Source organism: Nitrospira sp. (assembly GCA_024760545.1).
In the GTDB taxonomy this organism is placed as follows: domain Bacteria; phylum Nitrospirota; class Nitrospiria; order Nitrospirales; family Nitrospiraceae; genus Nitrospira_D.
On record CP060501.1, the window covers coordinates 2,755,315 to 2,812,587 of the forward strand.

The following is a 57,273-nucleotide window of genomic DNA, read 5'->3' on the forward strand; positions in this document are numbered from 1 at the left end:
GCAACGCCGGCTGATCGCCGATACCAACGCGTCGCTGGCACGGCAAGCCCTCCGCGTATTGGGTGTCGCCCATCGTCCTCTTGACCGAACGGCGGGGGCGGAGGAGGAGGTCGAGCGCGATCTGATCTTTCTCGGTCTCTTCGCGATGAAGGATCCCTTGCGGCCCGAAGCGACGGAGGCGGTGCGCCTTTGCCGGGAAGCCGGTATCCGAACTGCCATGATCACGGGAGATCACAAGGACACCGCCATCGCGATCGCTCGCGAGTTGGGCCTGTATCGCGATGAGGCGGTGGGATTGTCCGGGATCGAGCTCGATGGCTTGACCGATGAACAATTGACGCAACGTGTCGAGCGCGTGAGCGTGTATGCCCGTGTCTCGGCCGAGCACAAGCTGCGCATCGTCGAAGCCTGGAAACGTCGCGGGGCAATCGTTGCGATGACGGGAGACGGCGTGAACGACGCGCCGGCGGTTAAAGCCGCGGATATCGGCGTGGCCATGGGTCTAGCTGGGACGGATGTGACGAAAGAAGCGGCCGATATGGTCATCACGGATGACAATTTCGCGTCGATTGCGGCCGCGGTGGAAGAAGGCCGCGGTGTCTTCGACAACATCAGAAAAACGGTCCACTTCCTCTTGTCGTGCAACGTCAGCGAAGTGCTCGTGATGTTGTTCGCCGCACTCGTCGGCTTACCGCTTCCGCTTCTGCCGATTCAGATCCTCTGGATGAATCTTGTGACCGACGGGTTCCCGGCCTTGGCGCTTGCAGCTGATCCGAAAGCTCCGGATCTCATGAGTCAGCCACCCCGAAGGCCGGAGACGAAGCTGCTTGATAGAGGACGACTGTTGGCAATTGGTGCAGAAGGGGTGATGCTGGCGGTCATCGCCGTGAGCGTATTTGCCTACAGTTTATTTGTCTGGGAACAGCCGATTGATCAGGCTCGCACCGTGACGTTCACCGTGATGGTCATCACGCAACTGGTGCATGCCTTCAATTGCCGGAGTGATCGCTGGTCGCTTTTTCGGCTTGGGCTCGCCACCAATCATTCCCTCGTGCTCGCGTTCCTCGTATCGCTAGGCGCTCAACTGGCCATCCTCACCATCCCGGCTGCCACGCCGATTTTCAAAATCGCTCCTGTACCCCTCGAAGCCTGGGAACTGATGGTCTCCATGGGGCTGCTCACCGTGGTCGTGATTGAAGCAGTTAAGTGGTGGAAACGGCGTGTGAAATAGCCCCTCCATCAACTGGTTGATGACGATGAGCAGGTGCTTCTGCCGAGTTCAACCCTTCCGATCTACCTAGTCTCTTCCAAACAGACTGTAGGGAAGTGAAAACGGTTCTTCGGCGGCCACTCGGTCAGGCTGCCGCGGATTCACTAACAAACATTGGGTTTATGAATCTCCACGGCGGGTGGCCTGGATGGTGCAGGAATTTACGACGTCGGATGAGGGGGGGTGAGTGGTGCCGGTTCTAAGCCAGACACCAGCCATCCATCGGCAAACGAAGGGGATTGAATAAACCTGAAATAATGGATTACTGTTAAGGCGAGATGTTTATCTGAAAGTCGGCAAACAATGATTACTTACCAAGACTTCGGCGTTCAGAACAACGGACAAAACTAGCGAGCGAGAGAGAACATTTGTCCAGTGTCCTCCCGATGTCGGTCGAGGCACAATACGCGAGACGAGAATGCATAATACGCTCAGTAAGGGCCAAGCGATGGCTGATCGTACGGCAACGGTGAGCCGCCTAGAAGAGGTGGTATCGACGTCGGATGAGTTCGATCAGGTCGTTTCACAAGCGTTACCGAGTTTGTTAGATCGAGCGACGAGTTATACGAAGCGGTTCTTGCGGGAAACCGGCCAGTGGAATGACGACATCGAGCATGAAAAATTCGCGTTGCGTTGGGGTTCGGAATACCTTGAACGCTTTCTCGTCTGTGGACGCAGCGAAGTTCCATGCCGGCCGTTGTTTCTGTTCGACTCGTTAGTGGCCAAGCAGCACAGCAAACCGGAACCGTTTTGTTATCACCCGGACCTACTGAGGCCGCTCGGCCGGTTTCTCGACGGGCTGGTCGCGCGGGCAGTTATCAGCCGTGACGCCCTCATCGCATTGTATCGCCACTGTTACGGATGGGGTGCGGGAGAAGTGATCTCGGTCACCGGACTTAATGGGTTGGAAAGCCAACGTATCTATAAGAACTTCCGGCGCTGGCGTGAGAGCGGCTGGCAGCGCACGATGAACGAGGTAGGCCTGACCAAGGCAGAGTTATCGGAGTTGAGTAACCAGCAGCAGCGCCATCGTCAACGATTCAACAGTGAGGCTGAACGGCTCATCCGGGTTGCGCAGGCACATTACCGAAAAAGTGAGCCGGATCATTATCCCTGCCTCTCGCGGTCTCAATGGGGAGAGATGTTCAGTCAAGGGTATGGGTGTGATTACCGGATTTGGCATCTCGCGCTTTGTCTGGATTGTATGCAAACGGCCTGGGGGCTTGGGGTCAACGGATCGTTGAGCGGAGAAAAGCCGCGCCTGGAATTGCAAGTTCGGCCGTAAGGAGGTTCTATGGGTCACGAAGAGGAATTAGAAGGCTATCGATCACAACTCCTTGAGTCGCTGAGCAGCCGACCCAGCCTCTCTAGCCGGGACATATCGGATCCAATCCAAGTGTATGTCAACGAACGGCGCGTCGGGGTACTTGAAGGAGCGACAATCAGCGCGACGCTGCACGTGCAGAGTCTTGATCGTATCGATACGGTGCAGCTTCGCACCGAAGAAGGATGTCTGTTAGGCGGACTTGCCGCACCTGAATATGGGTTCAGAACGAATCGTATTCGGCTTTCTTCCGATATCGTCGAACTGTGTGTGCACAATACGGCCCAAGGGGGATCCCTCAGCGCGGTGTTCGTTCCCGCGCCAAGTTTCTGGAGTCAAGCTTGGAAGGGCTTCGCTGCTGTTGTCGATACGTTGGCGGTCCGCCGTTCGAATACGGCAGTCGCGCCGGGTATGCGAAATCTTGCCTTCGCACAAGTGGTCCTCGTGATCCTCATCGGCGGGTTAGTCACAGACCGAATGACAGGGTGGATGACTCCGGAGCAAGTCTCAACGCCGGTTGCCCAAGAGGAGGTCTCACCACCTGCTTCACTCGCTCAAGTGGCAAAACTCGAACAGCAATTGGATGAGCTTGCGCGAATGCAAGCAAAAGTCGGAGAAGCCCTTGGCTCCCACCAGAAGGGCATGGCGCAACTGCAGCAAGCCATGGTCAAACTATCGTCGACGCAGGAATCCGTCGAGTCCAGCGTGCTGACCGTTAGGCAGGAGTTGGAAAAGCAGCAGGCAACAAGCCGGGAAATCGAGCGCGTGGTGCACCAGCCCTCGAACAAGGCACAAATGCGGCACGGACAGATCGAAGCAGCCATCCGTAGCCTCACCGTCGACAACGACCGGCTATCCAAGGAAGTCGCCGGGCTGGAACAGTACAATCAAGACCTGAAAAATAAGTTGCTTGCAGCTGGCCTAGGTGCTTCGAAAGGCTCCGATGTGAATCCGGACAAGCTATTGGCTCGGCAAGCTGAGGTGATGCAACCGGCCCAACAGGCGATACAGAATGGTCAACCGCAACCGTTTCTCTTCTGGGTCACCTTCAGCGAGGGAACCAGTCAGGAAAGCATCGACCAATGGTTGAATGAAATGAAGGGCCATAAGGGAGCAGTGAACGAAGGTTGGCAGGAAGTACGGATCGTTCCACCGGCAGTCCCACCCGATCGGTTCTTGGAGCAGATCAGAGGGGAAAAAATCGTAAAGGCCGCGCGGATCACCCAGTAGTTGTATGCTCCGCGAGGGGAAGTGCACCCGTATCAGCGCATCGAACTTGATGCGCTGCGAAAGACGTGGAGTGGTCGTGTATCGTATGTCCTGTCGGCAAGTCAAGCGTGCTTGAACGGACATATTCCGGTTTGCTGGTGGAGATTTTGTCCGTTGAGTCGGAGTCAGGCGGTCGGTAGCATAAACCATAACGGTCATGAACCGAGGAGTAGGAAGTATCACGAACAGTCATGGACAGTTGGACGGTAAGACCGCAATGTTCGACTTCCAGCCGATCTAGAGTGGGCACGATCCAAAAATAGCCCGTATAACGGACCAAGCAAGCTGACGACTCACGGAAGCAGTCGATCACGAGGAGAAAGGAATATCATGAGAATCGCACAAGTCGCCCCGCTATGGGAGAGTGTTCCGCCCAAGCTCTATGGGGGCACCGAACGTATCGTTTCGTACATCACGGAAGAGTTGGTTGCCATGGGGCATGACGTCACATTGTTTGCCAGCGGTGACTCAGAAACAGCCGCACGCCTCGAAGCGATTTGCCCGCAAGCGCTCCGCTTGAATACCGGAATCTTCAACCGAGACGCTCCGTTGATGATGCTGCAGGAACGGGCCCTTGGAGCGACCGTCGACTTCGACATTATCCATTCACATCTTGATTTCATCGGATTTCCGTTAGCCCGGAGAAATACCGTTCCGGTCGTGACGACGTTGCATGGTCGCCTGGACCTTCCCGAGTTGGTCCCGGTTTTCCGTGAGTTTTCAGAAATGCCGTTGGTGTCCATATCCGATGCTCAGCGCCGTCCGCTTCCCTGGGCAAACTGGGCTGGAACCGTTCATCATGGCCTCCCACGAAACCTGTACACGTTTCATCCACAAGCCCAAGGGTATTTAGCGTTTCTGGGGCGGATCTCTCCTGAGAAACGTCCGGACCAGGCGATCGAAATCGCCAAACGCGCGGGCCTTCCATTGCGCATCGCGGCAAAAGTAGATCCCGCCGACCAGAACTACTTCGAAGCTGAAATTGAACCGTTGCTCAATCATCCCTTGATCGAGTTTATCGGGGAGATTTCCGATGCGGAGAAGGATGAGTTCATCGGCAATGCCATGGCGCTGGTGTGTCCCTACGATTGGCCGGAACCCTTTGGGTTGGTATTGATCGAAGCCCTCGCCTGCGGAACCCCGGTGCTAGCTTATCGGCGTGGGTCGATCCCGGAAATCATCAATCATGGGGTCACCGGCTTTATTTGTGAGACCGTGTCGGAGATGGTGGATGCGGTCGGTCAGATTGCCCTCATTGACCGGGGGCAGTGCCGGGCGGCATTTGACGAACGGTTTGCGGCGGATCGGATGGCGCGTGACTATGTGGCCCTGTATGAGCGCCTTCTCGAAGACGGAAATGTTCAAACTGCGCACGTCTTCGCGTCCGGGCAGCTGAATAATGGAAGTTTCAAGACAGAACAGCATCAAATTCTTGGGCGAGGGTGACATGTCTGACGTAGCAGTTGCAGCGCCGGCGACTTCCTCCACTCCGAGCCGAGCTCGAGGCTGGGAGTTAGTCAAAACCAGAGATTTCGGCTTTTTGTTCGCGGGCCAGACGATCTCGCAGATCGGCGACAGTCTCAACAAGGTAGCGCTGCTGTGGTTTGTGTACGAGATGACCGGATCGGCCCTCAAGATGGTGGTGGTGGGACTCCTTCAAACCCTGCCCCCGTTGCTGTTTGGGCCTTTGATCGGTGTCTATCTGGATCGCGTCCGAAAGAAGCCGGTTATGATCTGGGTAGATCTTCTTCGAACCCTGATGGTGCTCCTGATCCCTGTGCTCTATGCAATGGACGCCTTAACTCTCGATCGGCTCTACGTCCTTGTGTTTGCAACGGCAATTTTTTCCACCGTCTTTGGGCCGGCCTTAACCTCTGCAGTACCCCTCATTGTACCCAAGGATCGACTTATCGCCGCCAACGCGCTCATGCAAACGACGACCAACGTAGGGCTTCTTGTAGGTCCTGCCGTCAGCGGTCTCGGGATTGCGCTCATAGGAGCGCAAAATGTGCTCTATGCCGACGCAGCAACGTTTTTCATCTCTGCGCTGTGCTTGTTCCCTGTCCGCATGCATGAAACGCTCGACCACCTGCGTGTGGCAAGCAAAGGATTGACCGAAGGCATCACGAGCGATCTGCTGGCGGGTTTCCGCTTCGTGTTCGTCGAACAGAAGACCGTCACGCTCCTCATGTTGACGGCGACCCTCTATAGCGTCGGCATCAGTGCGTTCATTTTCCTACTGCCGGTCTTTGCGAAGGATGTGCTTGGAGTGGGTCCGATCCAACTTGGATGGCTGTGGTCGGCGCTCGGCGTCGGAATGTTGCTCGCTTCCCTCGGTCTCACATCGATCACGCAGGGTGACGTACCATGGCGTCTGCGATTCATGTCCGGCGCGTTGGCGGTCGGTGGCCTTGCCGTGGCTGCGCTTGGTTTTCTTGAAGCCCCTGTCGTTGCCGGAGCCCTGATCGCGGTGATAGGTGGCAGTACCGCCATGTTTACACCGTTGGTTTGGACGATGCTTCAAGAATTGACACCCTCACATCTCCTCGGTCGAGTCTTCACAAGCTTCGCAACGGGAGGAATGGCGTCATCAATGGCCGGAATGGCTGGATTTGGATGGGCTGCCGATACGATCGGTCCTGCCGCCAGCTTAGGAGGAATCAGCCTCATTCTGCTCATGACGGCTGCCACCGCATGGTTGTTCAGCTTCTACAAGTCGCATGCACGAGTTTTGGCAGCTTCCCCGTCCGGCACCTTTGCCTCCTAACCAAACGCCGCGCAATCGCAAACACCTGCTTAACGGCCTGTTCGAAAAACACTTCTGAACCTCCAGTAACATCGGAGGCAAGGAATTTCGAGCAGGCCTCTGATCCCTGGGACACTCTCGTGCCGTGCGAGGATGACAGAAGATGGATGGCGAGTTACAATGCCTGAGTGAACTCTGAGGAACGAGGTTCGTAAGGAGGATCCGTGCGATGATCAAGTCGTCACGAGCGGTGATTATTCTGAGCCTGTTCTTGATTGGACCGATGGGTGCGTGCCCCGCGTTCTCTGAATCTCAGGAAAAGGAGGGTGCGCCGGATAAACCCGCTTCGCGTCCGCCACAGGCTCCGGCGGCTTCCGACAATCAACCTGTTCCTCCCAAACCATCCACGGAACCCAAAGCGCAATCTCAGCCTGCCCTTCCGAAAGGTGATTCGTCGGCGGATCACAAAGAGGCGACGCCGGACAAACCTGCCTCGCGTCCGTCACAGGCTCCGGCGGCTTCCGACAATCAGCCCGTTCCTCCTAAACTATCCACGGAACCCAAGGCGCAATCTCAACCTAGTTCTCCGAAAGGTGATTCGTCGACGGATCACAAAGAAGTCACACCGGAAAAACCCGCTTCACGTTCGGCACATCCCCCCGCCGCTGCCGACGGGCAAGCCGCTCCGCACAAACCTACTGAAGCGAAGCCACAGACCCAACCTGCTCCTGCCGTAAAGGCCGATCCACTCCCTGACAAGGAAAAAGATCTCACTGAGACGAAGGAAAAAGAACCCGTCGTCAAGAAGCCGCTGGGGTCACTGATCCTGTCCGTCAAGCTGGCTCTGATGGGCGATTCACGGCTGTTCCGTTATGAGATCGAAGTGGAAGACGATCAGCAAACGATTACCCTGACAGGACGTATCTGTAGCGAAGAGGAGAAAGCCGTTGCGACGGAGGTTGCACAGACGGTTCACGGCGTCAAGGCTGTCGTCAACAAGCTTTCTTTGGAGAAGGACCTGGCGAAAACGTTGGTGAAGAAGCAGGATGAAATCCTCACCTCCATGGTCAAAGAACGCTTCGCCAAAAGCGCCACGTTGAAAGCCGCAAACTTCGAGGTGAAGACGGAGGAGGGCGTCGTTCAGCTCAATGGGACGGTGCGCTTCCAAGTTATTGCGCTTGAGGCGGCGGAGGCTGCTCGACAGGTTCCGGGAGTTCGAGCGGTCAACACCGACAAGATTCGGCTGGAGGGTGAGAGCTGATGCAGGGCCGCTCCGGCCCCTTGTCCTGCTCTCCCACGACAGCGGAGAAATCAGAGCACACCTCGGTCGAATATCGTCCGTTGCTTCTGACTCGTGATTTCGGACTTGTCTGGTCCGGACAACTCATCTCTCAAGTCGGCGACGGCATCTCCAAACTGGCCCTTTTGTGGTTCGTCTACGCAGTTACCGGGTCACCGCTCAAGACTTCAATCATCGGTCTTTTGCAGACGATTCCTCCGATCGTTCTGGGCCCGATTATCGGGGTGTACGTCGATCGACTTCCGAAAAAGCTCCTGCTGATCAGCAGCGACTTGCTGCGCGCATTGCTGATCGGGTTGATTCCTTGCCTCATTCCTGTTGAATCCTTTACGGTCTCGGTACTCTATGTGCTGGTTCTGCTGCATGCGATTGCGACGGCGGTGTTCGGTCCGGCCCTCACCGCGGCGGTGCCGGCGTTCGTCCCAAAGAGGCAATTCACGGCAGCCAATGCCCTGCTCCAGGGCACCACGAGTCTCGGCATTGTGTTTGGTCCTGCGTTGAGCGGGCTGGGTATTGCCGCGTATGGGTCCCAAGAGGTCTTATGCATCAACGCCGCGACCTACATCATTTCGGCGGCGTGCCTTGCGCTGGTTCGTTTCGGCACCCCTGTCACAAGTACGCCTTCTCTTGCGTCGAAGCCGACAATGCTGCAGGATCTGGTCGAGGGGTTTCGCTACAGTGTGGTCACCCAGCCAAAGCTGTTGCTATTAACCGGCACCGCAGCTCTCTACACGTTTGGCACCAGTGCGCTGACCGCGCTGTTCCCTGTATTTGCGCGAAAAATGCTCGGGCTGGGTCCGATCGAGGTCGGATATCTCTGGTCGGCGCTCGGTGTCGGATTGTTGCTCACGTCGATCGGACTGCTCTGGGTGACCGACTGGAGAGTCAAGGATCGCATGCGGCTGATTATGGGCACGAGTGTCTTGAGCGGCGCCGCCCTCTGCGCCTTGACCTTGACGCTCGATCCCTATGTCGCCGGCTTTCTCATGGGACTGATCGGCTGTGGAATGGGCGCCTTTACCCCGATTGCTTGGGGCATCATCCAGGAGCTGACGCCGGGTCAGATGGTCGGGCGAGTCTTGGGACTTTATGGAACCGGCGCCATGACCGCCGCTATCGGCGGGATCTCCGCGTTCGGATGGATCATGGAACAACAAGGCCCTGAAACCGGTGTGCTTGGGATCGGCCTTGTTCTGATGGTGACGGCGCTGGTTGCCACGCGAATGAGTCGAGCGAGCGCCGGATAGTAAAGGGAACCATTCATGAACGATGTTATTCGATGGAACGATCAATATTACATCCTCGCTTCATCCTCGTTTGCGGAGGGCCGCACGGAAGTCTTGAAACAGGGCGAGACCTTCGCGGTGTTTGATCGCTACGGCGATATTCACCAAGTGCTCCCCGGTCCGCAGGGACTCTATCATGAAGGGACACGCTTCCTATCCCGATTTGAGCTCTCGATGGGGACGCAGCGCCCGATGCTGCTCAGCGCGACCGTGAAGGAGGACAATGCACTCTTTCGGGTCGATCTCACCAATCCGGATCTCATGATAGAGGGGCAGAAGCCTCTGCCGCGCGGCACGCTCCATCTGTGCCGCACCCGGTTTCTCTGGCAAGGGACCTGTCATGAGCGCATCCATGTTCATAACTACGGGGTCACAAGAATTCCCCTTTTACTCACGATCACCATGGATGCGGATTTCGCCGATCTCTTCGAGGCGAGAGGCCGGCAGCGGCTCCGTCGCGGAGAGAAGCTCAACACCGTTCGATCGAAGACCGGACTGGTATTTGGGTACAAAGGACTCGATGCGGTCATCCGTCGAACCCATGTCCGGTGTTCTCCCGCGCCGAAACGGGTGACATCCGATGGATTCAGTATTGAGTCGCGCGTTCCTCCGCACGCCGGCATGACATGGGACATCGCCATTTCCTGCGAAATCAAGCAACGCCGGAGCCGGGTTTCTCTTTCCTACAACAGAGCATGCAATGACACAGAGCATGCTCTGCAGGATGCGAAGGCCTGCGATGCTCATGTTTATACGGCGAACGAGCAATTCAATCACTGGTTGAACCGGTCGCTTGCCGATCTTCATATGTTGATCTCGAAGACGCCACAGGGGCTCTATCCCTATGCCGGAGTGCCTTGGTTCAGCGTCCCGTTCGGCCGGGACGGTATTATCACGGCGTTGCAGATGCTCTGGGTGAATCCGGCCGTCGCGCGAGGGGTGCTGGGGTTTCTGGCGGAGACACAGGCCACGGAGGTTCGGCCGGAACAGGATGCCGAGGTCGGGAAAATATTGCATGAGACGCGTCGAGGAGAGATGGCGGCGCTGGGAGAAATTCCCTTCGGCCGATACTACGGCAGCGTCGATGCCACGCCGTTGTTCATTGTCCTGGCGGGCGCGTACTACGAGCGAAGCGGCGATCGCGGGTTCCTCACGAAGCTCTGGCCGCATATTCAGCGGGCGCTCCAGTGGATCGATCGCCACGGCGACTCGACCGGTATGGGCTTTACCACCTATGCGCGGCGGTCCGCCGATGGACTGGTGCACCAAGGATGGAAAGACTCCCATGACGCCATCTTTCACGCGGACGGAACGCCTGCGGACGGGCCGATCGCGTTGTGCGAAGTCCAGGCCTATGTGTATCAAGCGAAGCGAACGGCGGCGGACTTGGCCTGGCTTCTGGGCGATATCGATCAAGCCGATCGTCTGCTGAAGGAAGCCGAATCACTTCGAGAACGGTTCGAGCGAGCGTTCTGGTGTGAGGAGATCAATTCCTACGCGCTTGCCTTGGACGGAAAAGGACGTCCCTGTCGTGTGCGCTCCTCGAACGCGGGGCATTGTCTGTATGGCGGCATAGCCGGGCAGGAACGAGGGCTGCGGACCGCGCGCACGCTATTGAGCGAGGACTTTTTCAGTGGATGGGGCATCCGGACGATTGCGACTTCGGAGGCTCGGTATAACCCCATGTCCTACCATAACGGATCGGTATGGCCTCACGACAACGCCATCGTTGCAGCCGGTATGGCGAACTACGGCTATAAGCAAGGGGCCATGCAAGTCTTGGCAGGGCTCTTCGACAGCAGTCTGTTTCTTGAGCTCTATCGGCTGCCTGAATTGTTTTGCGGATTCTCCCGGCGCCCCGGAGAAAGTCCGACACTCTATCCGACGGCCTGCGCCCCACAGGCCTGGGCGGCTGGTTCCGGCTTCCTGTTGCTTCAAGCATGTCTGGGTTTACGGATCGATGCGCCTCGCCGCCTCGTGAGTTTCGTCCGTCCCGCGCTTCCGCCGTTCCTTGAGCGAGTCGAGATTCGGAACCTCTCGGTCGGAGCCGCGCGTCTCGACCTCGTGCTCGATCGTCATGAAAACGAAGTGGCATTGAGGGTCGCCCGCCGAGTCGGCGAGGTAGAGGTCGTCCTCACCATGTAGACGAGACGTTGTCCTGTACGTGACTTGCCTCAGAACGAATCTCAGACCCCGAATAAAAGCGCCGCTTCACCAACTCAGCGGTCAGGATATAGCTGACGAGGATCGCTGCCAAGAGTAGAAGAAAGGACAGCGGCATCGGCGTCAGTCCGAGTGGTGCGGCGATCGGCGCATAGGGAAGGAGCAGCGTTGTGCCGACGACCGCGAGAGTGGCCAGCACGAGATACTTCCCCGGCCTGCTGGTGAGAAAGGGTCGTCTCGTACGAATCACCAGCACGATGGCCGATGCCGAGATGACCGACTCCACGAACCATCCGGTCCTGAATTGCTCCTGGGACGCGTGCAGAACGAACAGCAGCGCTCCAAATGTCAGATAGTCGAAAATTGAGCTGACGAACCCGAACGTCAGCATGAATTTTCGAATGAAGCCGATGTCCCAGCGTTTCGGCTGATCGATCAGTTCATGGTCGACGCTATCGGTGGCGATAGTCATCTCAGGAATGTCAGTCAGCAAATTGGTCAAGAGAATCTGTTTCGGCAGCAGGGGGAGAAACGGCAGGAACAGTGAGGCGCCGGCCATACTGAACATATTGCCGAAGTTGGCGCTTGTCGCCATGAAGACATACTTGAGCGTGTTCGCGAAGGTCGTCCGTCCTTCACGGACTCCTTGTACCAACACGGCCAGGTTTTTTTCCAACAAGACAATGTCCGCGGCCTCCTTCGCCACATCGACGGCGCTCTCGACGGAGATGCCGACATCCGCCGCATGCAAAGCCGGCGCGTCGTTGATGCCGTCGCCGATATAGCCCACCACGTTGCCCGCCCGTTTCAGTGCGAGAATGATGCGATCTTTCTGATTCGGTTCCACTTCTGCAAATACATCGATCTCGTTGACCCGCTGGAGCAGTGCTTGGTCCGTCATCAGGCGAAGATCCGGTCCGGTCAAGAGCCGCTGATGGTCCATCCCAACCTGTTGGCTGACATGAGACGCGATAAGTCGGTGATCACCCGTGATGACTTTCAGTGCGACGCCCAGCTGTCGTAAGGCTGTGATCGTTTCCGCCATGTCCGCCCTGACCGGATCAGCGAAGACCAAGAGCCCAAGGAACCTCATGTCCGCTTCATGCGTCTTGTCGATACGAGACGTCTCGCCCATGTCTCGATACGCCAGGCCCAATGTTCGAAGACCTTGTCGGTTCAGGTCCTGAAACTGCTGTCGGATCCTCTCGCTGCGTCCCTCCATGGGAACCGTCGTTCCGTCCGGTAATTCTGCCCTGGTGCAGACGGTCAGCATCGGCTCCACCGCGCCTTTGGTAATCAGGAGGTGGGTTGTGGGTGTGGCCACGAGAATGGACAGTCGTTTACGGAGAAAGTCGTACGGTACCTCGTCCAGTTTCCGGTATCCCGATAGGTCCGCAACGCACTGTGTCCGAAGTGCTTCGTCGAGCGGATTGATGAACCCGGTCTCATAGGTTGCGTTGAGAGAGGCATGGAAGAGGACGCGCTCGCTGGAGAGACCTCCCAAATCGAGCGCCGCATGTAGTCGCATCGTGCCTTCGGTGAGCGTGCCGGTCTTGTCCGAACAGAGCACGTTCATGCTCCCGAAGTTTTCGATGGACGCGAGGCGTTTGACGATCACCTTCCGCTGGGCCATGCGTTTCGCTCCATGAGAAAGATTCACGCTGATGATGGCCGGCAGGAGTTGCGGGGTGAGGCCCACCGCGAGAGCCATGGAAAACAGAAACGAGTCTAGCGTCGGCCGGTGGAGGTACACGTTGATGGCGAAGATGGCGAACACGAGGAGAAGCGTCACTTCGAGCAACAAATATCCAAAGTGTCGCACACCACGTTCGAACTCCGTCTCCGGGGGTCGAAGCATCACGTGAGCAGTAATGCGACCGAATTCCGTATCCTTGCCCGCGTGCACGACGATGGCCTTCGCATGTCCGCTGACCACGTGTGTGCCCATGAACACGCTATTTGTCCGTCGGCTGAGAGGGGCTGCGGCATCAACGACCGATACAGATTTCTCGGCCGGATACGTCTCGCCGGTCAACAGCGCTTCATCGACGAAGAGGTCCTTCGATTCAATTACCAGCCCGTCCCCGGGAATGCTGGATCCAGCTGAGAGATTGATGATATCGCCGGGGACGATCTCTTCAATCGGCACTTCGATGAGTTGCCCATCCCGGCTAACCTCGGTCTTGACCTGAACGAGCGAGAGCAATGCGGCGACTGCTTTTGCGGCGCCGTGCTCCTGCCAAAACCCGAGCAGTGCGCTGATCAGAATAATGGTCAGGATGATGAGCGCATCGGTGCGATCCGCCAACACTAGCGACACGGTGGCTGCAAATAAGAGGATCAGGATAATTGGACTGCGAAATTGTGAGAGCAGGGCAAACAAGGGGCGGATGTCTTGGTGTGGCTTGAGCCGGCCAGAGGCGTACCGTGTTTGGCGTTCTTGTGCCTCCTCTGTACGAAGGCCCTCAAGCCTCGATTGAAGTCGGGCGAGGAGTTCATCCGCAGGCATACTCCAGAAGGCCGGTTCTCGATTATTCATAGTGCAGCGCTTCGATCGGGTTCATTCTCGAGGCTTTGTTCGCTGGATAGAGGCCGAAGAACAGGCCGACAACCAGTGAGAACAGAAATGAGACTACTATCGCTTCTGTGTTGATGATGGTTGGCCAGCCGATGATGACCGTGAGCAGGCGGGCGATCCCGATTCCCATTCCTACCCCGAGCATTCCCCCGATCGCGGTCATGATGATCGCTTCAATGAGAAACTGTAATAGAATATGGGCCCGTTTTGCGCCGACAGCCATTCGCAATCCGATCTCCCTCGTCCGTTCCGTCACTGAGACGAGCAGGATATTCATGATGCCGATCCCGCCGACGATCAGCGAAATCGAGGCAATGCTCATCAACATGAGCATCATGGTCCGACTCGCGCCGGCGATGGTCTTCGCGATATCCTCCATGGTGCGAATCGTAAAGTCGTCTTCTTCTGATTGGTGCAGTCGATGCTTCACGCGCAACAAATCCTTGAGGTCATCCACAACAGCAGGGATTTCGTGTCTGGTGTGAATCGCCACGAGGATGATCCCGACGGTTCCTAGAAACTTCGTCCCCAAGACCTTGCGTTCAGCCGTAGAGAACGGGAGCACGACGAAATCATCTTGGTCCTGGCCCGTGATGGATTGGCCTTTCGGCTCCAGGACCCCGATGATTCTGAGGGGAACATTTCTGATACGAATCTCACTCCCGACGACTTCTTCTCCAGGTTCGAACAGATTCTGCACGACGGTTTTTCCCAAGACGGCAACTTTGCCGGCTGAATCGAGGTCCGACTGGGTGAAAAACTGTCCTTGGGCGATGGGCCAATTCCGAATATCGGGAAAGACCGGCGTGGTCCCGAAGACGATCGTGCTCCAGTTCTTATTCTCCCGGATGACTTGAAGAACTGATCGCGTGCCGTACATAACCGTCGTGACACCGACGACTTTTTTCTCTATGTCCTCCGCATCGTCGACCGTCAGCGTCGAAATGGAGCCGAGCCCCCCACGGACGCCGCCGACAGTGGTTGCTCCCGGGACAATAATCAGCACATTAGTGCCCAGGCTCGAGATTTCAGCCTGCACGGAGGCCGTGGCGCCCTGTCCCAGGCTGACCATGGCAACGACGGCGCCGATACCGATGATGATGCCGAGCATCGTCAGGCCTGCTCGCAAGGGATTGCGGCGGAGAATGCGAAGGGCGGAAATGAGGGTGAGCCAGAGAAAGGACATAGGGTATAGCTTTCAGCAGTCAGCCTTTAGCTCCGACCATGCATTTGATCGCAGACGGCCTCATCGGTTCGTCATCTCATCCCCCGACCCGGCTCGAAGCCCGGCGGTAATTTTCTCTGGGCCTGCTCTTCTTCTGTCTCAATGCCCACGATCACGCGGTCTCCTTGGTGCAGCACACCGTCCGTAATCTCAGTGGAGAGTGAGTCGGCAATGCCGGTTGTGACGTCCACCTGGCGAGGCTGGTTATCCCCGTCGAGCGCCCACACCCGGGTGGCCTTCTTGTCGATCGGGACGTTCGGCATCCTGAACCGTAGCGCACTTGTCGGAACACGGAGGGGGTTCTCTTTCTGGGCTGTCACGATCGTGACGTTTGCCGTCATGCCGGGCTTGAGTTTCAGCTCGGGATTGGCCACCGTGATCACGACATCGTATGTGACCACGTTTTGAACGCTGATGGGCGCATTTCTCACTTGCGTGACGATTCCATCGAAAAACCGTTTGGGATATGCGTCCACTCGGAAGTTGGCCGGCTTGCCTTCAGTCACGCCACCGATGTCCGATTCACTGACGCTCGCATTCACCTGCATCTGGGTCAGGTCTTGGGCGATCACGAAGAGGATCGGTGTCTGAAACGCGGCAGCTAAGGTTTGGCCCACGTCCACGTTGCGCGACACCACAATGCCGTTCACCGGCGAATAGATGGTGGTATAGCCGAGGTCCAGCTCCGCCGAGGCTAATGCCGCCTGAACCTGATCGAGCTGGGCCTGCAAGACGTCGACGTTGGCCGCCGCGTCCCGGTAGTTGGTTTCAGCGAGATCCACGTCCGCTTGGGAGACGAACGCCTGCGGACGCAGCGCTGCCATGCGATCGAATTCCCGCTTGCGCTGTGTCGCCGCCACGTTGGCTTTGGCGAGGTTGCCCCTAGCGCTTTTCACCGCGGCGCGCGCTTGACTCAGGCGGGCCTTGAACGGCTTCTGATCGATCTGCGCCAGGATCTGTCCTTTCGAGACCTGAGAGTTGAAATCAGCCAAAAGTTGCGACACTTTGCCGGAAACTTGACTACCGACCTGCACGGAAACGACCGGGTTGATCGTACCGGTCGCGGTCACAATCGCAGTAATCGGTCCTCGATCGACCAAGGCTGTCTTGTACTGGATCGGAGGAGTTCCCCATGTCCACCAGAACCACATTCCCCCTCCGCCAATGAGCATGATCAACATGATGCCGATCAGCCAGGGCAGACGAGATCGCTTCGACCGCGCGGAGAACGGAGTAATTGCGGCCGGTAGTCTCTGCTCAGGCAATGCCTCGGAACGCCGATGTGTTGATGGAGGAGAGGTGTGGGGAGAAACGACTTCATTGACAGGAACCTGGCGAGTGGGTTCTTGGGGATCAGCGGTCATGATGGGCTCGTGCCTGGGTCATTCCGGTTCTCATTCGCGATGGTGCCGGCTCACAATGATTTTTCGGCCCTCTTCAGCGAGCAGGAGTACGAGAGCCCCGAGTGCGAGTGGCCCGAAGATCCAGACAGGCACGGGGCTGGTTCCGAAGATCGCGTTGCCCCAGGGGCTATAGACGATGAATACCAGGACGACGAGTTCGATCGCGATTCCCCAGAGGAGCAATGGATTGGTGAACCAGCCGAGTCGAGCGAGCGACACTCGTTCTGAGCGGCAGGCGAACACGTTTGCCACCTGGGCGACGACGATGGCGGCGAAGGTGGTGGCGGTTGCCTGTTTGTAGAGCGGATCGGACCAATCGAGCGGCATGCCCCAGGTCCATCCCTGTGTCAGGAGCAATAAGAAGAATGAACCCATGGCGATCCCTGCTTCGATCAGGCCCAAAAAGACATAGGCGCGCAGGAGGAGCGGAAGATTCATCAACCGTTCCGTGCGCGGGCGCGGCGGTCTTACCATCATGTCGGCGTCGGGATGTTCGGCACCCAGGGCCAAGGCTGGAACCATGTCGGTCCCTAGATCCACTGCGAGGATTTGCGGGACCGTGAGGGCGAGTGGAATCCCGAACAAGCCGAACGCCAGATAAGGGACGACTTCAGGCACGTTGCTCGCCAGCACGTACGTGGAAAATTTGCGGATGTTGGCGTAGACGGCGCGCCCTTCTTCAATGGCGTTGACAATGGTTGCAAAGTTGTCGTCGAGTAATATCATGTCCGCCGTTTCTTTCGCCACGTCGCTTCCGGCGATGCCCATCGCAATACCGATATCGGCTTTCTTGATGGCCGGCGCGTCGTTGACACCGTCGCCGGTGACTGCGACCACTTCGCCCATCTCTTTGAGTGTGGATACGATCCGCATCTTGTGCCGGGGTGCCATGCGCGCAAAGACCGGCTCTGGCTCACCGGGATTGGTGGGTGTGAGAAGCCGACGTAGCGCTTCGTCGCTCATTGTTTCGACTTGGTGCCCTTCGATGACGGGACAGTATCCGTCCAGCTCGTTGGGGGTCTCTTTCGGCGCCAGCCCGATCTGGCGAGCGATGGCCAAGGCCGTGAGCGGATGGTCGCCGGTGATCATGATGGCGCGGACGCCGGCTTGGCGGCAGCGCGCGATGGCTCCCGCTACCTCGTGGCGCGGAGGGTCTATCATGGCTACCAGCCCGAGGAAGGTCAGGTTCTGTTCCACCTGCTCGATGTCCAGCTTCTCGATACCCTGCTCAATGTCACGCATGGCCACAGCGAGGACTCGATAGGCTTGGTGTGCAAAAGTACGGCTTTGCGCCATAATTCGCTGGCGGTCTTCTTGACTCATCGGCGAGCGAACACCCTGGTGGCGTATCTGATGGCAAAGGGGCATCAGCGATTCCGGTGCTCCCTTCACGAAAGCCACGAGTTGGCCCTCACGCCAATGGAGGGTGGTCATGCGCTTGCGGTCCGCGTCAAACGGGAGCTCGCCCATCCGGGGCAACGGGTCATGGTGGAGAAGTCCGTGACCCAGTGCAAATTCGACCAGGGCCACTTCCGTCGGATCCCCTGTAACGAGGGGACGGCCGCCGGTTATCCGCACGCGCTTGGCATTGTGGCAGTGGATGATCGCGTCGAAAAGCGGCGCATACTCCTCGGCCTCAATTGCACTGGTCACGCGTCCGGCAATCACCAAACAGCTTTCCTGCACCTCGATTTCGAGATGGTCCATATAGAAACGAGCCACGCGCATCCGGTTCTCAGTCAACGTTCCCGTCTTATCCGTACAGATAACGGTAGTGCAGCCCAAGGTTTCCACGGATGTCAGCTGCTTAACGAGGGCGTGGCGTTTGGCCATGCGTTGGCTGCCCAGGGCCAAGGCCAGCGTCACCGTGGGGAGCAGTCCTTCCGGCACGTTTGCCACAATGATGCCGATCCCAAAGATTGCGCTGATCCAGAAACCCAAGCCCATGGAGATGCCGATGGCGAAAAAGGTTCCACCCATCGCGAGCGACAGCAGCGCGACCACGTGGGTGACCTTCACGATTTCATTTTGCAGAGGGCTGAGGCCTGTCTCCACTCCCGTGGAGAGGCGGGCGATCTTGCCGAATTCCGTCTGCATGCCCGTGGCGAACACCACCGCCCGACCTCTTCCGGAGAGCACAGGAGTACCGGCGAAGACGAGATTGGGAATGTCCAGGAGATGTCCATCGGCCATCGGCTCCGCTGTTCGCCGTTTCGGTCGGGATTCACCCGTGAGAGAGGAAACGTCGACCCGCATGTCGATCGCTTCGATGAGCCGGGCGTCGGCAGGGATTTGTTCTCCCTCCTCAATCAGAAGCACGTCACCCGGTACGATCTCGCCCCGTGACACGTCATTTGGTTGGTTGCTTCGCAGCACCCACGCTCTGGCAGGGAGGAGGCGATGGAGGGCATGTACCGCACGTTCCGCTTTGTATTCCTGAAAGAAGGCAAAGATGGCGTTGATGACGATCACACCGAGGATCGCCCAGCCGAGCGTGGCCATCCCTTCGCCGGGCTTCATGAATTCTGCCGTGAACGCGAGGGCAGCGGCGATCCAGAGTAAAATGGCCAGGAAGTGGGTGAACTGGTGGAGGAATCCCCGAATCAATGAATAGTGTCCGGGCTCGACAAGAACATTCGGTCCGTAGTGAGCGAGACGCCGTTGAGCTTCAGCGGAGGATAGCCCGCCTCTGCCGACCTCCAGCCTCTTCAGCACCTCATCGATCGGAAGCCGGTGAATGTCGTGGTGGCTTACGTCAGGCACCCACACCTCGTACGATGAGGACCGAACAGGGGGCATGTCTGAGCAGGCTTTCGGACACGCTGCCGAGATGCAGCCGTTCACTCCTGGTCAAGTTGCGAGCCCCGATCACCAGTATTTCATCACGCTTGGCTTGGACGTGTGTGACGATGGTCTCGATGACGTGGTTCATCCGGACCTGCGTTTCCACCCCAAAGCCGTCTTTGATGAAGTCGTCCCGCATGCTGTTGACGAAAGCGGTTGCCCGGTCCATGACCGGTTTGGTCAACTCGGCCAATTGCGACTCGGATAAGTACTCTGCTGCGAAGTCCGTGACGGGACTTTCAACTGACGTCAGGATCGTGACGATGGCGGATTGGGGAAGAATGCGGGACCGAAGAAACTTGGCCGCTGCCCGCGAGGGTTTGGAGTCATCGACCGCGAGGGCAACACGGAGCAGTGTGGATAGAGGCTGTTTCACGACGAGAACTGAACAAGCAGCAGCCGATGCCACTTGCCGGGAGACGCTCCCCAGCAAGAATCCTTGAATGTCGCTCAGGCCGCGCGATCCCATGATGATCAGACCCACCTTCAAGCGTCGCGCTTGTCTGACGATCGTGGTTGCGAGAGGGCCATGGGCCAAGAGGGTCTGGAGTTCGGTGCGGGAGGCCGTTTTGGCCTGGCCAAGAGCCAACCGGGCTGATTGTTCTGCTTGCCGAAGAAGCATGCCACCGGCCTTTTCCATGGCGGCCAGTGCACGGCGCTCGCCGAGAGCATTCCGGCCGGTGAGCGCGTGAAGTGCGGGTTTGTCGACGACATGAAGTAACGTGACCTGTTCAGGCGCACAGCTGGCAAAGGCCTCGAGCGCTTGGATCCCCCATTGTGAGTGCTCAGACCCATCGACCGCACATAAGATCCGCATGTGGGTTCCTTTTCTCGATGATGGCCATCGTGGAGAAAAATCGTTTCGGGTATTAGACCTGCATTGGATGTGCCTGTGGAATACGGAGAGGCGGAAGAAGAGTCGTTCATCTTCCGAGGAGTTATAAATGAAATCGGTGCTGTCATGCTGCGAGAAGTTGTAGCGTTTTGCGGCAGAGTAGGTTCTGGGCTGTGGTGAATCGCGTCACTCTAAACGGATTCGGATACTAAGGTACGTTCAGAGCCTGGTGAGCTGGCGGATCGATAGGGTCATCAAGCAGGTCAGGTGCAGCAGCTCAAAGAGTCAAGGTTGAGTCCGGTAAGCAGAAAGTCGTCTATTTCCGCTGGAAAGAGGATCCGAGTTCCGTTGTTCAGTTTGTCGGCGACTAGTGCTCGTGAAACATGCCGGCGACTGCTGAGAGGAGGGGCAGATGAGAAAGAGCAAGAAGGCCGGAGTGGCCAAGGTCAAAGGCTTTGATTCCATGACCGTCAGCCAAGTGATGGAGAACGAAGTACAATGTGTTCATCCGAGGACAAAGGGCGACGTGATTGCTTCCCTTATGATCGAAGGGTTTGGGGCTGTCCCTGTCGTGGAGAATGGTCGCAAATTGGCCGGCATTGTCAGCGAACACGATTTGCTCGCAGCCGTCGACGACGGGTATCAGCTCGGTGCCGTCGCGGCAAAAGATGTCATGACGGCCAACCCTTATTCTGTCAGGCCTGAAACGACGCTTGGAACGTTGGTTCACGTGCTGCGCGCAAGCGATCTGGTCCGCGTCCCCGTGGTGGACGCCAAAGATAAATTGATCGGCATTATCGCGAGACGCGATGTCTTGCGAACCTATCTCGCAACCGGCGGCAAACGAGGTTAGTGAGGAACCTATGAGACAAACCGAATTCTTCATGAAAGGCTGTGATCCGAGGACCTTGACCGTCGAACAATTGATGCAGGATGCCGTCACCCGATGCACGACGCGCACCGATGCGTCGACCGTCGCTTACCTGATGACGCACCGAAATTTCGGAAGTCTTCCGGTCGTGGAGGAAGACGGCACGTTGGTCGGGATCGTGACTGAATACGATCTGTTGCAGACCTTGATCGACGGGCGTGATCTTCGGAAAATTCTGGTCACTGAAATCATGTCGGCTCGGCCCGTGACCGTGACCGAAGATCAAACACTCGCCCAAGTGGCTGATCTGTTCCAGGATCGTTATTTGACTCGCGTGCCGGTCGTGCGGAATAACAAGCTGGTGGGGATTCTTGCCCGACGAGATTTGTTGTTCGGCTATATGAAGGCGTCGCAATATTGGTCGTAACAGATTGTTGAAAAAGTCCGCCACCGGCGCGCTCGAGTCGTCCAGAGCCTGCATCTACCACGGGGAAGACCCTGCGGCCTTGCCGGAGGAACGTTTTGAACAGTCCGTGGGAGTTCTTGTTATTGGTCGCACGCGCTTTCGTTATGTCCACTGCGGTGCCGTGGTTGGTGAGAGATATCCTGCTTGTCATTCTCGTTCTCGTTCCCACTATTTCTCGCTCGCAGGCGATGACAAAACCGCCTGGCCTCTGCGGTATCAACTATCCCAGCGATAGGACTGTGCAGTGGGAATGTCGGAAGCTCCGCACCGGCGAATCGCTGGAAAAGCTGTTCGGCGAACTGTGGATCGGCGTGGCTCGCTTTAATCGAATCGACCGGCGCCATGTGCATGCGGGGGTGTCCATCAAAGTTCCGAAGAACATGAAAGACCTCGTGGACTTTCAGCCGATGCCATTCTTCTATCCGCCTGCGGAACCGGAGGAACAGTTCATACTGATCGATCTGTCCGAGCAGTTTCTCGGCGCCTATGAATATGGTGCGCTTCGTTTTGCCGTCCCGATTGCCTCCGGGGAAGCACGAAAGCCGACGCCGGTTGGAGAGTTTCGCCTGACGGCGGCTCATCGTTCGCATCAATCCTGCCTCTATACGATCGAGGGCACCGACAGACCCTATCCCATGAACTACGCCCTCCGGTTTTTTGTCAATCGCGAAGGCGTCTCTTACTGGATTCACGGTCGAGACCTGCCGGGCTATCCCGCATCCCACGGCTGTATCGGCCTCTATGACGAACCGATGCAAAAAGCGCATTACGGCATTCCCGAGGATCCTGAGCTGAACGACGCGAAACGACTGTTCGAGTGGGTTCTTGACAAGGAGATACCCGACAATCGCGTGACCTCTCTTCCCCGCGGCCCGAGGGTCCACATCATCGGCCAGGCGCCGCATACGATAAAGATAAACTAGAGTCTAGAACGCGATTCGCCTCCCACTACATAAGTTGTTTTTTACTCCACTCCGCTCGTAGATGAGAAACGCGTAGCCACCGTATGAAGTGGATTTCTCTTTCCATCCATATGTCATCCCTATGGAAGAGTGTCGATCACAGTCTCGGGCGGATAGAAGAACGGTAATTTGCCGGCCGTTACGGAAGAGGTGGAGCTAAGACGTCATGATCGAGCAAAGCGGGAGGGGGAACTTCAAATGATAATTTCACAAGGTTGAAGAAAGACTTTCAACGGGATTTCGCGTTCCTGATGCCCTTGGACATGTTGGGCACGAATCGCCTTGAGAGCTGGCAATAGCTTTGGCAGAAACGCGGATTCATGGCCGAGCGCGAGCATGAACAGCGTATTGGTGCCGTGAATGGTGTCGGAGCTAAGCACGGTGCCGGTCACGCCGCTCCCTCCCACGCCTGAGATCATTGTGAATCCCTTAAGCCCCAGTTCCTTAAATGGGGTGACGATCTCTTCTTCCAATTTCTTTCCACAGACGATGAGAAGCATCTTCATGATGATCCGCTTGGACGTTGTTCTGTTGTCGGGGCAATCGCTACTTCAGGCTCCCACAGCCTTTGCAATCCATAAAGAAACGCGAGGTTGTGCTCCGAACATATCCAGACGGGGTATGACCGCAGAGACTATGGGTTAAATTCCCTGAATCGCGAACCGATTACCGCCGGCATTATATTGAGCGTTACAAAGCCTACTCGGAGACTCGCTGAATCGTCGAGGCATATCCATCCTCGGAAACATAAACTTTAACCTGGTCTCCGATCGCCACGCGGTCCATCTTGGTTTGATCGTCTACGCGGACACGTGTGGTTTCGCCGCCGCTGTCCTTGATGGACACATACTTCGCCCCGATGTCATGGACTCTGCCGGTGACCGAATCCTGTTTGATTCGTTCTCCCAATGTCGGTGACGCTGCGCGCCGCTCGGACGCCGTCTGGCTGCACCCGAGTGCCCCGGCAGAGAACGCCACCGTCGCCACGATCGCAATGTGTAACAGCGTGATGCCCATAATGCACCTCCTCCAATGTTCTTCACTGATTCTAGTTGGGTGGAGGATAGTTCCATGCTGGGAATCACCCTAGCCGCAGCCCGACCTAAACGTGCGCGAAGCGCTGTACCTTCCGAGGCGCATGCCCCTTCGGCTTTGGTAGGAGCAATGTCCGAATAAGAAATCGCAGCGCCGAGCGAAACTGCTTTCGCGCGCTCCAAGAATCAGGCCGTGAGCACCAATACGGCATACGAGGAGATCCTCATATCCAGTCTGCTTCACGCACAACGATAAAAACAACTTATCGTATCGTCATGCACTATCAATTGGACTGATTCCTTTGCGGAAGTTATCTTGCACTCAAGCAAGCGGAATGATCCGCGACAGAGAAGCAACCACAAGGAGGATATCATGAGCATCAAGAGCATATTGACAGTGGGACTTATGTCGATGATGATCGCAACCGGTGTCATAACCGTGTCCGACAGTTTCGCCTCCGATGCGTATCGGGTGGATGTCATCGATGCACTTCATGCGACGGTCGCGCAGGAAGACAGCGTCAAGGCCGGAGTGGAGTGGACGAGGGTGGACGTGATCGAGAGGATCGGATCTCAAGGTGTTGCCTACCCCTACAGCCGACCGATGAGCCACTGATGCTTTGTCGAGACGACTGACCGAGGATGGACTCCGTCCTTCCTCGGTCACTTCGAAATCGAGGCGGAGCGTTACTGCAAAGCGGAGAGAAGAAGGAACCTCATGCGAACAGATCTATATCTAAAACAAGAGGAGACGCTATGAACGATGAGAAGAAACTGACTACTGCCGCCGGATGTCCGGTCACCGACAACCAGAATGTGGTGACCGCCGGGCCACGCGGCCCACAACTATTGCAGGATGTGTGGTTCCTGGAAAAACTCGCGCATTTCGATCGTGAAGTGATCCCCGAGCGCCGCATGCATGCGAAGGGCTCCGGCGCCTATGGCACGTTTACGGTGACACAGGACATCACCCAGTACACACGTGCGAAGATCTTTAGTCAGGTCGGAAAGAAGACCGAGCTGTTCGCCCGCTTCACCACGGTCGCGGGTGAGCGCGGCGCCGCCGACGCCGAGCGCGATATCCGAGGCTTTGCCCTAAAATTCTACACCGAGGAAGGCAACTGGGATCTGGTCGGCAACAACACGCCCGTGTTCTTCCTGCGCGATCCTCTCAAATTTCCCGACCTCAATCACGCGGTCAAGCGAGACCCGCGCACCAACCTCCGTAGCGCGAAGAACAACTGGGATTTCTGGACCTCGCTGCCTGAAGCCCTGCATCAGATTACGATCGTCATGAGCGATCGCGGCATCCCGGCGACTTACCGTCATATGCACGGCTTCGGGAGCCATACCTTCAGTTTCATCAACGCCAAGCGCGAACGCCACTGGGTCAAGTTCCACTTCAAGTGCCAACAGGGCATCAAAAACTTGACCGATACTGAGGCCGCGACGTTGATCGGCAAGGACCGCGAAAGCCACCAACGTGACCTCTACGAGAGTATTGAGAAAGGCGACTATCCCAAGTGGACGCTCCAGGTGCAGATCATGCCGGAAGCCGACGCTTCAAAGGTGCCCTATCATCCCTTCGATCTGACCAAAGTGTGGCCGCACAGGGATTATCCCCTCATTGAGGTCGGCGTGATGGAACTCAACCGCAACCCCGAAAACTTCTTCGCCGAGGTCGAACAGTCCGCGTTCAACCCGGCGAATGTCGTGCCGGGCATCGGCTTCTCACCCGACAAGATGTTGCAGGGTCGTCTCTTCAGCTATGGCGACGCGCAGCGCTACCGACTCGGTGTGAATCACCATTTGATCCCGGTGAACGCTCCACGGTGTCCGGCTCACAGCTACCACCGAGACGGCGCGATGCGTGTAGACGGTAATCATGGGGGCACCCTCGGTTATGAGCCGAACAGCTCCGGTGAATGGAAAGAGCAACCGGATTTCCGCGAGCCAGCGCTCGGCTTGGAGGGCAGCGCAGACCATTGGAACCACCGAGAAGACACAGACTACTTCTCGCAGCCCGGCGCGCTGTTCCGGTTAATGACGACCGCCCAGCAGCAACTGCTGTTTGAAAACACGGCTCGTTCCATCGGTGCGGCGCCTCGAGACATCCAGATACGCCATATCCGCCACTGCCTCAAGGCCGATCCGGCGTATGGCAAAGGCATTGCCGATGCCTTGGGTATTGCGTTGACGGAAGTGTCCGCTTAGGACAATTGCCGCGTAGAACCGGGAGGCGGGGGATCGAATTGTCCCCCCGCCGCTGTCAATCCAGGGACTTCTGGAAGCGGGTCACGCTAATCGCCAACATGGCCGTGCCTAGGAGGCTCATGGCGACCATCTGCGGCCAGAGCACGTCCAAGCCCACGCCTTTTAGATAGATGCCCCGCAGCACTTCCAGAAAATAGCGCAACGGATTCAGATAGGTGAGTGTTTGCATCCAATCCGGCATACTGCTAATGGGTGTGCCGAAGCCGGAGAACATAATGGCCGGCATGTTGAAGAAAAATCCCGATACCATCGCTTGCTGCTGGGTCTTAGAAATAGTGGAGATGAAGAGTCCGATCCCCAACATGCATAGGATGAACAATACGGCGCCGATCGCGAGGACGCCAATGCTTCCACGGAATGGCACACCGAACCAGAGGGTACCCACCAGCGAGATCAGAGTGGTGTCGAGCAGTCCGATCAGAAAGAAGGGGACGGTCTTGCCGAGAATGAACTCCATGCGGCCGATGGGTGTGACCATAATCTGTTCGAGCGTGCCGATTTCCCGCTCGCGGACCACGGCAAACGCTGTCAGGCTCACGACCATGACCAAAATCAAATTGCCGATCACACCGGGCACGAAAAACCACTGACTGTCGAAATTCACGTTGTACAACGGACGCCGCTCGAGAACGATCGAAGGAATTTGCGATGAAGCATAGGGCGATGTGCGGAGAAGATGTGCCTGTTGAAACTCTTGAGCGAATCGGGCCGCGATTTGGTTGATATAGCCGACGGCAATGAGAGCCGTATTCGAATTACTGCTGTCCACGATCACTTGAAGCCGCGCCGTCTGCCCTTTCCCGAGGTCTTGAGCAAAGCCTGCGTTGATCTGGAGGGCCACCGTGACCTCTCCGCGATCGATCCAATCTCGAATCTGCTGACGATCGTTCAGGTATGCCCGAACATCGAAGTAGGGACTTGCGGTAAAACGGGACACGAGATCGCGGCTCACTTGGCTATGATCGTAATCCAACACCGCGGTGGGAATGTGGTGGACGTCCAAGGTTGCGGCGTAGCCGAAGATGAGCATCTGAATAATGGGAGGCGCGAACAAAAGCGTGCGGGTGCGTTTGTCCCGAAAGACTTGGATGAACTCTTTGATCAACATGCCACGAAGGCGTCCCAACATGTGCATCCTAGGCCAGCTTTTTGTGAAACGCCCGCGTGGCCAAGAGTGTCAAGAGTGCGGCAAAGAGGGCCAAGGCGAGCAGATCATCCAGAAGATATACGAGCGGCGATCCCTTGAGAAAGACATCGCGAATGACTGACATGAAATAGCGCGCAGGGATCACATGCGTGATGACCCGGATCACGGTCGGCATTTGATCGATAGGATAGAGAAACCCCGACAACAGAAAGGCCGGCAGGAACGTGGCAATCAAGGCCGCTTGACTGGCAGCCAGTTGAGACTTGGCCACGACCGACACGGCGTATCCCAGAGCGAGGACGACGAGTAAAAACAGAGTGCAGCTCAGGACAAACACGCCCCATTGCCCGCGAAACGGCACCTCGAACCACCAGATCGCCAAACCGGCGCAGAGCATGGTATCGATGAGCCCGATCGCAAAATACGGCACGAGCTTGCCGACCATCAGTTCGATAGGCGTGACCGGTGTCGACACCAGCTGTTCCATGGTGCCGCGCTCCCATTCCCGAGCGATGGTCAACGAAGTGAGAAATGAGCCGATCACGGCCATGATGATAGCAACGACTCCAGGGACGATATTGGCGGTGCTTTCAAGGTTTTCGTTGAACCAGGTTCTCGTGTCGATCCTCAAAGGAGGTGGCATGACGTCCTGCCCGTGGCGTTGAACCCAGTCCAAACGGAGTCGCTGGTTATACGCCTGAACGATGGATTCGCTGTAGCTGAGACTGATATTGGCGGTGTTGTTGTCGGTGGCATCGACCAGGGCTTGGATGCCTACGGATCCGCCGGTATTCAATCGCTCAGAGAAATCCGTGGGTATGACGATGGCAAGCCGGCAGGCTCCGGCGTCGAGCGCGTCGATCAGCGCCGGATAACTGTCCACGGCCTTGATGACGGAGAAATACTCCGAGGCTTGAAAATGCTTCAGAAAGTCCTGACTTTGCTGACTTCCCTCACGGTCGTACACATAGACCGGAATGTGTTGGACGTCGAAACGTACGCCATAGCCGAACGCCAGCATCAGCAGCAGCGGCATGGCCACCGTGATCAGCAGACTGGGAAGATCGCGCCGAATCTGGAGCGTTTCCTTACGCATGATGGCGAGGAGTCGATGGCAGCGCATTAGCTCCTGTGCGCGCTCAATTGCGCGGTCAATGAAACGAACACGTCTTCCAAGCTTGGACGAATCGGCTCGATCCTTGATACAGCGACGCCTTGTCCGGACAAAACAGCGCGAAGATGGGGGATCGCAGTCTGGGCGTGCTGAACCACAACGTGCAAGGCGTTGCCGAACACAGCCAGGTCCCGAATATCCGGAACGTGCTGGAGCGCATCGAGCGCCCGGCCCAGCGGATCGCATTCGATCAGCAGCAGTTCGCCGGTCATGGTCTGTTGTTTCAACTCGCTCGGCGATCCGGAAGCCACGATCCTACCGTGAAAAATCAGAATGAGCCGGTTGCAGTACTCAGCCTCGTCCATGTAATGCGTAGTGACGAGTACGGTCACTCCGTCGGCCGCCATGGCATGGATCAGTTCCCAGAATTGACGGCGTGAGATCGGATCGACCCCGGATGTCGGCTCGTCCAAGAAAAGAATCGGCGGGCGATGGAGCACGGCGCAGCCCAAGGCGAGCCGCTGTTTCCATCCACTGGGTAAGGTGCCGGTCACCGTCGATTCCCGTCCGACCAACCCGGCCATCTCCAGTACCCACGCCTCCCGCTCCTTGAACATCGCCGCGGGCACATCGTACATGCTGCCGAAAAAGCGAATGTTTTCGATGACCCGCAGATCGTTGTAGAGCGAAAACTTTTGCGACATGTACCCGATGTGGCGACGCACCTGTTCCGCCTCCCGTGCCACATCGTAACCAGCCACCAAGGCCTGTCCTGCGGTTGGACGAAGCAGGCCGCACAGCATACGGATCGTCGTGGATTTTCCGGCGCCGTTTGGACCCAAGAAGCCCACCACCTCTCCCGCACGTGCCTCCAGATTGATGTGGTCCACCGCCACGAAGTCCCCGAAGCGTTTGACGAGATCGCGGACACTTACCGCGGTCGTATGGAGATCCGTCATGGGGTCTCTCCGCTGCTTGTCGATGTAACAGCAACGAACAAGTCTTCGATGGTGGGTTTCACGACTTCCAGCCGGTCGAACGACAGATGTGCGGCCCGAAGTGCCGCTCGAAGCTCGGGAATTCGGCGTGTGGCGTCATCCACTACAAGACGGACGCCGTCGCCGACAAGCCATGCATGAAGGACACCGTCTGCACCGACAAGGGCGGTCCGAATGCGGCGGGCGTCATCTGATACAACCGACAGCATGGTCCCGCGCAGGTGGGTCTTCAATTCCGCAGGCGTTTCGCAATACAGCATGTGCCCTTGGTGCAGCAACGCCACGCGATGGCATCGTTCGGCTTCATCGAGGTAGGAGGTCGACATCACAATGGCAATCCCTTCGGCAAGCAGCGAATACAGGATACGCCAGAAATCTCGACGCGAAACCGGGTCGACACCGTTGGTCGGTTCGTCGAGCAGGATCACCTGCGGGCGGTGGATGAGGGCACAGACGAGTCCGAGCTTTTGTTTCATGCCCCCTGAAAGCTTACCTGCCAAGCGGTTCGTAAAAGGACACATGCCGGCGGCGTCGAGCAAGCGTTGAGAACGCTCGACCCGTTCCGGGCGAGACACGCCGAAGACGTCTGCGTAGAAGCGAATATTTTCCTTGACGGTCAAGTCCTCATAAAGCCCGAAGCGCTGTGGCATGTAACTGAGGCGGGCTTTTGCCGCTTCCGGATCATGGATAATGTCGGCTCCGGCGACAGTGGCCGATCCGCCGTCCGGTGTGAGGACACCGGCTAACATTCGTAACGCCGTGGTCTTCCCGGCTCCGTCGGGGCCGACCAGCCCGAAGATCTCACCGGCCTGCACCTCGAACGTGAGACGGTCTACAGCCGTGATACCCGAAAAGCGTTTCGTCAAATCTGTGACGGCGACGGTCGGAGGCATACGTCATTATTTCGGTGGAGCGTCGATGGTCGCTTCAGCCGGCATTCCGGGCTTGAGCTCACGGTTCTGGTTGTCCAGGTTGATCTTGATGCGATAGACGAGGGTGACTCGTTCTTTGTAGGTCTCGACGCTTTTCGGCGTGAATTCAGCTTGGGATGCAATAAACGAGATGCGGCCGTGGTACTTCTTGTCGGGATAGGTGTCCGTGCGAACGGTGGCCGGTTGATCCCACTGAATTCGACCCAGATCCGTCTCGTTGATATAGCCTCGCATCCAGAGGCGGTCGACATCGGCGATCGAGACGACCGGCGTTCCACGAGAGACAACTTCGCCGAGCTCTGCCTGCCGCACGAGGACCACTCCGGAGATCGGCGCCGAGAGCACGGTATAAGACAAGTTCACGCCGGCCATCTCCAAGTATTCCTGGGCCAGCTGGAGATTGGCTTGTCGCACAGCAATTTCCTCCTTGCGCGTGCCCTCGACAATCTCGTCCTGATTTTCCTTGAGGCGTCGATATGTCGCTTCTGCCCGCTTCATCAGCGTTTCCGCGCTGTCGACATCTTCTTGCGACACGGCTTGCTCATCGAGCAGGGCTCGGCGTCGGCGGAATTCTGCACGTTTGAGTTCGAGATCCGATTGCGCGTCGATCACAGATTGTTTCACCGCTTGGATCTGCTGCTTCCGGTTTCCGGCCAAGGCCAACTTCAGCTCAGCTTCTCGCGTTCGTACGGTCGCCTCGTCCACGCTCACTTGCTGGCGGTAATCTTCGTCATCGAGGCGCGCCAGCAGGTCTCCCTTGTTGACATGCTGGCCCTCTTGAACGGGCAACTCTACGATACGACCCGGCACCTTGAAGCTGACCACGCTCTCATGCGCCTCAATATTGCCTGCAACTCTGAGGGTATGGTCTGCCTCGCGTTCGGACAAGGAGCGCACATAGAGATACCCCCCGGTGATCACCGTTCCTGCCGCAAGAAGTATGATCAGGATTCGTTTCATCATCCAATTGTCGAGTCAGATTGTTCGCAGCGGTCTGGCTTTCTCCGTGGTCAAGCCTTCGAGGACTACCCGCATGATGGCGGTAAAGATGGTTTTGGGGGTGGAACCCAGCTCTTCTATTTTTGATGGATTCATCACGGCCTGCACCGCACCGAGCAGAATGTCGATCGCCAGCTTGGGCGGAATGTCCTGACGGATGATCCCCGCGCGACGACCTTCCAGGAACACTTTTCCGAAATGACGCTGAATCAGGTCCCGCCTCCGGCTTTCCACCACCGCAAACAAATCCGGCATCTCGCGGCGAATGTCGCGCAAGAACGGCGGTCGGATCTCCTCCATGTGTCCTTGCACACATTCGAGCAGACGACGGAGTGCCCTGAGGCAATCTGAGGAGGACGTGAGTGTGATACGACTCAGATCGGCATCAACGTCCCTGAACTTTTCAAGGATCACGGCTTCCACAAGAGCCGTCTTGCTCGGAAAGCCGGCGTAGAGCGTCTTTTTGCTGATGGCCATCTCGTGGGCAAGATCATCCATGGTGACGCCCCGAAACCCATGAGCCAAGAAATGCCGACGGGATTCCAGAATGATGCGTTGACGGAAGGCCATTTTAGTGGACGACGGCCTAAAACGCGGCATGAAGGATTGCTTAGGCATACACCAAGGAAACTGTAACAGTATTCTGAGTTTCCAATCAATGCGAATAACCCTGAGACGGCGTGAGAATAGACGAGGTCAGCAAATGACCATTCAAACACAGTGAACTAAGATACTCACGAGTTTCAGGGACAGGGGTTATGGTCTGCTATTCGTTGATCAGACTATGGTTTTCCGATGATCATCGGCTTGCCTGGATTCTCCTCCCCTTCACTCCACTCCGCCACCGCCTGCGCCATTTCTTCCAATCGCTGCGCAGCGCGACCGAAGACGCTGTCGAACGGGTAAGAGCCATCAAGCCCCCGTTCCCCCGCAGCGCTGCCGGTGAGCAGCTCTAGGGCTTCTTCCATCGTATTTACGGCATATACGGTGAAGTGGGCTGATTCCACGGCCTCCACGACCTCGTGCCGAAGCGCCAGGTGTTTCGTGTTTCGAGAGGGGATGATCACGCCCTGCTTTCCCGTCAAGCCCTTGCGTGAGCAGGACTCAAAGAATCCTTCGATCTTTTCGTTTACGCCGCCGATCGGCTGGATTTCACCCAATTGGTTGACGGAACCGGTGACGGCGAGCCATTGATGGATCGGCAGATCGGCGAGGCTGGAGAGAATGGCGGCGAGCTCGGCCACAGCGGCGCTGTCGCCCTCCACTTCCGAGTAGGTCTGCTCGAATGTCAACGAAGCACTGACCGCGAAAGGGTGAGTGCCGGCAAATTTCCCGGCAAGGTAGCCGGCCAATGTCAGGACACCCTTGCTGTGGATCATTCCGGCAAGTTCCGCCTCTCGCTGGATATCGATGACGCCCTTTGTCCCGACATAGGTTCGGGCCGTGATGCGCGTGGGACGGCCGAACGCATAGTCTCCGAGCTGATGGACTGAGAGACCGTTGACCTGGCCGACGACGTCGCCGTCCAAATCGACCATCAACGTGCCTTCTTTGATCTCATCCTGAATCCAGTGTTCCGCCAGATTCGAGCGATATCGCTTGTGGGTGACGGCGGCATCGACGTCGGCCCGAGTGACGAACGAATGTCCTTCTTTCCTTGCCCAGTAGCCGGCTTCGCGGATCAGATCACTTACCAGGCTGAACCGCAACGACAGCCGGTCGTGTCGATCTGCAAAACGGAGCCCTTGCCGGATGATTTCGGCCACGGCATCGGCTCCGAAATGCGGCAGTCCCTCTTCACGGCAGAGTTTGGCGATGAATCTGGCATATTGACGGTCCTGCCGCTCGCTTCTCACCACTTCGGTGTCGAAGTCCACTTTCACCTTGAACAGTTTGCCGAAATCTTCCTCATAGGCCTGGAGCAAGTGGTACAGGATGGGCGGCCCGACCATGATGACCTTGACATTCACCGGGACAGGTTGCGGCCTAAGCCCCGCCGTCGAGAATCCGTAGAATTCACTGGGGTCCTCAATTTTCACCTCGCCGGTCTTGATCACGCGCTTTAACGCATCCCACGAGAAAGGTTGGCGCAGCATGTCCAAGGCGTTCACGATCAAGTAGCCACCGTTGGCCAGCAGGACGGCGCCCGCACGGATCTCCGTGAAGTCGGTGTACATTACGCCCATGTGAGCCCGCCGTTCGATCTTCCCGATGAGATTTGTATAGGTCGGGTGTGATTCGTCGATAACGGGGGCGCCTTCCGTCGGGTCGTGCTGCACGATGAGATTGACGAGGAAGCGCGACATGTCGGGTCGTTTGAATTCCACTCCGGGTATGGCAATAGTGGGGCCTTCGCGCGGCAGAAAATCTTTGTAGTGGTGGACGATGTCGTTACGAACATGCTCTAAGAATGTCGAGACCTCCGTCATCTCTTGGTAGGCCTGTCGCATGATTTCATAACGGCCTTCCAAGACATTCATGACCAATTGGCGGTCCAGGTGGTGCCGCTGGTGTTCGGCGTCTTTCTCGAGGCCGTGGATGCGGATGTGGAATTCGCGGATCTCACCTTCTAGGGCCTTACGCCGTTCATTCAAGTCCCGTTGGTCCTCCTCGGTCATGGCCGTCATGTCGGCGTCTGTCATGGGGTGGCCGGCCTTGAGCGGGACAATCCCGAAACCCACCGAGGTTTCCTCAAAGCCGAACCCACGAGTACGGGTGAGTTCCTCCAATTCATGGAAGAGCGCTTTTTTCTTCGCGTCGATCTCGTCGTGTACCTTGGCTTTGGAATCGAGATAGTTCTTACTTTCAAATGCCAAGGGAATGTCGCGCCGCAATCCTTCGATGAATCCCGCCATCTCTTGCTTGAACGAGGCACCCTGTCCCGCCGGAAGAGCGAGACAGGTCGGTCGAGAAGGATCTTGGAAAGTATTCACGTAGCACCAGTCTGGTGGTGCAGGAGCGCCCAGAGCCATCCGCTTGACCATCTGCCGAACGAGCGTGCCCTTTCCCGTGCCGACAGGACCCGATACGTAGAGATTGAACCCTGGGCTCTTCATGTGCAGCCCGAATTCCAGCGCCTCAACAGCCCGTTCCTGCCCGATGATTTCAGTGAGGGGCTCCAGTTCGCCCGTATCCTCGAACCCGAGTTGTCCCGAGTCGATCACGGGGGCGAGCATCGACGTTGGCACTTTGAACTTCTCCATCGTCATGAGGACACTCTTGTCGTCATGGGAGGCGGGAGGGTCACGACGGTCGCCTGTAGGCCCTTCTTTCCTTGCTCTTCGCAGAAGAGGACCTCGATGCCATCCTCCAGTTGGCCGAAGGCGACCCTCTGCAGCGCATTCGCATGAAAATAGACCTCGCCGCCTCCTTCTTTCAGGATGAAGCCGTATTGCTCCTTGGGAAAGAGCTTGCAGATCACACCGCGATGAGGCGGCACCGGTGACAGTCGAATCTCGGTCTTCGCACGTTTTTCTCGATACTTGCGGAGTTCGATGCTCACGGCATGAAACGCAGAGCGCATGGCCTCCTCGAAAGTCTTGTCTTCCTTTCGGGCCGTCATGGTATGACGTCCGGGCAGGGTGACCACGACCAGTGCCTCCGCCACGTTCGCAAGTTTCTTGTGATGCCGATTCTTAGTCAACGTCACTCGGCCGTGAATCAAATCCTCGTGCCCCCGTTGGAGGTCTTCCATACGGGCTTCAATCTCGGTCTTCCAGCGGGGGGTCATTGCGACATTGCGGCTTTCAATCTCAAGTTTCATAGCGCCTCCACATCCAGACAATTCCGTCCCTTTCATCAAGCGGAGTCAGCAAACGATGTGCCGACTTGAGACGGGTTGGACGGTATGGGCAAATCAGCGGGCGCAGATATTTCCTGATCCCCGAGCTTTCCCAGCGGCTCCAACATGGTGCATTTTTCCACAGTGACCTGTTCATCGGTGGAGCCCAACGCGCCAGTATGCCTGCATTCAGCGACCTTCTCGAGGGTTCGAAAGAGCTATGTCGGGAACGTGAATTGCGATGGCTCTCAGCATGCCGGTGTTGAGGAAGTCAGCCTTGGAACGTTACCTACAGGCCCGCTTTGGCCCAAAGGTCAGCTTGCTGTCCTATGGAGTGATCGGCAAAGAGAGCTCCAAGGGAGAACAGAAGCGTTATGGGTACGGTACACCGGTCAAATTGACGTTCCAAATCGGACGTCGGGTCCAGTCCGCCGTACTTGAAACCATGAAGCCCGGCCCGTTTGGGCACGAACATATGGCTGATCGCGGACAAGCCATGTTGTGGGACTACGATTCGTATGGACGCCTGCCGCGCCATGTGAAGGCCCTGGATGTGGGCGCATTCGATGCCAAACAGGCGCTCTTTTCCATCGCCGAGGCGCGTGAAGTTTTTGTGTTGAACGAATGGACCGACGGCGTGAGTTATCATGGGGATCTTGCGCGGCTGGCGACAGGCAAAAGGCTGCGTAAGTTGGATCGCCAACGCACCGTCGCGTTGGCACGTTACTTGGCCCGCATCCATGCAAAGAAACGGCGTGACGCGGATCTATATAAGCGTCGGCTGCGTGAATTGATCGGTCACGGCGAATGCATCATGGGACTGACCGACAGCTATCCGGCGCGCTGTGGCTTTATCACGGGCGATCTGCTGCGAACGGTGGAGGACGCGTGCAATCGTTGGCGTTGGCGCCTTCGCGAAAACACCAATCGACTTTCTCAGGTTCACGGGGATTTCCATCCGTACAATGTGCTGTTCCGCGCGGGGACGGATTTTGCTGTGTTGGATCGCTCACGGGGAGAATGGGGCGAACCGGCCGACGACATCACTGCGATGACGATCAATTATCTGCTGAACTCACTGATCAGCTGGGGCAAGCTCCGGGGACCGTTCGAAGTTCTCTTCCGGTTGTTCTGGGACACCTACATGGAAGCCAGCGGCGACGAGGAGATCACTGAAACGGCGGCGCCGTTCTTCGCCTTTCGCGGCCTGGTCGTGGCCAGCCCGCTCTGGTATCCCAATTTGTCGATGGACGTCAGACGAAGCCTCTTTCGCTTCATTGAAAATGTTCTCGATGTACCGCGATTTGAGCCGGAACGGGTGAATGAGTACTGCCAGGGATGATGAGGTCTCGGCCAATAGCCCACGGAATTAACACGCGAAGACGGGCCGACGGCTGATTGTCGATCGCGGGGTCATGTGTATGAATAGAATGCCAGGCGTTGCCATCTGGCTCACCGGCCTGCCCGCGTCCGGAAAGAGCACCATTGCGGCCGCACTGAAGCCGAGGCTGGAAGAAATCCGTTCCGTCGAAGTATTCGAATCGGATGCCGTCCGGCGAATCTTGACACCTCATCCAACCTACAGTGGCGGAGAACGAGATCTGTTCTATCGTGCACTCGCGTTCATGGGTGCGAAACTGGTCTCGCATGGTGTGACGGTGATCTTCGATGCGACAGCCAACCGGCGGGCCTATCGGGATTTTGCCAGGAGTCTGATCCCGAGGTTCATCGAGGTGGCCGTGGAATGTCCGTTGGAACTGGCGAGGCAGCGTGACTACAAGGGAACCTATCGGCGCGGGCAGCGAGGCGAATCGGCGACCGTTCCAGGATTACAGGATCCCTACGAGGCACCACTGAGTCCGGAAGTGCACATTGATACGACGAAGGTCTCAGCGACAGAAGCAGCGGAGAGAATTATGGAGGTTGTCAGGAACACCGTGCTCTCATAAACCAATAGCCTCAGCAGGGCTCCTCAAACGAGGTACCGTACAAACCACCTTCCTGCATGTTCCGCCACCTGTTCCAAGGTCCCAGGCTCCTCGAACAGGTGTGTTGCCCCGGGGATGATGACCAATTTCTTTTCACAGGTCAGCCAATCATACGCTGCCTGGTTCATGTCAATGACCGGTTCATCGTGGCCTCCGACGATCAACAAGGTCGGAGCGGCGACCGACGGCAGATAAGATTTAGCCAGGTCCGGTCGTCCCCCTCGTGACACGACGGCCCTGATGTTCGACGGATTTCGCGCTGCGGCTTGCAGGGCTGCTCCGGCGCCGGTGCTGGCTCCAAAATAGCCGATTCCCGTGTTCTTCGTCCGTGGTTCCTCGACCAGCCAGCCTTTCGCCAGCAGGAGTCTGTCTGCCAGCAGATTGATATCAAACACCTTGCGCCGATCGTCCGCTTCCTCTTCAGTCAACAAATCGAGCAGGAGCGTGCCGAGTCCATCTTGCTGCAGTCGTCGGGCGACGAAGTTGTTGCGAGGGCTGAACCGCCCGCTCCCGCTCCCGTGTGCAAAGATGACCACCCCGCGTGCGACGGTCGGCAGGCCGAGGATACCCTCCAGAACAAGTTTCCCTTTCGTGACCTGTACATTGTGTTCATGTGGGGCCGTCATGGCTTAGTCCGCTTCTTTGCAGCATTGCAGGGAGCCGGACGGCTGAGCGCCGGCGGCAGTTTGGTCTGGTCATCGACGCAGGCGGCATTGAGTTGTGACTGTGTGAGACCGATGACCGAGGAGAGGTTAGCGCCCCTGAAGTTCGCGTGACGCAAGTCCGCGGAGTCCAGCCGAGCCTCGCTCAAATCGGCTCCGGCGAGGACGGCATCGTGAAGGTTCACGTCTTGGAGATTCGCGTGAGCCAAATTTGCATCGGTGAAGCTCGCTCTGCTCAGATCTGCTCCGACGAAATTGGCCGATTCCAGGTTGGCCCTGTTGAACTGAGCGTGACGGAGGGAAGATTTTGGAGCGTAGATCTCGCTCAAATCGCCGTTCGTGAAGTTGACGCTCAATCCCTTGGCTCCGATAAAGACCGCGCGGTTGATGTGGGCGTCGCGGAAATCGGCTTCATCGAGGGTGGCGTGATACAGAATGGCCATCCGGAGTTTTGCGGAGCTCACGCGCGCCCTGACCAGATTGGCTTCTTCCATGTTGGCGCCCTCTAGGTCGGTATTATGCAGGTCTGCGTCATACAAACTGGCGTATCGCAGGTCGGCACCGCGAAGAATGGCATCCTTCAGGTTGGCCTCGCGCAAGTTTGCCTCGTCCAGGTAGGCGCTTTCTAAGTCGGCTTCGATGAGATGGGTCCGATCGAGTTGCGTATGGTCCAGCAGCGCACCCTGAAGGCTGGCCCGATAGAGATTGGCGTTGGTCAGGACAGCACGACGCAGGTCGGCGCCCGATAGATCAGCATTCACCAGGACGGCGTCTTTCAGCGTCGCTCCGTAAAAATGGGCTTCGACGAAGTTGCTGTCGGTCAAGTCGGCAGCCGTGAGATCGGCCCCCTCCAGCTGAGCCCGCTCGAATGTCGACTCGTGCATCGTCGCGCCGATGAAGACGGCGTCAAAGAGAGCGGCTTCATCGCCGATGGCGCGAAAGAGATTCGCGCCCGCGAGTCGGGCACGACGCAGATCGGCTCCGGAGAGGTTACTGTCCTCAAGGATGGCTTTGGTGAGGTCGGCCCCCTCAAGACTCGCCTGAATCAGAGTGGCCTGAGACAGGTTCGCTTGACGTAAGATGGTGCCTTCAAGGTCCGCCCGTTCGAGATTCGCCCCCGCGAGTAATGCTCGGCTGAGGTCGGCTTGGCAGAGCTCGGCGCGTTTGGCATTCGCGTTGCCTCGATATTCCACCCATCGTTCGTGCGAACGCACGAGGGCATGCAGCGTCTTCGCTGGAATGGATTTCTTCTTGTAGAGACTCTTGCAAGGAGGACCCACGAACGATTTGGTGCTGGAAGCCGATGGGCCGGCCGCTCCCGCCCAGGTGGCGGCAAATCCGATGAGTATGATGATTCCCATAAAGACGGTCGGTATAGCGGGGCGCGTCATCTTGTGCTCCTTCGGTGTTAAATATTGCGGTCAACTGCCTGGGCCAGGCTCTGCAACGCCGAAGAGATCCGAACGTCATAGGCCGACACCATCTCAAGGGCTCGTAACGATTCAGGAAGTTGCTCCAGCTGCGTTGCTGCATGGCGGCGCACCTCGGCCAAGCCTGGTGATGCGGCAAGAGGGCGGCCCTCCTTCATGACCGGTTGGAGGAGCGGTTCGCCGGACAGTTGATCATCGTGTGTCGTGAGGAAGTCGTGGGTCAAACGCCCATTGCCCGAATAGTACCGGTAGACTTGTTTGCGGCCGGGCCAGGTGGCCTTGCCTTCTGATCGTTTGCGGCAGGGACGGCCCGCATATTCTTGGAGTTTGTAGGCGCAGTCCAGTGAGGGGGCATCAGATGAGGTGGTCATCGCCGTGCCGACGGCGAGGCTATCGATCGGCGCACCGCTTTGGACGAAATCCCTCACGCGGTATTCATCGAGGTTTCCGCTGGCAAGGATCTGTACATGAGCCAAACCGCCTTCGTCCAAGATACGTCGAACTTTTTGAGCATGGTCGGCGAGATCTCCGCTGTCGAGTCGGACGCCCTTCACCGTAATCCCCTTGCCTTTGAGCATTGGAGCCAGCGAGACGACTTTGTGCGCGGCAGCTTCGGTATCATAGGTGTCGATCAAGAGAACGACGTTCTCCGGTTGTGCCTGGGCATAGTGCTCGAAGGCGTCGACCTCAACTTCGTGAGCCTGGACGAACGAATGGGCCATCGTGCCGTACAGAGGAATGCCAAACGCCATGCCGGCCAATACGGTCGCCGTTCCGGCGAAGCCGGCCACGTAGCTGGCTCGCGCGGCCAGGAGACCGGCTTCGGCGCCATGCGCGCGGCGCAGCCCAAAATCGATGAGCGGCTTTCCTTCTGCCGCCAGCACCGAACGTGCCGCCTTGGAGGCCACCATGGTCTGAAAGTTCAGCAGGTTTATGACACGGCTTTCGACGAGCTGGGCCAGTGGGAGCGATGCGACGATTCTGAGGATGGGCTCAGGAGGGAAGAACAGGGTTCCTTCGGGCATGGCTTCCACATCCCCGGTGAATCGCAGGGCTTCCAGGTAATGAAGGAACCTCCGGCTACACTGCCCCGATTGATCAAGCCAGGCAAGTTCTTCCTGCGTCACGCGCAGCGTTGAGAGGTAATCCAACACCTGTTCAAGACCGGCGGCCACCAAGAAGTTCCGGTGGGCGGGGAGTTTACGGACGAAGAGCTCGAACACAGCCGGCTTGTCCATCCCCTGTTCCAGGTACGCTTGAGCCATCGTGAGCTCATACAGATCGGTCAGCAGGACGCTGGTCGAAGGCTTCATGCTTCGAGCATCTCCCATCGAACGGGCACAGCTCCCAGGCTGATCATCACCTTCTCTGCGAGATGACCGTCGTCAGGCTGGAGGTTGACCGCCTTGATCCCGTCCATCAGCAAGCAAACGTCATAGCCCAGTGTCCGAGCATTCTTCACCGAGTGCAAGACACAATAGTCGGTCGCCAATCCGCCGATGAAGAGGCGCTGCACGTGGAGGGCTCGTAGATGACGATCCAAACTGGTGTTGTGGAAGGCTGAATAGGCTTCTTGATCTCGGTCGATGGCTTTGTAAATGATGACCGCCGATGACGGTGTAACAAACGACGACGGTGGTAACGCGCCGGGGGAACCTGCCACACAATGCGTCGGCCACGGGCCTCCTTGGGACACGAAAGAGCAATGGTCCGGCGGATGCCAGTCGCGCGTCAGGAAAATCGAAAGACCGCAAGCTGCAAATCGGCAGACATAATGCTCCAGGATCGGAATAATTTCATCGCCGTCTCTGATGCCGAGCGCCCCTCGTGGAAGAAAATCCTTCTGGATATCCGTAAGGAGCAACGCATCAGAGGGCGTGAGGGAGATGGTTGTAGGAGTCATCGCGAAATTGGAGGATCTCATGAATCGATAAACCGGTCATAGTGCCTACTGCGACAGAAGGCGAATGTGCGCGACGACGTCCTGCATTTCTCCGTCGGTGAGCTGGCCGCGCCACGAATGCATCGGACTGAAGACAACGCCATGCTCGATGGTTCGCAGTAATTCTTCATCGGATTTCAGAAACGACCGGAATCGCTGAAAATCGGCTGGTGGCACTTTCAAGGGGGCGGCGTCAGGACCGTCGCCTCGACCGGTCGGGCCATGACAGTTCTGACAGTGACGTTCGTACACTGCTTTTCCGCGCGCGATGTCTGGAGGATAGTCTTGGGCATCCACAGGGGAGGCTGCCGGACCGTTCACCATGCAGAATCCGAGGAGCGCTGCCGCGAGCAATCGATGCCGTATGAACCGCCGCGTCGTTGTAAGCATGGTGCTAACTTTTCTTTGTGGTGTGAGCGATGAACGGGCTGAAAAGTTGTTGCAGCTTCTTGCTTCCGCACGCCAGGCATGTCACCTCGCCGCGCTCATGCTCTTTCAGCGTCACGACGATCCGTGATTCTTTCCCACAATCGAGACATTTGTAGTCGTACATCGGCATGGTGCGACCCTTTCGACAATCAGCCGAAAATCATGAGCGGATAGATCCCCTGGTGCAACAGAGCGTGTGAAACGCTGCCGAGCACCATACGGGTGAGGCCGCGGCGCGCTCGGGATCCCGTGAGAATAAGGTCTGGATTCAAGGCCCTGGCTTCCTGAAGAATTCCATCAACGGGTGTGCCTAATGTGGCAGACACGTGGGTCGAGTAGCCTGACGCTCCGAGCTTGGCGGCTGTCTCGTCGAGAAAGTCTTTTGCCTTGCGGAGGGAATGGGTTTCCATGTGCTCAGCTGAAACGGCATCCACTGGCCAGGGAGGCCTGGTATGGGGAAGGACAGTGAACAAGGTTATCATGGGTGGGTCGCGAAAGGGCTTCTGTTGAAGGAAGGCTAGGGCATGGTCTGCGTCATAGGTTCCTTGTAGGGGAAGCAGTATTCGATGAAGCGTCTTCAAGGGACCGGGAAGAATCAGCTTCGCACCCGGTCCAAAGGTCAGCACTCGATGGGAGACGCTTCCAATGAGCCGTTCCTTGATCGGTCCAAGACCCCTGGTACCTAAAAGAATCAGATCCACCTTCAGCTGATCCGCTAGTGTGACGATCTGATCCGCCGGAGATCCGACGACCAGATGCTTTGTGACTGGCCCAACATCCAATGGGAGTAATGACATAATGCGATCCAGTAAACGAGTCCCGTCATCGCGCATATTTCGCTCGACCGTCTCGTAGAGTTCTTGCGCCACCTCCGGCATCATCATGGGATAGGCCGGACTGGGGACATCGAGTACGTGCACAATGTGCAGTTCCTCGGCGCGCGCCAGGTAGTTGAGGGACCGGACCGCTTCATACGAATGGTCGGAACCGTCGACAGTGAGCAATATTTTCATGGAGTCACCTTCAGTCTGTAGGCTTCCTGACCTGTTTCAGCAGTCGGCACTCTCCTCTTTCGGGTTTGATCTCACCGGCACTCCGAGGGACAGAAGAAGACAAAATAGATCACGATCGCGATAGCCAATCCCACGGCTCCAAGCAAAAGGCGTTGCGCGCGCGTCATCGCTCTCCTCCTGAAGATGACCTTCAGCAAGTCCAATGCCGCTCCATAACATCCCGAAGTGCTGGGCTGGACGCAGTGAAGGAGGACGGGCTTTCCAGGGAATGGCGCCTTCTGCTACAGCGGGCGAACAACCGTTGTAGCAGAGATCCTCTTCTCAGAAGGCGGAACGTTTGGCTGAGGGCGAGAATGAGAATGACAGATTCGCGGGTTCTTCAATCATCAGCATTCGTCCCACCATATCGTGGATGGCATCACCTTTGCTCCCTCAAGAGGACGAGATACTGACGATGAGTGGGGAACTATTCTTGTTGAGTGTGGAGGCCGCGTGAGCCTGGCTGAAGCAATGCCAAGAATTCTCTTTGCGACGGATGGGTCTCCGGGAGCAGCGGAAGCGGAGGCCTATGCGGTCTCTCTGGCCCAATCATGGCCGGCTACCCTGACCGTCATGCATGTGTTGGAATTTCTACCTGGGCTCGACTCTGAGAGTCCCGTCAATCGGTTGTATTTGGGTGAGATGACGAAGCGGGCCACGGACGAACTGGCCGAGTTGAAAGCACGGGCTACCGATCACGGGATCTCGGTTCAGACCAGGATGACGAGGGGCATCCCGAGTGAAGGAGTACTTGCGGCGGCAAGCGCCGAGGATACGGATCTGATTGTCGTGGGTACGAGAGGGAAGACCGGCCTGGCACATGTCCTGCTGGGTAGTACGGCGGAACGAATCATCCGGGCGGCACCCTGCCCGGTGCTGGCTGTGCGCGCCGAAGGAACTGGGGGGGAGCCGGCTGACCAGAGCCGACGCGATCATGCGGGTCTCCACCGGCTTCTGGTGCCGATCGATTTTTCAGACTGCTCACTCGACGCGCTGGAGTATGGAGCCATGGTTGCTCAACGACTGAAAGCTTCCGTGAAAATTCTTCACGTGTTGGAGCCGGTTTCATACGGATTGGATTTCACTCTTTCTCATGTGGAAACACGGGAATCAATCAAGACCGTGTTCACGAAGCGGTTATCGGACGTCGTCTCCGCACTCACTTCCGCTGGCCTCGTGTCCGACTTCCTCATCGTGGGTGGACTACCGGCTGATTCAATTCTTGATGCGGCGACGGCCCAAGGCATTGATGTAATTGTCATGGGGACTCATGGACGCCGTGGGTTGTCTCGTACGTTATTCGGCAGTGTCACGGAGTCCGTCCTTCGGAGATCCTCTTGCCCTGTGCTGACCGTCAGGAGCCCGAAGTTTCGGCCGGGCCATCGCCGTGTCCTTTCCAGGGAGTCACCAACGGACGTTTAGACGTTTAATTGAGGAGCGAGTTATGCAAAAGGCAACGAAGAAAACCAGCAAAGGGAGCAGACGATCCTCTTCTGTAGTAAAGAAGGCCGTGAAGCCCATCGAATTGCCGGATGGAATGTGGGAACGGATCTCGCACAAAGCCTATGAGCTCTGGGAGGAGCGGGGCCGTCAAGAAGGGGGCGCTCTCCGAGATTGGCTCGATGCGGAGGAAATCGTCATGACAGAAATCCATGAAGCGCGTGAATGAGCAGCCGGCCGGGTTCTGGAGCCCGCGGCCTCCGTCTCTCGATGCAGTCCTCGCGCGTTTGGAAGCGCTCTCTCTCGAGCCGGAATTTAGATTGCAGCGGGAACTGGCGTTCGCGCGGGCGCTGAAGCCCTATCTGCAAGGGGGAACAGGCAGGCTTGTTCCGCTACTTGAGCAGGAAACAGAACTGGCGAGTCTCTACCTGTTCTGCGATTTCTATCCGGAAGACGGGCAGCTGACACTTATCGAACAGCTGCGGGACGTCATCACCGAGCATATCCCCAATGAAGAACGGCAGTGGCTCGATCCGTTGAAACATTCGCATCTCGACGTGCTGAAACCGACCTCGACACCGACGCCTGGCGAAGATCTCGTGCTGCGATCGCTTGCCGATGGGATGAGAGTGGTGTTGCCTGGAGAGGGATTCGTCAAGGAGTTTGCGATGGACCGTCCGTTGCTCACCCGGGTTATTCATGATCCGAACACACAGGAACCCGACAAGGCAGTCTGGGCTGGAGGCGGAATCGCCCTGTCACAGGCGGATGCTGAAGCATTGCTCAATATGACGTCCGAATGGCGTCGAGAAATGGAAATAACCACCGGATCCTTTGCGCTGGGGGAGTGGAAGGAGTTTGCCAAGCGCTTCGGCTATATGATTCTCTGGGCGTTCGCGCAGCGGCGCCTGGATGCCGTGGTGGACGCGGTCGTCCACATCGGCTATCGCGATTCTGGCGGCCGACCGTATCTGTATGCCGTCGCGCTCTACGACCATCATGCGTATCGATTGTTCGCTGAAACGTTGTCCTCCATGAGCGAGTTTGAATCGGAAAAGCCATTGCTTCCAGTTGAAGCGCAGGCGGGCATCGGTAGAACCGTTCCCTTGACACGAACGTGGGTTCAGCGGGACACGACTGGGGTTCCCGCATTCATTGTGGCGAAACTGACGCTGACCTCTTCGCAGCTCATCGTGGAATGCAACAGTCCGGAACGACTTGACCAGATCAAGCATCGACTTGCGGCCTCATTTGGATTTTCACTGCATTTCCGAGGTGAGACGCTGGTGCTACCCGCTCGGCAACTGTCGGTAGCCGAGCTCCTATCTGGTGAGCCGCCAACGCTGGTCGTGACACGGGAAGAAGACAACATGCTGCTCAATCAGTTTCTTGAGAAAGCCTACCTTGAATGGTCGGATCAGCCTCATCTCGCGCTCGGCGGGCAAACCCCGCGACATGCGGCCGCAATTCCCACCATGCGTGGCGTGGTCGCTGCGTTGATCGATGAAATGGCTCAGCATGATCCGGGTCTTTGGCGGTTGGGCAAGCCGGCGTTCAATTACAATCGTCTTCGCGCACATGTTGGATTGGAAGAAAAGCCTGAATGATCCGCCTTCGCTATGCGAAGGGCGGTATCCATGACGCCAAGCCTGCGTCATGGTTCATCAATGTGTCGCGCTGTCCCTCTGGGCCGGCCCGCTTGCCATCACAAGGGGATGGAGTATACAACCATGCCGCAGGTCATCAAGAAGTAGGAGGGCCGATGGGAAGTAGTCTAAGGAGAAGCAGATGACAGAGCAGCGTCCGACCGTCGGCATTCTGATCGGTGGAGGGCCGGCTCCTGGGATCAATAGTGTGATCAGCGCGGCAACGATCTGCAGCACTCTTGGAGGCTCCGATGTGCTCGGGCTGATCGATGGATTCAAATGGCTCATGGAAGGGAGTACGGGACAAGTACGGCCGCTCTCGATCGAGGATGTCAGCCGGATCCATTTTCGAGGCGGGTCTTTTCTGGGTACGTCACGTGCGAACCCGACGAAAACTGCGGAGCATCTCGACAACGTATTGTTTTCTCTGAAGCGCCTGGGCATCACGCGTTTGATGACGATCGGCGGGGACGATACTGCGTTTTCGGCCATGAAGTTGGAGGAGCGATCCGGCGGTCAACTTCAAGTCATCCACGTCCCCAAGACGATCGACAACGATCTGGATCTTCCCCATGGGATTCCCACATTCGGGTTTCAGACGGCCCGTCACGTCGGTGTCGAGATCGTGAAGAACTTGATGGTGGATGCCCGCACCACGACACACTGGTACCTGGTGGTGACCATGGGGCGCAAGGCCGGGCATCTTGCATTAGGGATCGGAAAGGCAGCCGGTGCCACGCTCACGATTATTCCTGAGGAGTTTCGAGAGAGGCCGGTGAGACTTCAACGAGTCGTCGATCTCTTGATCGGGACGATGATTAAGCGGCTGGAACACGGTCAGGCCGACGGGGTGGTGGTGCTGGCCGAGGGACTGATCGAAATTCTCGATCCTCGTGATCTTGGAGGGTTGGAGTATGTCGAACGAGACGAGCATGGTCATTTGCGGTTGAACGAAGTGGATGTCGGCAGTGTCTTGCGGCGTGAACTGACGAAACAGCTCCATGCGCTGGGACTTTCTTTTGCTGTCGTGGCAAAGAACGTGGGCTATGAACTCCGTTGCGCGGATCCGATTCCCTACGACATCGAATACACGCGTGACCTCGGGTATTGTGCCGCTCAATATCTGCTCGACGGCGGGACATCAGCGATGGTGTCGATCCAGAATGGACGGTTCGTCCCGATTCCGTTCAGGCAGATGGTGGACTCCGCGACAGGACGGACCAGAGTCAGGATGGTGGATGTCGATTCGCAGTCCTATCAAATCGCCCGACAATACATGATTCGGCTTACACCGGACGACTTGAGCAATCCAGACACATTGGGGCGATATAGCGACTTGTCCGGCCTCTCGGCAGCGGCGTTTCGAGAACGGTTCGCCGCAGTCCTCTGAGCGAGTTGGACACATCTCGTCGAACAAAAGGATATGAAAACATGAAGGTTCTCGCGGCAACTGATGGATCGAAGTTCGGCACGTGGGCGATCAAATGGGTGGCAGAGATACCGTTCCTCGTTCAGCCTGTCGTGCATGCGCTGCATGTCGTCGATGTGGCGAGCCTTCGGGCTCCTTTTATGATTCAACCGATGATCGTCGGTACCGAACGATATCTTCAGTCGGAAGTGAAGCGGATAGAGACAACAGCCAAGTCCACCAAGAAGGAATCGGAAGAGTTATTGTCCACGCTCGGTCTAGAGGGAACGGTTACGGTGGATAGAGGCGGCGTGGCGGAGACGATTCTCAAGCATGCGCGGCGCGGTGTAGGACTGTTGTCGATCGGGTCACGGGGTTTGGATGCTCTTGATCGCTTCATGCTGGGCAGTATCTCAAATCACGCCATCCACCATGCGCCATGTTCTGTACTGGTGGTGAAAGAGAATCCCCGGCCTGTCCGACATGTGGTCCTGGCGATCGACGGGTCGGCAGCGTCGGATAAGGCGGCCAAGTTTCTAATGCGTCATGTCAATCCGACGCCCGATGGCCCGGATCGGGAACCGGTGCTGGTGACCGTTGTGCACGCGATAGCCTATTTGAGGTATCCAGAAGTAAAGGAAGCCGGGAAAGCTCTGGTGCGGCGCTGTGGAGATAAGCTCGCGAAAACAGGCTTCCAGATACACGAAGTCTTGAGACTTGGGAAGCCGGCGGACGAGATTCTGACAGTGGCCACCAAGAACAAGGCCGACCTTATTGTCACCGGAGCCAAGGGGTTGGGCGCAATCCGCCGCGTGGTGCTCGGCAGCGTATCCACTCGTGTGGTTCAACATGCCCACTGTGGGGTGCTTGTGGTCCGCTGACACCGGAAGTAGGAGATGCAGGAACGGCCGACGAAACAGACTTGACGGGAAAGAGGAAAGCGCAATAGACTAACTCCTACCGGCAGCAGGGAGAGGGGGGAGTATGGCAGCCATGACGGCATTGATAAAGATCGATCAAGACTCGCTCCCTGATCGTTTGGTGACTGGGCTTTCGAAAATCGGTTTGGCGATGAAGAGCCGAACCTGGAGAAGGAAGGGACGGCAGGGTATTGGCCCGTTGCAAATTCAAGTGCTGACGTTTCTCCGTTCTCGACCGAATCATTCGGCGACCGTCTCGACGATTGCCCGAGAACTCTCCGTCAAACTGCCCACTGCCTCAGAAGTCATTCGAACGCTTGAACACAAACGGTTGGTTCGCCGGCGTCGCCGAGAAGTCGACAACCGCGTCGTGACCGTTCATCTGACCGCGCTCGGGGCAAAAGCAGGTCACGTGGAAAACCGATGGCCCGAGATTCTTGCGTCTGCCGCCGGGAATCTATCGGCGCAAGAGCAGGTCGCCCTTCTCACCACACTCGTGAAGCTGATTCGCGCGCTCCAACTGCAGGGAGAAATCCCGGTCGCGCGTATGTGCGTTTCTTGCGAACACTTCCGCCCGCATGTCTATGCGGAATCGGCCCAACCTCATCATTGTGACTTCTACAACGTTGCGTTTGGAGATCAGGCGTTCCGCCTCGATTGTCCCGAGTATGTGGAATCGTCAGCAGCAGAAACCTCAAACAATGGCGCCGACTCTCACAATGATGCGAGGGTCAACCAAGCTGCTCAGATATGAGCGTGGACTGACGACAGGTCGTAGGAACTGTTACGGCCGCTCTGTTGGATCGATGTAGAGTAGTCGGTCCGCCTCAATTTTCCCCATCAAATCCTCTAAGGCTAACTGTAGCGCAGCAGCGATGGGGGCACGGTCGGAAGCGGTCACCCACCGTACCGATGATCCCACCGCAGTCTGTTCGACGAGATATGATTTCATGGGCTTGGCGGCCTTGCTCATCTCGGCTTGCAATGAAATCCGATAATGATAGAGATTTTGCCGAGACGATAGAGACAGCTTCGTGGCGATGACAAGCGTGAGGTCGGCCGGGTCTGATGAGACCGACGTGAACGTGGCTCGTTGCTGAAGAAATCCAAAAATCGCCTGACTGACATCGCGATTCGGCCATTCCAGCATCGTAATGCCTGGTCTATGATCTGCGCCCTCCGTTGAAATCGGTTTAACGAGAGCCTGAAGGCTTCGAGGGATGGTGGTGGACGAAGGGGTGGCCTGCAGAGGTGCCACATGAATTCGGTGAACGCATCCCGCACATGTCATACAGACGGGCAGCAGGAGGATAAGGCACTTGGTCAGTAACGCCATAGTCAGTAAAGGAATGGCAGACAGTCTTCCTTCATATCAGGGTGCTGATCTGCCGGATTAGCGAATTGAGCTCGGAGAGGAGCCTGACACGATCTCCAAGTCTTTCAATGCTCGAGCGGCCTGTTCCCGGTAGGAGCGTTCTGTCGGGTCGGTGTAGGTGTCGACCACACGCTGATACGATGCACGGGCTTTTTCCGGTTGCTGCTTGATCGCAAAGTATTGCCCTAAGGCAATCCAGTTTTGGGCAGCCGTTTCTCGAGCCGTTTTCATCAGAGCGAACTCCCGCTCAACCTGTGTCGTTCCATGCACCTGGCTCCGCTTCCTGACGGTTTCCGCCATCTGATCCGCCATGACTTCGATCTGTTCATTCTCGTGAACCGCTGCGCCCACTCGGTTGGCTTTGAGGTGACTGTAGAAGTCTTCGACGTGACCCTTGATGACGTCTGCTCGCCGCTGATACGAGTCTTGCGCGCAACCGGACAAGATGAGGACGAACAGGGCGATGAGACCGGCCGTGTGTGGCAAGAAGTAGCGATCGGAATGCTTCATGGGTCCTCGTGAATGGAAGCCCTGGATCATTTAGCCGATCGAGTCTAACATACGCCCATCCATGCGAACACTAACCCAATCGGTGGGGGATTCTCGAAAGGCGCTGTGGTGAAAGTTGAGGGAGCGAGCAAGCCCCTTGAACCTCTAGCAAGGGCTGAGCTATCTTAGTGCCCGGTTTCCATAGACTAGAATTCTGCGGGCATAGGGATGGGGCTTCGAATAAGGAGGAGAACGACATGGGAAAAAGCTTAAAGGGGACAAAGAGTCACGACAATCTCAAACATGCGTTTGCAGGGGAATCACAGGCCAACCGCCGGTATCTCTATTTTGCCCGGCGTGCGGACATTGAGGGCTATCCGGACGTCGGCGGGCTGTTTCGAGACACCTCGGAGGCTGAAACCGGCCACGCCTTCGGACACCTGGATTTCTTGAAAGAGGTCGGAGACCCGGCGACAGGCGTGCCGATGGGCAACACGGACGCGAACCTCAAGTCCGCCATCGAGGGCGAAACGTACGAATACACGCAAATGTATCCGGGAATGTCCAAGACCGCACGGGAGGAAGGGTTTCCTGAATTGGCCGAATGGTTTGAAACCCTGGCGAAGGCCGAACGGTCCCACGCCAATCGGTTTCAGAAGGGACTGGATACTCTGAAGGCCTAACAGCCTGCGTATGTGCTCACCTTCAGCGGTCAGTTTTCGGCGACGTGGCGTGAATTCGTCGGCGAAAGCTGGCCGCTGATCGTTTTTGGAGAAGCGAATCATGAAAGGTCTCAGTCTCATCGCACCGGTCGATCCCAAGCAATTGGAGAAGGAAACGCTACGAATCTACGAGGTCTGTGACGGGTGCCGGCGCTGCTTCAATCTCTGTCCATCCTTCAACACCTTGCTGGATCGAATTGACGTGTACGAAGGTGATGTGGCCAAGCTGACTCCAGCCGATCATCATCAAGTTGTCGACGAGTGCTATTACTGCAAACTCTGTTTCAACCATTGCCCCTATACTCCGCCACATCACTACCAAATCGATTTCCCGCACCTGATGGTCGCGTGGAAGAAGCGTCTCGCCGCAGAACGCGGTGTCCGGTGGCGGGACCGCCTGTTGATCATGACGGATACTATTGGACGACTGGGCAGCGTGACGGCTTCCATCACGAATGCGTTGTTGGGCAACCGACTGGTGCGCCGTATTCTTGAACAGGTGGTAGGAATTCATCAAGACCGCCGTCTGTTGCACTTCTCTCGCGAAACGTTTCCCCGCTGGTTCGACCGTCGAACGAAGACGGCAGCGGCTGATCCCCCCACCCGCAAGGTCGCGTTGTTTTCCAGTTGCCTCGTGAATTATCAGGCGACCGATGTCGGCAAGGCGACGGTGCAGGTGCTGGAAAAGAACGGCATCCACGTCGTGGTGCCGGAGCAACGCTGTTGCGGGATGCCGAGTTTTGATATCGGTGATACCCAGGCCATTCAAGAAGCTGCTCGAAGCAATGTCGCGTCATTGTACCCATGGGTCCTCAAGGGGTACGATGTAGTCGTCCCGACCGCCAGTTGCAGTTTGATGCTGAAGCGAGAATATCCGGAGCTTCATCGCGATGAGCAGACCAAACAGGTGGCCGAGCGAACCTTCGACGTCTGCGAGTATTTGATGGCGATGAAAAAAGCCGGCCATTTGGCGACCGATTTCACCAAGAAGCCGGGACGCGTCGCGTATCAGATCCCCTGTCACCTCAGGGATCAAAATATCGGGTTTAAGTCCAAGGAACTGATGGAATGTGCGGGCGCTCAAGTCGAGCTGATCGAACAGTGTTCGGGACACGACGGGGCCTGGTCCGTCAAAACGGAGTTTTTCCCCTTGTCGATGAAGATCGCCGGCAAGGCCGTGCGGGCGATCGAGCAAACACCGGCCAACCTCGTCGCGTCGGACTGCCCATTGGCGGGGTTACAGTTGGAACAGGCCGGCGCGTCGGCCAATGCGGGGGAAAAAACCGTCCTGCATCCGATTCAGATCGTCCGTGACGCGTATGGGCTATCCTCACAACAGTGAGGGGCTTGGGGAAATACAGTGATTCACGTTTGTCGAAGGGTAGGTTAGGGGGTCAACAGTGAAAACGATCACATTCGGCGATGTCATCCCGCACGAAGAGTATGAACGGCAGCGAGAAGCTTTTCGCGCGAACATCATCGAATTGAAGCGGCGGCGCCGACTCTCGATCGGCCCGTTGATCACCGTCGTCTTCGAGAATCGTGAGACGCTGCAATTTCAGATTCAAGAAATGATCCGAACCGAGCGCATTGTCGACCCACTCAAAGTGCAAGATGAGCTGGATGTATACAACGCCTTGCTGCCGCATCCGAACGAACTGAGCGCGACCCTCTTGATCGAAATCACCGACGAAGCCACGATAAAAGAAAAGCTCGATCAATTCATGGGACTGGATCACGGAGAGAAAGTGGCGATCACTGCCGGCGGGGAAGAAGCCTTCGGAGAATTCGAAGGTGGCCGAAGCCATGAGACGAAAATCAGCGCGGTTCATTTCGTCAGGTTTCACCCGACTGCCTCGATGAGAGCGGCCTTTGCGGATCTCACTCGGCCGGTGACGATTCGAGTGAACCATGGCGGGTACCATCAGGAGGTTCCCGTACCGGGCAGCATGAGGGAAGAGTGGCTCGCCGATTTACGCGCCTAACTCGGCATCCGGGACTCACTGGAGCACTATGCCGTCTGTTCTGTTGAACAAGCGCATCGAATTCGCCGCCGCGCACCGCTATCTCCGGACCGAATGGGATGAGGCGAAGAATCGTGCGGCGTTCGGGCGCTGCTACAATGCTCCTGCCCACGGACATAACTACCTGTTGGAAGTCACCGTCTCCGGCGAGATCGATCCGAAGACCGGCATGGTCGTCAATCTGTTCGATCTCAAGCGTGTGCTCCTTGCCGTAATCGAAGAATTTGATCACAAGAACCTGAATTTCGACATGCCGTACTTCACAGACCGCATCCCGACCTCAGAGAATTTCGCGCATGTGCTCTGGTCGAAATTGGCCTCCCAACGGGATATCGGCATGCTGCATACCCTTCGGCTCTGCGAGGATGAAGATCTGTATGCCGAGGTCACTGCGGCCGACGGCCCGGAGGTTGCCGCTGTCGCCAAGCGGTATTCGTTCAATGCGATCCAGGAGAGCCATCAAGGACGGGACTGGGACTTCTACGTGACGGTTCACGGGACGATCGATCCGGTGACGGGCATGGTGACCGACATCGGCGCGTTGGACCGGCTGGTGCAAGACACCGTCATCAAGTCATTCGATCGGGAGGATCTCCGCCGGGTGCTTGGATCTGAAACCGTGAGAGGAGAAACTCTCGCCAAGGCGATCTGGGACCGTCTCGCCGGGCGTGTCTCAGGTGGAACACTCCGCAACGTCCGACTCGTCCAAACCCGCGACCTCTCGTTCGACTACGCGGGTGGCTAAACGAGCTGCCACGCTGTTCAAATCTTCCTCCCAGGCCACTCGACACGGTTATTCCTGCTTTTGAATGCCGTTGTGTCTCATCATTGTTGCCTCCGATAATCGTGGGCGGCCATGTCCCTTCAATCTGATACCAGCGGTTGCGAGAAACGAAGGGCAACCCTCTCTAACTTCGTTGAGAGGTCGAAGCTGGTGCTGATCGTCGTTGACGCTGCTCTGGAGTTCGTTCATCCGGACATGCTACACAGAGACTCAAACTTGTGAGGAACGATGAGTGCGACGGGTTCGTTGTTTATCGGGATTGTAGGATCGCTGCTGTTTCTGATCAGCGTCTTTGCATTCAGTCAGAGGAATTGGAAAGGCGGCCTGGTGTGGCTGCTGGTCGGCGCGGGATTGATCGCGCTGTTGACCTATATGGACAAGCCATCGGCGAATTTGTTGCCGTAGGGGACGAGCACGGGTAGGCCGCTTCTGAACGCCTTCATGAGCCAGGATCGATCAGTGTTTCGGCGAATGCTTCTGTGAATGGCGCTCACCGTCTGTTCGTTCGGTGCCGCTCTTGGTTCCGCGCGGAGTAAAGCGGGCTGCGTAAGCCTCTTGTTCCGGTAACCTGAGGAAGACGATGATCCCGGTATCCGGGTTTATTGTGAATGCACCGTTCCCCTTCAGCGTGTTCTCACCCGAGGGCTCCAATTCCACCTGGATTTTGGCCTTCTCAAACCCCTGTTGGATGGTGGCCTTGGCTTTGGCTCCATCAGTGGGGATGGCCTTATCCGAATGATCCGTGACGTACAGCACCAGTTCTCCGTCCTCGGCGACCAACTCTAGATGATAAGGGCCTGCGCTAAGCGATTGCCCGCCGTGGAGGGACTTCACGGGGTCGGAGTGTTTCGCCGTGTGAGCTCCGACCGGTACTGAACCGAGCAGCGTTGCGCACAGAGCGAAGGTTCCCAGCAGATGTTTCATGATCGGTTCTCCCAGAAAGCGAGTTCCACGTCTATCGATAAGGCAGATGTTGATCGTCAATGCTTCGGCGCATGGTGGTGATGATGCTCGCCGTCGCCCTTTGACGTTCCCTCTTGGGATTTTTCGCTTGGGTCTGACTTGGGCTTCAGCGGCATAAAGCGGGCGGCATAGCCATCTTGATTCGGGAGTTTCATGAAGACGATGACCACGGTGGTCGGCGTGAGGGAAAAGGTGCCGGAACCCTTGAGCATATTGTTTCCCACGGGGTGGAGATGTACCTGTGTTCTCGTCGATCCCGTCTCAATGGTTGCTTTGGCCAGACCTCCATCTACGCTGATGGTATTGTCCGCGTGGTCGGTGACGTATACTGTGAGGTCTCCATCCTTGGCGACCAGTTCCATATGAAACGGCCCGGTCATACGCAATTGCCCGCCATGCGGGGCCTCGACGGATTCAAAAAATTCATCGGTATGGGCTCCGGCTCGGACCGAGAGCGTCAACATGGCGCCGAGGACCAGACATGCAACGGTGTGCTTCATGCTTCGCTCACCTCCTAACCTGCCAACCATTCAGCGCTTTCGGCGAAGTGGCAAGATCTCTTCCGGTTCAACTGCTCAGTGTGCATGGGCTCTACTTGAGCAGATAGTCTGAAACGAGTGCGGCGAGTTCGGCCTGCTCGACGACTCCTTCGCGCGCGAGCAGCAGTCTCCCATGAGCGAAGAAATGGGTGGTGGGATAGGTTTCGAATGTATGGGTTTTTTTGATCTCACGGCATCGGCCGGGCACGTGCATCTTTGCTTTGCCGACCTTCAGATCGGGAAACTTGGCGGCCACCTCTTCCAGGATTGGGTCATAGAGTTTGCATGGCTCACACGTCGCCAACCCGTACGCGACAATCGCCGCCGGCGCATGGGTGAATTCTGCATAATTGGCGTCACTGACGTCGAGGACGTTGCTCATGAGTCTAGGGGGTTCAAGCCCGTTCCAGCGGTGCCGAATCCAGAGCGCTAAGTGCTGAGCTTAAGAGAAGAATCTCTCAACTCAGCACCCAACGCTCAGCACCGATTTAGTTTAACTTGGAGAGCGCATCAAGGATTTCCTTGTCCTCGCGCGCAGTCTTGATCTCCTGCACTTTCACGTAGGCGACCTTGCCGTTCTTATCGACGATCACGGTCGCGCGCTTGGAACAGTTCAGCGGTTCGAAATAGAGACCATAGGACTTCGCCGTCGTCCGATGCACGTCAGACAGGAGGCGGTGCTTCAGGTCCAACGAGTCGGCCCAGGCTTTGTGGGAGAAAAAGCTGTCGCAGCTGACGCCGAACAACTCCGCGTTGGCGGACTGGAACTTGGGAAAGTCATCGGACAAACACTTGTTCTCTCCATGGCAGACAGGACTCCAATCCAGTGGGTAGAAACAGAGCACGACGTTCTTCTTGCCTTTGTAGTCGCTCAACTTCACGTCCTTCTGGTCTTGATCCTTCAGATTGAAGTCCGGTGCCGTATCGCCCGCCTTAATTTCCGGTGCCACGTCGCTCATCGCAAACCTCCTTAAGACTGTCTGTATGGGTGAGTTGGTGTACTGAGGTCTCGAATTGGAAGGACCCCACTATCTGTAGCCCTAAACTTTGTAACCTGTGGTTTAAAGTGATGTCAACGGTCCGAAAGGCCTACGTGCAGAGCTGAAACCGATAACGTGTTGAGCGATCAAAGGATTTATGAACTTTGAAGTTCGCGAAATCCCAGCATCCGTCCAGCTGGTGCGGCGGTCCGGTAATTCTTAATATGGATGGCACGACCAAGCAGAGGAAGGTCGAGCGCTGTTCCGACTTTGGGCGAATGGCCAACCCGCAGCAATTCACCGGCTGATTCGGACAAGATCTCCTTGGCGGTATTGTCGGACAGTCCCTTACTCGTGAATAGCTCAATCTCATCCAGCCCAAATTTGCTCAAGCCCAGGGAGTAAGACCATATCTGGTCTGGTCGCATCGTGTCGTCATGGACGATCGAACAGTGATCATCCAGGACAAAACTCGTGAGAGTCCGTTGTTGCCAGTCCGAGGGATTGACGTAGGCCTGCGTGATCACATCATGGGCAGTGCCCTGTGTCAGGAGAGTCAGGCAACGAGCCAGGCGTGCGGCCAGCAGGACGGTATCGGGCATGTCTCGGGGGGAGGCGAGCGAGGGTGCGACGGCACCCATGAGGTCGTGCTCCCAGGATAGTTGCTTCATAACTTCAGCGACATGGCTCTTCGGCAACGGCATGACGACATGAGCGGACCAGGGGCCATGTGTGGCCTGCCAGGATTCAGCCGAACCCTCCTCATGGCGGATGGTCAACGGCGCGCCATACTCCCGCTCATACAGCATCTTGAGCTCATCGGTCGCCGGTGCGGCGCCGCGATAGCCGATGAAGTACAACGGCGGCCGTTTGGCAGAAGGTTTAGGTGTCTTCTTACGAATTCTCATATCGAAGTCCGTATCGCGTCGTTCGTGAAACGCATCTTGCAAGCGAACAGCGCGTCATTTCCCGGATTTTTTCGCCTTGCGGCGATCATCCGGATTCAACAGGCGCTTTCGCAAGCGCAGGTTCTGCGGGGTCACTTCGACCAGCTCATCCGCTCCGATGTACTCTAAGGAGAACTCCAGCGTCATTTCGCGTGGCGGGGTGAGGACCAGGGCTTCGTCGGAGCCGGATGCTCGCATATTGCTCAGATGCTTCTCCTTGCACACATTCACATCGAGGTCTTCGTCACGGCTGTTTTGGCCCACGACCATTCCCCGGTAGACCTCTACTCCTGGTCCGATGAACATGGCACCGCGTTCCTGAGTCATGAAGATGGCATAGCCCGTACTGGATCCATCTTCGAAGGCGACCAGTGAGCCATGCGGTGCCACGATCAGATCCCTCTCTTCCGCCGGTTCATACGCCGCAAACACGTGGTGCATGATGACGGTCCCCCGGGTTTTTGCAAGCAGCACGTTCTTGAGCCCCATGATGCCCCGGGTCGGGATGTGGTATTCCAGATGCATTTCACTGGTGCCCACATCGGAATGAATGAGCCGCATGTGCCGCATTTCGCCTCGGCGTTTCCCGATCTCCTCGATCACCGTGCCCTGATAGGTTTCCGGCACTTGGATGGTCAGTTCTTCGTACGGTTCCATGACGGCCCCGCCCTCACGGTGGAGAATGACCTCCGGTTGCGACACTTGAAGCTCG

The 57,273-nt window shown here is 57.1% G+C and carries 56 protein-coding genes (2 of these 56 cut by a window edge); 26 read left to right on the forward strand and 30 right to left on the reverse strand.

Translation table 11 applies throughout. The features are described from left to right. The 8 genes from H8K03_12935 to H8K03_12970 form a co-directional block, all read left to right on the forward strand. Window positions 1-1,231, forward strand: the final stretch of a protein-coding gene (locus H8K03_12935; GenBank protein UVT18725.1) for a cation-translocating P-type ATPase. The gene continues 1,499 nt to the left of window position 1, outside the view; the window shows 1,231 of its 2,730 coding nt (coding positions 1,500-2,730); its start codon lies off the left edge, out of view; it ends in the stop codon at window positions 1,229-1,231. A gap of 457 nt (window positions 1,232-1,688) precedes the next feature. Next, a complete protein-coding gene (locus H8K03_12940; protein UVT18726.1) occupies window positions 1,689-2,555 on the forward strand; it encodes a hypothetical protein in 867 nt (288 codons plus the stop codon). A 9-nt stretch (window positions 2,556-2,564) separates the two neighbouring features. Next, window positions 2,565-3,824 (forward strand): hypothetical protein, encoded by a 1,260-nt coding sequence (locus H8K03_12945; GenBank protein UVT18727.1) that lies wholly within the window; start codon window positions 2,565-2,567, stop codon window positions 3,822-3,824. Window positions 3,825-4,193: 369 nt separating this feature from the next. Next, a complete protein-coding gene (locus H8K03_12950; GenBank protein ID UVT18728.1) occupies window positions 4,194-5,309 on the forward strand; it encodes a glycosyltransferase family 4 protein in 1,116 nt (371 codons plus the stop codon). Between the two features lies 1 nt (window position 5,310). Continuing rightward, on the forward strand, window positions 5,311-6,630 hold the full coding sequence (locus H8K03_12955) for an MFS transporter (GenBank protein UVT18729.1): 1,320 nt from the start codon (window positions 5,311-5,313) through the stop codon (window positions 6,628-6,630). A 208-nt stretch (window positions 6,631-6,838) separates the two neighbouring features. Next, complete coding sequence (locus H8K03_12960) at window positions 6,839-7,870, forward strand: BON domain-containing protein (GenBank protein UVT18730.1); 1,032 nt, start codon at window positions 6,839-6,841, stop codon at window positions 7,868-7,870. After that, window positions 7,870-9,156 (forward strand): MFS transporter, encoded by a 1,287-nt coding sequence (locus tag H8K03_12965; protein UVT18731.1) that lies wholly within the window; start codon window positions 7,870-7,872, stop codon window positions 9,154-9,156. The genes H8K03_12960 and H8K03_12965 overlap by 1 nt, the downstream gene beginning before the upstream one ends. A gap of 15 nt (window positions 9,157-9,171) precedes the next feature. After that, the gene (locus tag H8K03_12970; GenBank protein ID UVT18732.1) at window positions 9,172-11,340 is read left to right on the forward strand and encodes an amylo-alpha-1,6-glucosidase; all 2,169 of its coding nucleotides are present in this window, start codon (window positions 9,172-9,174) and stop codon (window positions 11,338-11,340) included. Here H8K03_12970 and mgtA read toward each other — a convergent pair. The 5 genes from mgtA to H8K03_12995 form a co-directional block, all read right to left on the reverse strand. Continuing rightward, window positions 11,330-13,897, reverse strand: a complete 2,568-nt coding sequence (gene mgtA, locus H8K03_12975) for a magnesium-translocating P-type ATPase (protein ID UVT18733.1) — start codon at window positions 13,895-13,897, stop codon at window positions 11,330-11,332. The genes H8K03_12970 and mgtA overlap by 11 nt on opposite strands. Continuing rightward, entirely contained in the window at window positions 13,890-15,122 is a 1,233-nt protein-coding gene (locus H8K03_12980; GenBank protein UVT18734.1) for an ABC transporter permease, read from the reverse strand. Before H8K03_12980 ends, mgtA begins: the two co-directional genes overlap by 8 nt. 71 nt (window positions 15,123-15,193) lie before the next feature. Then, on the reverse strand, window positions 15,194-16,525 hold the full coding sequence (locus H8K03_12985) for an efflux RND transporter periplasmic adaptor subunit (GenBank protein ID UVT18735.1): 1,332 nt from the start codon (window positions 16,523-16,525) through the stop codon (window positions 15,194-15,196). Between the two features lie 30 nt (window positions 16,526-16,555). Continuing rightward, complete coding sequence (locus H8K03_12990) at window positions 16,556-19,363, reverse strand: cation-transporting P-type ATPase (protein ID UVT18736.1); 2,808 nt, start codon at window positions 19,361-19,363, stop codon at window positions 16,556-16,558. Beyond that, the gene (locus H8K03_12995) at window positions 19,320-20,225 is read right to left on the reverse strand and encodes a universal stress protein (GenBank protein UVT18737.1); all 906 of its coding nucleotides are present in this window, start codon (window positions 20,223-20,225) and stop codon (window positions 19,320-19,322) included. The genes H8K03_12990 and H8K03_12995 overlap by 44 nt, the downstream gene beginning before the upstream one ends. 430 nt (window positions 20,226-20,655) lie before the next feature. Between H8K03_12995 and H8K03_13000 the strand changes: the two genes are divergently transcribed. From H8K03_13000 to H8K03_13010, 3 genes are all read left to right on the forward strand, one after another. After that, window positions 20,656-21,096 carry a CBS domain-containing protein gene (locus tag H8K03_13000; protein ID UVT18738.1) on the forward strand — a complete coding sequence of 147 codons (441 nt, stop codon included), beginning with the start codon at window positions 20,656-20,658 and terminating at the stop codon, window positions 21,094-21,096. A gap of 10 nt (window positions 21,097-21,106) precedes the next feature. Continuing rightward, window positions 21,107-21,541 carry a CBS domain-containing protein gene (locus H8K03_13005; GenBank protein UVT18739.1) on the forward strand — a complete coding sequence of 145 codons (435 nt, stop codon included), beginning with the start codon at window positions 21,107-21,109 and terminating at the stop codon, window positions 21,539-21,541. 227 nt (window positions 21,542-21,768) lie between these two features. Beyond that, entirely contained in the window at window positions 21,769-22,503 is a 735-nt protein-coding gene (locus H8K03_13010; protein ID UVT22474.1) for a L,D-transpeptidase, read from the forward strand. 233 nt (window positions 22,504-22,736) lie between these two features. Here H8K03_13010 and H8K03_13015 read toward each other — a convergent pair whose 3' ends face one another. After that, complete coding sequence (locus H8K03_13015) at window positions 22,737-23,048, reverse strand: hypothetical protein (GenBank protein ID UVT18740.1); 312 nt, start codon at window positions 23,046-23,048, stop codon at window positions 22,737-22,739. Between the two features lie 193 nt (window positions 23,049-23,241). Beyond that, window positions 23,242-23,559 (reverse strand): hypothetical protein, encoded by a 318-nt coding sequence (locus H8K03_13020; protein UVT18741.1) that lies wholly within the window; start codon window positions 23,557-23,559, stop codon window positions 23,242-23,244. Between the two features lie 390 nt (window positions 23,560-23,949). Here H8K03_13020 and H8K03_13025 point away from each other — a divergent pair, with 390 nt between their 5' ends. Continuing rightward, complete coding sequence (locus tag H8K03_13025) at window positions 23,950-24,192, forward strand: hypothetical protein (protein ID UVT18742.1); 243 nt, start codon at window positions 23,950-23,952, stop codon at window positions 24,190-24,192. A gap of 140 nt (window positions 24,193-24,332) precedes the next feature. Then, complete coding sequence (locus tag H8K03_13030) at window positions 24,333-25,790, forward strand: catalase (GenBank protein UVT18743.1); 1,458 nt, start codon at window positions 24,333-24,335, stop codon at window positions 25,788-25,790. A gap of 55 nt (window positions 25,791-25,845) precedes the next feature. On the opposite strand, the gene H8K03_13035 is transcribed toward H8K03_13030, so the two are convergent. The 8 genes from H8K03_13035 to H8K03_13070 all read right to left on the reverse strand — a co-directional run bounded on the left by H8K03_13035 (window position 25,846) and on the right by H8K03_13070 (window position 34,803). After that, window positions 25,846-26,979, reverse strand: coding sequence for an ABC transporter permease (locus tag H8K03_13035; protein UVT18744.1), 1,134 nt, complete (start codon window positions 26,977-26,979; stop codon window positions 25,846-25,848). Window positions 26,980-26,986: 7 nt separating this feature from the next. Then, complete coding sequence (locus tag H8K03_13040) at window positions 26,987-28,120, reverse strand: ABC transporter permease (GenBank protein UVT18745.1); 1,134 nt, start codon at window positions 28,118-28,120, stop codon at window positions 26,987-26,989. After that, window positions 28,120-29,070: an ABC transporter ATP-binding protein gene (locus H8K03_13045; GenBank protein ID UVT18746.1), complete on the reverse strand. Its 951-nt coding sequence runs from the start codon at window positions 29,068-29,070 to the stop codon at window positions 28,120-28,122. The genes H8K03_13040 and H8K03_13045 overlap by 1 nt, the downstream gene beginning before the upstream one ends. Then, window positions 29,067-30,002: an ABC transporter ATP-binding protein gene (locus H8K03_13050; protein UVT18747.1), complete on the reverse strand. Its 936-nt coding sequence runs from the start codon at window positions 30,000-30,002 to the stop codon at window positions 29,067-29,069. The genes H8K03_13045 and H8K03_13050 overlap by 4 nt, the downstream gene beginning before the upstream one ends. Window positions 30,003-30,008: 6 nt before the next feature. Further along, window positions 30,009-31,004 (reverse strand): efflux RND transporter periplasmic adaptor subunit, encoded by a 996-nt coding sequence (locus tag H8K03_13055; GenBank protein UVT18748.1) that lies wholly within the window; start codon window positions 31,002-31,004, stop codon window positions 30,009-30,011. Between the two features lie 12 nt (window positions 31,005-31,016). Continuing rightward, window positions 31,017-31,640, reverse strand: coding sequence for a TetR/AcrR family transcriptional regulator (locus H8K03_13060; protein UVT18749.1), 624 nt, complete (start codon window positions 31,638-31,640; stop codon window positions 31,017-31,019). A gap of 182 nt (window positions 31,641-31,822) precedes the next feature. Then, on the reverse strand, window positions 31,823-34,249 hold the full coding sequence (locus H8K03_13065; GenBank protein UVT18750.1) for an AAA family ATPase: 2,427 nt from the start codon (window positions 34,247-34,249) through the stop codon (window positions 31,823-31,825). Next, window positions 34,246-34,803 (reverse strand): HPF/RaiA family ribosome-associated protein, encoded by a 558-nt coding sequence (locus tag H8K03_13070; protein UVT18751.1) that lies wholly within the window; start codon window positions 34,801-34,803, stop codon window positions 34,246-34,248. Before H8K03_13070 ends, H8K03_13065 begins: the two co-directional genes overlap by 4 nt. A 295-nt stretch (window positions 34,804-35,098) precedes the next feature. On the opposite strand from H8K03_13070, the gene H8K03_13075 reads away from it, so the two are divergent. After that, window positions 35,099-36,163 (forward strand): phosphotransferase, encoded by a 1,065-nt coding sequence (locus H8K03_13075; protein ID UVT18752.1) that lies wholly within the window; start codon window positions 35,099-35,101, stop codon window positions 36,161-36,163. Window positions 36,164-36,251: 88 nt separating this feature from the next. After that, the gene (locus tag H8K03_13080) at window positions 36,252-36,770 is read left to right on the forward strand and encodes an adenylyl-sulfate kinase (protein ID UVT22475.1); all 519 of its coding nucleotides are present in this window, start codon (window positions 36,252-36,254) and stop codon (window positions 36,768-36,770) included. A 23-nt stretch (window positions 36,771-36,793) separates the two neighbouring features. On the opposite strand, the gene H8K03_13085 is transcribed toward H8K03_13080, so the two are convergent. Genes H8K03_13085 through H8K03_13115 form a run of 7 tightly spaced genes read right to left on the reverse strand, consistent with a single transcriptional unit; the run spans window position 36,794 to window position 42,285 of the window. Then, window positions 36,794-37,435, reverse strand: a complete 642-nt coding sequence (locus H8K03_13085) for a dienelactone hydrolase family protein (protein UVT18753.1) — start codon at window positions 37,433-37,435, stop codon at window positions 36,794-36,796. Beyond that, the gene (locus H8K03_13090; protein UVT18754.1) at window positions 37,432-38,862 is read right to left on the reverse strand and encodes a pentapeptide repeat-containing protein; all 1,431 of its coding nucleotides are present in this window, start codon (window positions 38,860-38,862) and stop codon (window positions 37,432-37,434) included. The genes H8K03_13085 and H8K03_13090 overlap by 4 nt, the downstream gene beginning before the upstream one ends. A 17-nt stretch (window positions 38,863-38,879) precedes the next feature. Next, window positions 38,880-40,214: a nicotinate phosphoribosyltransferase gene (locus H8K03_13095; protein ID UVT18755.1), complete on the reverse strand. Its 1,335-nt coding sequence runs from the start codon at window positions 40,212-40,214 to the stop codon at window positions 38,880-38,882. Next, window positions 40,211-40,804 carry an isochorismatase family protein gene (locus tag H8K03_13100; GenBank protein UVT22476.1) on the reverse strand — a complete coding sequence of 198 codons (594 nt, stop codon included), beginning with the start codon at window positions 40,802-40,804 and terminating at the stop codon, window positions 40,211-40,213. The genes H8K03_13095 and H8K03_13100 overlap by 4 nt, the downstream gene beginning before the upstream one ends. 45 nt (window positions 40,805-40,849) lie before the next feature. Then, entirely contained in the window at window positions 40,850-41,233 is a 384-nt protein-coding gene (locus H8K03_13105; GenBank protein ID UVT18756.1) for a cytochrome c, read from the reverse strand. Window positions 41,234-41,237: 4 nt separating this feature from the next. Next, a complete protein-coding gene (locus tag H8K03_13110; protein UVT18757.1) occupies window positions 41,238-41,402 on the reverse strand; it encodes a zinc ribbon domain-containing protein in 165 nt (54 codons plus the stop codon). Between the two features lie 19 nt (window positions 41,403-41,421). Then, window positions 41,422-42,285 carry a universal stress protein gene (locus H8K03_13115; protein ID UVT18758.1) on the reverse strand — a complete coding sequence of 288 codons (864 nt, stop codon included), beginning with the start codon at window positions 42,283-42,285 and terminating at the stop codon, window positions 41,422-41,424. A gap of 492 nt (window positions 42,286-42,777) precedes the next feature. Between H8K03_13115 and H8K03_13120 the strand changes: the two genes are divergently transcribed. The 6 genes from H8K03_13120 to H8K03_13145 all read left to right on the forward strand — a co-directional run bounded on the left by H8K03_13120 (window position 42,778) and on the right by H8K03_13145 (window position 48,492). Further along, on the forward strand, window positions 42,778-43,746 hold the full coding sequence (locus H8K03_13120) for a universal stress protein (GenBank protein ID UVT18759.1): 969 nt from the start codon (window positions 42,778-42,780) through the stop codon (window positions 43,744-43,746). Between the two features lie 22 nt (window positions 43,747-43,768). Beyond that, the gene (locus H8K03_13125) at window positions 43,769-43,993 is read left to right on the forward strand and encodes a DUF2934 domain-containing protein (GenBank protein UVT18760.1); all 225 of its coding nucleotides are present in this window, start codon (window positions 43,769-43,771) and stop codon (window positions 43,991-43,993) included. After that, on the forward strand, window positions 43,977-45,371 hold the full coding sequence (locus H8K03_13130; protein ID UVT18761.1) for a hypothetical protein: 1,395 nt from the start codon (window positions 43,977-43,979) through the stop codon (window positions 45,369-45,371). Before H8K03_13125 ends, H8K03_13130 begins: the two co-directional genes overlap by 17 nt. 181 nt (window positions 45,372-45,552) lie before the next feature. Further along, a complete protein-coding gene (locus H8K03_13135; GenBank protein UVT18762.1) occupies window positions 45,553-46,800 on the forward strand; it encodes a 6-phosphofructokinase in 1,248 nt (415 codons plus the stop codon). Window positions 46,801-46,841: 41 nt separating this feature from the next. Then, entirely contained in the window at window positions 46,842-47,699 is an 858-nt protein-coding gene (locus H8K03_13140) for a universal stress protein (protein ID UVT18763.1), read from the forward strand. Window positions 47,700-47,802: 103 nt separating this feature from the next. Beyond that, the gene (locus H8K03_13145) at window positions 47,803-48,492 is read left to right on the forward strand and encodes a winged helix-turn-helix transcriptional regulator (GenBank protein UVT18764.1); all 690 of its coding nucleotides are present in this window, start codon (window positions 47,803-47,805) and stop codon (window positions 48,490-48,492) included. Between the two features lie 30 nt (window positions 48,493-48,522). Here H8K03_13145 and H8K03_13150 read toward each other — a convergent pair whose 3' ends face one another. Together H8K03_13150 and H8K03_13155 are read right to left on the reverse strand one after the other, a co-directional pair. Next, window positions 48,523-48,888 (reverse strand): hypothetical protein, encoded by a 366-nt coding sequence (locus H8K03_13150; GenBank protein ID UVT18765.1) that lies wholly within the window; start codon window positions 48,886-48,888, stop codon window positions 48,523-48,525. Between the two features lie 243 nt (window positions 48,889-49,131). After that, entirely contained in the window at window positions 49,132-49,623 is a 492-nt protein-coding gene (locus H8K03_13155; GenBank protein UVT18766.1) for a hypothetical protein, read from the reverse strand. Window positions 49,624-49,859: 236 nt separating this feature from the next. On the opposite strand from H8K03_13155, the gene H8K03_13160 reads away from it, so the two are divergent. The 5 genes from H8K03_13160 (at window position 49,860) to H8K03_13180 (ending at window position 53,537) form a co-directional block, all read left to right on the forward strand. Then, window positions 49,860-50,285 carry a rubrerythrin gene (locus tag H8K03_13160; GenBank protein ID UVT18767.1) on the forward strand — a complete coding sequence of 142 codons (426 nt, stop codon included), beginning with the start codon at window positions 49,860-49,862 and terminating at the stop codon, window positions 50,283-50,285. A gap of 100 nt (window positions 50,286-50,385) precedes the next feature. After that, a complete protein-coding gene (locus H8K03_13165) occupies window positions 50,386-51,666 on the forward strand; it encodes a Fe-S oxidoreductase (protein UVT18768.1) in 1,281 nt (426 codons plus the stop codon). A 58-nt stretch (window positions 51,667-51,724) separates the two neighbouring features. Continuing rightward, window positions 51,725-52,309: a DUF3501 family protein gene (locus tag H8K03_13170; GenBank protein ID UVT18769.1), complete on the forward strand. Its 585-nt coding sequence runs from the start codon at window positions 51,725-51,727 to the stop codon at window positions 52,307-52,309. A gap of 28 nt (window positions 52,310-52,337) precedes the next feature. After that, window positions 52,338-53,093: a 6-carboxytetrahydropterin synthase gene (locus H8K03_13175; protein UVT18770.1), complete on the forward strand. Its 756-nt coding sequence runs from the start codon at window positions 52,338-52,340 to the stop codon at window positions 53,091-53,093. A 267-nt stretch (window positions 53,094-53,360) separates the two neighbouring features. Beyond that, window positions 53,361-53,537 carry a hypothetical protein gene (locus tag H8K03_13180; protein UVT18771.1) on the forward strand — a complete coding sequence of 59 codons (177 nt, stop codon included), beginning with the start codon at window positions 53,361-53,363 and terminating at the stop codon, window positions 53,535-53,537. A 51-nt stretch (window positions 53,538-53,588) separates the two neighbouring features. Here H8K03_13180 and H8K03_13185 read toward each other — a convergent pair whose 3' ends face one another. The 6 genes from H8K03_13185 to typA form a co-directional block, all read right to left on the reverse strand. Beyond that, on the reverse strand, window positions 53,589-54,056 hold the full coding sequence (locus tag H8K03_13185) for a hypothetical protein (GenBank protein ID UVT18772.1): 468 nt from the start codon (window positions 54,054-54,056) through the stop codon (window positions 53,589-53,591). Window positions 54,057-54,112: 56 nt separating this feature from the next. Continuing rightward, complete coding sequence (locus H8K03_13190) at window positions 54,113-54,595, reverse strand: hypothetical protein (GenBank protein UVT18773.1); 483 nt, start codon at window positions 54,593-54,595, stop codon at window positions 54,113-54,115. Window positions 54,596-54,686: 91 nt separating this feature from the next. Continuing rightward, entirely contained in the window at window positions 54,687-55,016 is a 330-nt protein-coding gene (locus tag H8K03_13195; GenBank protein ID UVT18774.1) for a thioredoxin family protein, read from the reverse strand. Window positions 55,017-55,122: 106 nt separating this feature from the next. Next, entirely contained in the window at window positions 55,123-55,593 is a 471-nt protein-coding gene (locus tag H8K03_13200; GenBank protein ID UVT18775.1) for a redoxin domain-containing protein, read from the reverse strand. Window positions 55,594-55,769: 176 nt separating this feature from the next. Next, window positions 55,770-56,522, reverse strand: coding sequence for a hypothetical protein (locus H8K03_13205; GenBank protein ID UVT18776.1), 753 nt, complete (start codon window positions 56,520-56,522; stop codon window positions 55,770-55,772). Between the two features lie 54 nt (window positions 56,523-56,576). Beyond that, window positions 56,577-57,273, reverse strand: the final stretch of a protein-coding gene (typA, locus tag H8K03_13210; GenBank protein ID UVT18777.1) for a translational GTPase TypA. Its footprint extends 1,160 nt past the window's final position; the window shows 697 of its 1,857 coding nt (coding positions 1,161-1,857); its start codon lies beyond the right edge, outside the window; its stop codon occupies window positions 56,577-56,579.

Bases quoted from the DNA above. Each gene is read 5' to 3' on its own strand.
- H8K03_12940 (UVT18726.1), top strand. From the start codon at position 1,689: ATGCATAATACGCTCAGTAAGGGCCAAGCGATGGCTGATCGTACGGCA.
- H8K03_12945 (UVT18727.1), top strand. From the start codon at position 2,565: ATGGGTCACGAAGAGGAATTAGAAGGCTATCGATCACAACTCCTTGAG.
- H8K03_12950 (UVT18728.1), top strand. From the start codon at position 4,194: ATGAGAATCGCACAAGTCGCCCCGCTATGGGAGAGTGTTCCGCCCAAG.
- H8K03_12955 (UVT18729.1), top strand. From the start codon at position 5,311: ATGTCTGACGTAGCAGTTGCAGCGCCGGCGACTTCCTCCACTCCGAGC.
- H8K03_12960 (UVT18730.1), top strand. From the start codon at position 6,839: ATGATCAAGTCGTCACGAGCGGTGATTATTCTGAGCCTGTTCTTGATT.
- H8K03_12965 (UVT18731.1), top strand. From the start codon at position 7,870: ATGCAGGGCCGCTCCGGCCCCTTGTCCTGCTCTCCCACGACAGCGGAG.
- H8K03_12970 (UVT18732.1), top strand. From the start codon at position 9,172: ATGAACGATGTTATTCGATGGAACGATCAATATTACATCCTCGCTTCA.
- mgtA (UVT18733.1), bottom strand. From the start codon at position 13,897: ATGAATAATCGAGAACCGGCCTTCTGGAGTATGCCTGCGGATGAACTC.
- H8K03_12980 (UVT18734.1), bottom strand. From the start codon at position 15,122: ATGTCCTTTCTCTGGCTCACCCTCATTTCCGCCCTTCGCATTCTCCGC.
- H8K03_12985 (UVT18735.1), bottom strand. From the start codon at position 16,525: ATGACCGCTGATCCCCAAGAACCCACTCGCCAGGTTCCTGTCAATGAA.
- H8K03_12990 (UVT18736.1), bottom strand. From the start codon at position 19,363: ATGCCCCCTGTTCGGTCCTCATCGTACGAGGTGTGGGTGCCTGACGTA.
- H8K03_12995 (UVT18737.1), bottom strand. From the start codon at position 20,225: ATGCGGATCTTATGTGCGGTCGATGGGTCTGAGCACTCACAATGGGGG.
- H8K03_13000 (UVT18738.1), top strand. From the start codon at position 20,656: ATGAGAAAGAGCAAGAAGGCCGGAGTGGCCAAGGTCAAAGGCTTTGAT.
- H8K03_13005 (UVT18739.1), top strand. From the start codon at position 21,107: ATGAGACAAACCGAATTCTTCATGAAAGGCTGTGATCCGAGGACCTTG.
- H8K03_13010 (UVT22474.1), top strand. From the start codon at position 21,769: ATGACAAAACCGCCTGGCCTCTGCGGTATCAACTATCCCAGCGATAGG.
- H8K03_13015 (UVT18740.1), bottom strand. From the start codon at position 23,048: ATGAAGATGCTTCTCATCGTCTGTGGAAAGAAATTGGAAGAAGAGATC.
- H8K03_13020 (UVT18741.1), bottom strand. From the start codon at position 23,559: ATGGGCATCACGCTGTTACACATTGCGATCGTGGCGACGGTGGCGTTC.
- H8K03_13025 (UVT18742.1), top strand. From the start codon at position 23,950: ATGAGCATCAAGAGCATATTGACAGTGGGACTTATGTCGATGATGATC.
- H8K03_13030 (UVT18743.1), top strand. From the start codon at position 24,333: ATGAACGATGAGAAGAAACTGACTACTGCCGCCGGATGTCCGGTCACC.
- H8K03_13035 (UVT18744.1), bottom strand. From the start codon at position 26,979: ATGTTGGGACGCCTTCGTGGCATGTTGATCAAAGAGTTCATCCAAGTC.
- H8K03_13040 (UVT18745.1), bottom strand. From the start codon at position 28,120: ATGCGCTGCCATCGACTCCTCGCCATCATGCGTAAGGAAACGCTCCAG.
- H8K03_13045 (UVT18746.1), bottom strand. From the start codon at position 29,070: ATGACGGATCTCCATACGACCGCGGTAAGTGTCCGCGATCTCGTCAAA.
- H8K03_13050 (UVT18747.1), bottom strand. From the start codon at position 30,002: ATGCCTCCGACCGTCGCCGTCACAGATTTGACGAAACGCTTTTCGGGT.
- H8K03_13055 (UVT18748.1), bottom strand. From the start codon at position 31,004: ATGATGAAACGAATCCTGATCATACTTCTTGCGGCAGGAACGGTGATC.
- H8K03_13060 (UVT18749.1), bottom strand. From the start codon at position 31,640: ATGCCGCGTTTTAGGCCGTCGTCCACTAAAATGGCCTTCCGTCAACGC.
- H8K03_13065 (UVT18750.1), bottom strand. From the start codon at position 34,249: ATGACGATGGAGAAGTTCAAAGTGCCAACGTCGATGCTCGCCCCCGTG.
- H8K03_13070 (UVT18751.1), bottom strand. From the start codon at position 34,803: ATGAAACTTGAGATTGAAAGCCGCAATGTCGCAATGACCCCCCGCTGG.
- H8K03_13080 (UVT22475.1), top strand. From the start codon at position 36,252: ATGCCAGGCGTTGCCATCTGGCTCACCGGCCTGCCCGCGTCCGGAAAG.
- H8K03_13085 (UVT18753.1), bottom strand. From the start codon at position 37,435: ATGACGGCCCCACATGAACACAATGTACAGGTCACGAAAGGGAAACTT.
- H8K03_13090 (UVT18754.1), bottom strand. From the start codon at position 38,862: ATGACGCGCCCCGCTATACCGACCGTCTTTATGGGAATCATCATACTC.
- H8K03_13095 (UVT18755.1), bottom strand. From the start codon at position 40,214: ATGAAGCCTTCGACCAGCGTCCTGCTGACCGATCTGTATGAGCTCACG.
- H8K03_13100 (UVT22476.1), bottom strand. From the start codon at position 40,804: ATGACTCCTACAACCATCTCCCTCACGCCCTCTGATGCGTTGCTCCTT.
- H8K03_13105 (UVT18756.1), bottom strand. From the start codon at position 41,233: ATGCTTACAACGACGCGGCGGTTCATACGGCATCGATTGCTCGCGGCA.
- H8K03_13110 (UVT18757.1), bottom strand. From the start codon at position 41,402: ATGCCGATGTACGACTACAAATGTCTCGATTGTGGGAAAGAATCACGG.
- H8K03_13115 (UVT18758.1), bottom strand. From the start codon at position 42,285: ATGAAAATATTGCTCACTGTCGACGGTTCCGACCATTCGTATGAAGCG.
- H8K03_13125 (UVT18760.1), top strand. From the start codon at position 43,769: ATGCAAAAGGCAACGAAGAAAACCAGCAAAGGGAGCAGACGATCCTCT.
- H8K03_13130 (UVT18761.1), top strand. From the start codon at position 43,977: ATGAAGCGCGTGAATGAGCAGCCGGCCGGGTTCTGGAGCCCGCGGCCT.
- H8K03_13135 (UVT18762.1), top strand. From the start codon at position 45,553: ATGACAGAGCAGCGTCCGACCGTCGGCATTCTGATCGGTGGAGGGCCG.
- H8K03_13140 (UVT18763.1), top strand. From the start codon at position 46,842: ATGAAGGTTCTCGCGGCAACTGATGGATCGAAGTTCGGCACGTGGGCG.
- H8K03_13145 (UVT18764.1), top strand. From the start codon at position 47,803: ATGGCAGCCATGACGGCATTGATAAAGATCGATCAAGACTCGCTCCCT.
- H8K03_13150 (UVT18765.1), bottom strand. From the start codon at position 48,888: ATGCTGGAATGGCCGAATCGCGATGTCAGTCAGGCGATTTTTGGATTT.
- H8K03_13155 (UVT18766.1), bottom strand. From the start codon at position 49,623: ATGAAGCATTCCGATCGCTACTTCTTGCCACACACGGCCGGTCTCATC.
- H8K03_13160 (UVT18767.1), top strand. From the start codon at position 49,860: ATGGGAAAAAGCTTAAAGGGGACAAAGAGTCACGACAATCTCAAACAT.
- H8K03_13165 (UVT18768.1), top strand. From the start codon at position 50,386: ATGAAAGGTCTCAGTCTCATCGCACCGGTCGATCCCAAGCAATTGGAG.
- H8K03_13175 (UVT18770.1), top strand. From the start codon at position 52,338: ATGCCGTCTGTTCTGTTGAACAAGCGCATCGAATTCGCCGCCGCGCAC.
- H8K03_13180 (UVT18771.1), top strand. From the start codon at position 53,361: ATGAGTGCGACGGGTTCGTTGTTTATCGGGATTGTAGGATCGCTGCTG.
- H8K03_13185 (UVT18772.1), bottom strand. From the start codon at position 54,056: ATGAAACATCTGCTGGGAACCTTCGCTCTGTGCGCAACGCTGCTCGGT.
- H8K03_13190 (UVT18773.1), bottom strand. From the start codon at position 54,595: ATGAAGCACACCGTTGCATGTCTGGTCCTCGGCGCCATGTTGACGCTC.
- H8K03_13195 (UVT18774.1), bottom strand. From the start codon at position 55,016: ATGAGCAACGTCCTCGACGTCAGTGACGCCAATTATGCAGAATTCACC.
- H8K03_13200 (UVT18775.1), bottom strand. From the start codon at position 55,593: ATGAGCGACGTGGCACCGGAAATTAAGGCGGGCGATACGGCACCGGAC.
- H8K03_13205 (UVT18776.1), bottom strand. From the start codon at position 56,522: ATGAGAATTCGTAAGAAGACACCTAAACCTTCTGCCAAACGGCCGCCG.